At 43.7% G+C, this 57,671-nt stretch carries 50 protein-coding genes, 1 tRNA gene and 2 pseudogenes; 37 read left to right on the top strand and 16 right to left on the bottom strand.

The annotated features are described in order from the left end of the window. Window positions 1–66 precede the first annotated feature (66 nt). Window positions 67–222, bottom strand: a pseudogene (locus FE394_RS03245) (IS3 family transposase); the annotation flags it as partial. Window positions 223–427: 205 nt separating this feature from the next. Between FE394_RS03245 and FE394_RS03240 the strand changes: the two are divergent. From FE394_RS03240 to FE394_RS03225, 4 genes are all read left to right on the top strand, one after another. Then, window positions 428–649, top strand: a complete 222-nt coding sequence (locus FE394_RS03240; RefSeq protein ID WP_319924969.1) for a cysteine hydrolase family protein — start codon at window positions 428–430, stop codon at window positions 647–649. Window positions 650–1,224: 575 nt separating this feature from the next. Continuing rightward, window positions 1,225–1,566 carry an FxLYD domain-containing protein gene (locus FE394_RS03235; protein ID WP_319924968.1) on the top strand — a complete coding sequence of 114 codons (342 nt, stop codon included), beginning with the start codon at window positions 1,225–1,227 and terminating at the stop codon, window positions 1,564–1,566. A gap of 566 nt (window positions 1,567–2,132) precedes the next feature. Beyond that, a complete protein-coding gene (yegD, locus tag FE394_RS03230; RefSeq protein ID WP_319924967.1) occupies window positions 2,133–3,485 on the top strand; it encodes a molecular chaperone in 1,353 nt (450 codons plus the stop codon). A 408-nt stretch (window positions 3,486–3,893) separates the two neighbouring features. Beyond that, the gene (locus FE394_RS03225) at window positions 3,894–4,760 is read left to right on the top strand and encodes an AraC family transcriptional regulator (protein ID WP_319924966.1); all 867 of its coding nucleotides are present in this window, start codon (window positions 3,894–3,896) and stop codon (window positions 4,758–4,760) included. A 55-nt stretch (window positions 4,761–4,815) separates the two neighbouring features. Here FE394_RS03225 and iolB read toward each other — a convergent pair whose 3' ends face one another. The 6 genes from iolB to iolD all read right to left on the bottom strand — a co-directional run bounded on the left by iolB (window position 4,816) and on the right by iolD (window position 13,890). Continuing rightward, window positions 4,816–5,646: a 5-deoxy-glucuronate isomerase gene (gene iolB / locus FE394_RS03220; protein ID WP_319924965.1), complete on the bottom strand. Its 831-nt coding sequence runs from the start codon at window positions 5,644–5,646 to the stop codon at window positions 4,816–4,818. 19 nt (window positions 5,647–5,665) lie between these two features. Further along, window positions 5,666–6,556: a myo-inosose-2 dehydratase gene (iolE, locus tag FE394_RS03215; protein WP_319924964.1), complete on the bottom strand. Its 891-nt coding sequence runs from the start codon at window positions 6,554–6,556 to the stop codon at window positions 5,666–5,668. Window positions 6,557–6,614: 58 nt separating this feature from the next. Beyond that, window positions 6,615–8,519, bottom strand: a complete 1,905-nt coding sequence (locus tag FE394_RS03210; protein ID WP_319924963.1) for a bifunctional 5-dehydro-2-deoxygluconokinase/5-dehydro-2-deoxyphosphogluconate aldolase — start codon at window positions 8,517–8,519, stop codon at window positions 6,615–6,617. Window positions 8,520–8,734: 215 nt separating this feature from the next. Further along, complete coding sequence (locus tag FE394_RS03205) at window positions 8,735–10,423, bottom strand: solute:sodium symporter family transporter (RefSeq protein ID WP_319924962.1); 1,689 nt, start codon at window positions 10,421–10,423, stop codon at window positions 8,735–8,737. A gap of 59 nt (window positions 10,424–10,482) precedes the next feature. Beyond that, complete coding sequence (gene iolG, locus FE394_RS03200) at window positions 10,483–11,469, bottom strand: inositol 2-dehydrogenase (protein WP_319924961.1); 987 nt, start codon at window positions 11,467–11,469, stop codon at window positions 10,483–10,485. Between the two features lie 486 nt (window positions 11,470–11,955). Further along, complete coding sequence (gene iolD / locus FE394_RS03195; RefSeq protein ID WP_319925002.1) at window positions 11,956–13,890, bottom strand: 3D-(3,5/4)-trihydroxycyclohexane-1,2-dione acylhydrolase (decyclizing); 1,935 nt, start codon at window positions 13,888–13,890, stop codon at window positions 11,956–11,958. Between the two features lie 71 nt (window positions 13,891–13,961). Between iolD and FE394_RS03190 the strand changes: the two genes are divergently transcribed. The 3 genes from FE394_RS03190 (at window position 13,962) to FE394_RS03180 (ending at window position 15,877) form a co-directional block, all read left to right on the top strand. Next, on the top strand, window positions 13,962–14,138 hold the full coding sequence (locus FE394_RS03190; protein WP_319924960.1) for a hypothetical protein: 177 nt from the start codon (window positions 13,962–13,964) through the stop codon (window positions 14,136–14,138). A 226-nt stretch (window positions 14,139–14,364) separates the two neighbouring features. Beyond that, window positions 14,365–15,198, top strand: a complete 834-nt coding sequence (locus tag FE394_RS03185) for a MurR/RpiR family transcriptional regulator (protein WP_319924959.1) — start codon at window positions 14,365–14,367, stop codon at window positions 15,196–15,198. A 340-nt stretch (window positions 15,199–15,538) separates the two neighbouring features. Next, complete coding sequence (locus tag FE394_RS03180) at window positions 15,539–15,877, top strand: AMP-binding protein (RefSeq protein ID WP_319924958.1); 339 nt, start codon at window positions 15,539–15,541, stop codon at window positions 15,875–15,877. A 160-nt stretch (window positions 15,878–16,037) separates the two neighbouring features. Here the strand turns inward: FE394_RS03180 and FE394_RS03175 are convergent, their stop codons facing one another. Both FE394_RS03175 and hpaR read right to left on the bottom strand, forming a co-directional pair. Further along, window positions 16,038–16,805 carry an SDR family oxidoreductase gene (locus tag FE394_RS03175; RefSeq protein ID WP_319924957.1) on the bottom strand — a complete coding sequence of 256 codons (768 nt, stop codon included), beginning with the start codon at window positions 16,803–16,805 and terminating at the stop codon, window positions 16,038–16,040. A 511-nt stretch (window positions 16,806–17,316) separates the two neighbouring features. Next, window positions 17,317–17,766, bottom strand: a complete 450-nt coding sequence (gene hpaR, locus FE394_RS03170; protein WP_319924956.1) for a homoprotocatechuate degradation operon regulator HpaR — start codon at window positions 17,764–17,766, stop codon at window positions 17,317–17,319. Between the two features lie 385 nt (window positions 17,767–18,151). Here hpaR and FE394_RS03165 point away from each other — a divergent pair, with 385 nt between their 5' ends. From FE394_RS03165 to dtpB, 15 genes are all read left to right on the top strand, one after another. After that, window positions 18,152–18,784, top strand: a complete 633-nt coding sequence (locus FE394_RS03165; protein WP_319924955.1) for a fumarylacetoacetate hydrolase family protein — start codon at window positions 18,152–18,154, stop codon at window positions 18,782–18,784. Continuing rightward, window positions 18,781–19,545 carry a fumarylacetoacetate hydrolase family protein gene (locus FE394_RS03160; RefSeq protein ID WP_319924954.1) on the top strand — a complete coding sequence of 255 codons (765 nt, stop codon included), beginning with the start codon at window positions 18,781–18,783 and terminating at the stop codon, window positions 19,543–19,545. Before FE394_RS03165 ends, FE394_RS03160 begins: the two co-directional genes overlap by 4 nt. Further along, the gene (gene hpaE / locus FE394_RS03155) at window positions 19,542–21,008 is read left to right on the top strand and encodes a 5-carboxymethyl-2-hydroxymuconate semialdehyde dehydrogenase (protein WP_319924953.1); all 1,467 of its coding nucleotides are present in this window, start codon (window positions 19,542–19,544) and stop codon (window positions 21,006–21,008) included. The genes FE394_RS03160 and hpaE overlap by 4 nt, the downstream gene beginning before the upstream one ends. Window positions 21,009–21,017: 9 nt before the next feature. Beyond that, on the top strand, window positions 21,018–21,872 hold the full coding sequence (hpaD, locus tag FE394_RS03150; RefSeq protein ID WP_319924952.1) for a 3,4-dihydroxyphenylacetate 2,3-dioxygenase: 855 nt from the start codon (window positions 21,018–21,020) through the stop codon (window positions 21,870–21,872). A 26-nt stretch (window positions 21,873–21,898) separates the two neighbouring features. After that, window positions 21,899–22,288: a 5-carboxymethyl-2-hydroxymuconate Delta-isomerase gene (locus tag FE394_RS03145; RefSeq protein ID WP_319924951.1), complete on the top strand. Its 390-nt coding sequence runs from the start codon at window positions 21,899–21,901 to the stop codon at window positions 22,286–22,288. Between the two features lie 38 nt (window positions 22,289–22,326). Further along, on the top strand, window positions 22,327–23,811 hold the full coding sequence (locus tag FE394_RS03140; RefSeq protein ID WP_319924950.1) for an NAD-dependent succinate-semialdehyde dehydrogenase: 1,485 nt from the start codon (window positions 22,327–22,329) through the stop codon (window positions 23,809–23,811). Window positions 23,812–23,817: 6 nt separating this feature from the next. Then, window positions 23,818–24,621 (top strand): 2-oxo-hept-4-ene-1,7-dioate hydratase, encoded by an 804-nt coding sequence (gene hpaH / locus FE394_RS03135; protein ID WP_319924949.1) that lies wholly within the window; start codon window positions 23,818–23,820, stop codon window positions 24,619–24,621. 34 nt (window positions 24,622–24,655) lie between these two features. Beyond that, on the top strand, window positions 24,656–25,462 hold the full coding sequence (gene hpaI / locus FE394_RS03130) for a 4-hydroxy-2-oxoheptanedioate aldolase (RefSeq protein WP_319924948.1): 807 nt from the start codon (window positions 24,656–24,658) through the stop codon (window positions 25,460–25,462). Between the two features lie 136 nt (window positions 25,463–25,598). Continuing rightward, the gene (gene hpaX, locus FE394_RS03125) at window positions 25,599–26,981 is read left to right on the top strand and encodes a 4-hydroxyphenylacetate permease (protein ID WP_319924947.1); all 1,383 of its coding nucleotides are present in this window, start codon (window positions 25,599–25,601) and stop codon (window positions 26,979–26,981) included. A gap of 24 nt (window positions 26,982–27,005) precedes the next feature. Next, complete coding sequence (gene hpaA, locus FE394_RS03120; protein ID WP_319924946.1) at window positions 27,006–27,899, top strand: 4-hydroxyphenylacetate catabolism regulatory protein HpaA; 894 nt, start codon at window positions 27,006–27,008, stop codon at window positions 27,897–27,899. 27 nt (window positions 27,900–27,926) lie between these two features. Then, complete coding sequence (locus tag FE394_RS03115) at window positions 27,927–28,277, top strand: hypothetical protein (protein ID WP_319924945.1); 351 nt, start codon at window positions 27,927–27,929, stop codon at window positions 28,275–28,277. A 48-nt stretch (window positions 28,278–28,325) separates the two neighbouring features. Further along, window positions 28,326–28,901: a hypothetical protein gene (locus tag FE394_RS03110; RefSeq protein WP_319924944.1), complete on the top strand. Its 576-nt coding sequence runs from the start codon at window positions 28,326–28,328 to the stop codon at window positions 28,899–28,901. A 250-nt stretch (window positions 28,902–29,151) separates the two neighbouring features. Next, on the top strand, window positions 29,152–30,714 hold the full coding sequence (hpaB, locus tag FE394_RS03105) for a 4-hydroxyphenylacetate 3-monooxygenase, oxygenase component (RefSeq protein ID WP_319924943.1): 1,563 nt from the start codon (window positions 29,152–29,154) through the stop codon (window positions 30,712–30,714). 21 nt (window positions 30,715–30,735) lie between these two features. Next, complete coding sequence (gene hpaC / locus FE394_RS03100) at window positions 30,736–31,254, top strand: 4-hydroxyphenylacetate 3-monooxygenase, reductase component (RefSeq protein WP_319924942.1); 519 nt, start codon at window positions 30,736–30,738, stop codon at window positions 31,252–31,254. Window positions 31,255–31,761: 507 nt separating this feature from the next. Further along, on the top strand, window positions 31,762–33,228 hold the full coding sequence (gene dtpB / locus FE394_RS03095) for a dipeptide/tripeptide permease DtpB (RefSeq protein ID WP_319924941.1): 1,467 nt from the start codon (window positions 31,762–31,764) through the stop codon (window positions 33,226–33,228). 159 nt (window positions 33,229–33,387) lie between these two features. Here the strand turns inward: dtpB and fbaA are convergent, their stop codons facing one another. The 4 genes from fbaA to tkt all read right to left on the bottom strand — a co-directional run bounded on the left by fbaA (window position 33,388) and on the right by tkt (window position 39,078). Next, complete coding sequence (gene fbaA / locus FE394_RS03090) at window positions 33,388–34,464, bottom strand: class II fructose-bisphosphate aldolase (protein WP_319924940.1); 1,077 nt, start codon at window positions 34,462–34,464, stop codon at window positions 33,388–33,390. Window positions 34,465–34,536: 72 nt separating this feature from the next. Further along, window positions 34,537–35,703, bottom strand: coding sequence for a phosphoglycerate kinase (pgk, locus tag FE394_RS03085; protein WP_319924939.1), 1,167 nt, complete (start codon window positions 35,701–35,703; stop codon window positions 34,537–34,539). Between the two features lie 74 nt (window positions 35,704–35,777). Further along, on the bottom strand, window positions 35,778–36,797 hold the full coding sequence (gene epd, locus FE394_RS03080) for an erythrose-4-phosphate dehydrogenase (protein ID WP_319924938.1): 1,020 nt from the start codon (window positions 36,795–36,797) through the stop codon (window positions 35,778–35,780). 286 nt (window positions 36,798–37,083) lie between these two features. Then, the gene (gene tkt / locus FE394_RS03075) at window positions 37,084–39,078 is read right to left on the bottom strand and encodes a transketolase (protein ID WP_319924937.1); all 1,995 of its coding nucleotides are present in this window, start codon (window positions 39,076–39,078) and stop codon (window positions 37,084–37,086) included. A 589-nt stretch (window positions 39,079–39,667) separates the two neighbouring features. On the opposite strand from tkt, the gene FE394_RS03065 reads away from it, so the two are divergent. From FE394_RS03065 to FE394_RS03055, 3 genes are all read left to right on the top strand, one after another. Continuing rightward, window positions 39,668–40,213, top strand: a complete 546-nt coding sequence (locus FE394_RS03065) for a GNAT family N-acetyltransferase (RefSeq protein ID WP_319924935.1) — start codon at window positions 39,668–39,670, stop codon at window positions 40,211–40,213. A gap of 224 nt (window positions 40,214–40,437) precedes the next feature. Then, on the top strand, window positions 40,438–41,370 hold the full coding sequence (locus FE394_RS03060) for a hypothetical protein (RefSeq protein WP_319924934.1): 933 nt from the start codon (window positions 40,438–40,440) through the stop codon (window positions 41,368–41,370). Window positions 41,371–41,667: 297 nt separating this feature from the next. Continuing rightward, window positions 41,668–42,531: an N-acyl homoserine lactonase gene (locus tag FE394_RS03055; RefSeq protein WP_319924933.1), complete on the top strand. Its 864-nt coding sequence runs from the start codon at window positions 41,668–41,670 to the stop codon at window positions 42,529–42,531. A 409-nt stretch (window positions 42,532–42,940) separates the two neighbouring features. Here FE394_RS03055 and FE394_RS03050 read toward each other — a convergent pair. Both FE394_RS03050 and dnaQ read right to left on the bottom strand, forming a co-directional pair. Beyond that, a tRNA-Asp gene (locus FE394_RS03050) sits at window positions 42,941–43,017 on the bottom strand. Between the two features lie 139 nt (window positions 43,018–43,156). Beyond that, complete coding sequence (gene dnaQ / locus FE394_RS03045) at window positions 43,157–43,906, bottom strand: DNA polymerase III subunit epsilon (protein ID WP_319924932.1); 750 nt, start codon at window positions 43,904–43,906, stop codon at window positions 43,157–43,159. Between dnaQ and rnhA the strand changes: the two are divergent. After that, a pseudogene (gene rnhA, locus FE394_RS03040) lies at window positions 43,854–44,440 on the top strand (ribonuclease HI). The gene dnaQ and the pseudogene rnhA overlap by 53 nt on opposite strands. A 7-nt stretch (window positions 44,441–44,447) precedes the next feature. Here the strand turns inward: rnhA and FE394_RS03035 are convergent. After that, on the bottom strand, window positions 44,448–45,164 hold the full coding sequence (locus FE394_RS03035; protein ID WP_319924931.1) for a methyltransferase domain-containing protein: 717 nt from the start codon (window positions 45,162–45,164) through the stop codon (window positions 44,448–44,450). 109 nt (window positions 45,165–45,273) lie between these two features. Here FE394_RS03035 and gloB point away from each other — a divergent pair, with 109 nt between their 5' ends. The 11 genes from gloB to FE394_RS02980 all read left to right on the top strand — a co-directional run. Further along, window positions 45,274–46,029 carry a hydroxyacylglutathione hydrolase gene (gene gloB / locus FE394_RS03030; protein WP_319925001.1) on the top strand — a complete coding sequence of 252 codons (756 nt, stop codon included), beginning with the start codon at window positions 45,274–45,276 and terminating at the stop codon, window positions 46,027–46,029. A 72-nt stretch (window positions 46,030–46,101) separates the two neighbouring features. Next, the gene (mltD, locus tag FE394_RS03025; protein ID WP_319924930.1) at window positions 46,102–47,433 is read left to right on the top strand and encodes a murein transglycosylase D; all 1,332 of its coding nucleotides are present in this window, start codon (window positions 46,102–46,104) and stop codon (window positions 47,431–47,433) included. A gap of 256 nt (window positions 47,434–47,689) precedes the next feature. Continuing rightward, the gene (locus tag FE394_RS03020) at window positions 47,690–48,253 is read left to right on the top strand and encodes a MepB family protein (protein WP_319924929.1); all 564 of its coding nucleotides are present in this window, start codon (window positions 47,690–47,692) and stop codon (window positions 48,251–48,253) included. Window positions 48,254–48,425: 172 nt separating this feature from the next. Further along, a complete protein-coding gene (locus tag FE394_RS03015) occupies window positions 48,426–48,716 on the top strand; it encodes a putative quinol monooxygenase (RefSeq protein WP_319924928.1) in 291 nt (96 codons plus the stop codon). Window positions 48,717–48,819: 103 nt separating this feature from the next. Beyond that, window positions 48,820–49,191 carry a RidA family protein gene (locus FE394_RS03010; protein WP_319924927.1) on the top strand — a complete coding sequence of 124 codons (372 nt, stop codon included), beginning with the start codon at window positions 48,820–48,822 and terminating at the stop codon, window positions 49,189–49,191. Between the two features lie 250 nt (window positions 49,192–49,441). Continuing rightward, on the top strand, window positions 49,442–50,092 hold the full coding sequence (locus FE394_RS03005) for a GIN domain-containing protein (protein WP_319924926.1): 651 nt from the start codon (window positions 49,442–49,444) through the stop codon (window positions 50,090–50,092). Between the two features lie 125 nt (window positions 50,093–50,217). Continuing rightward, window positions 50,218–51,237 (top strand): MBL fold metallo-hydrolase, encoded by a 1,020-nt coding sequence (locus FE394_RS03000; RefSeq protein ID WP_319924925.1) that lies wholly within the window; start codon window positions 50,218–50,220, stop codon window positions 51,235–51,237. 1,298 nt (window positions 51,238–52,535) lie between these two features. Then, entirely contained in the window at window positions 52,536–54,710 is a 2,175-nt protein-coding gene (locus tag FE394_RS02995; protein ID WP_319924924.1) for a type VI secretion system Vgr family protein, read from the top strand. Window positions 54,711–54,722: 12 nt separating this feature from the next. Continuing rightward, window positions 54,723–55,949, top strand: coding sequence for a DUF2169 family type VI secretion system accessory protein (locus tag FE394_RS02990; RefSeq protein ID WP_319924923.1), 1,227 nt, complete (start codon window positions 54,723–54,725; stop codon window positions 55,947–55,949). Beyond that, window positions 55,939–56,295 (top strand): DUF4150 domain-containing protein, encoded by a 357-nt coding sequence (locus FE394_RS02985; RefSeq protein WP_319924922.1) that lies wholly within the window; start codon window positions 55,939–55,941, stop codon window positions 56,293–56,295. The genes FE394_RS02990 and FE394_RS02985 overlap by 11 nt, the downstream gene beginning before the upstream one ends. A 12-nt stretch (window positions 56,296–56,307) precedes the next feature. After that, on the top strand, window positions 56,308–57,671 hold a 1,364-nt coding region (locus FE394_RS02980; RefSeq protein WP_319924921.1), incomplete at its 3' end, for a DUF6531 domain-containing protein.

Raw genomic sequence — 57,671 nt, 5'->3', positions numbered from 1 at the left:
ATACATCGCCATGCTTTTTCGGTGACGACATTGCAATTGCACTGGGCACGGCGCTTACTGATGTAGTCAATAAAGATTGGTCACTATATAAGAGTTTTCCCAAAACAATCTTTCTGATTCATTCGGTGTCAACACATTGTTATACCAATGAGGACGAAGCTGACTGTAATAGATAGTGATATAACTTGTGATTGACTGATACGCGTCCCCAAAGCTTTGATACAGCCCAGCTCATCAGAACGATTTGCTTGCCCTGCGGCGAGTTGATTTATGACCAAACCGCCTTATAAAATACTGAGATTCAGGTAAATGACTAAAGTCACTGCTAAAAGTCACAACACTGATATCTCCCTTATTTTTTCTATGGCCTCAGATGTTCCACAAAGTCTATAAATAGTCTCAACCACTTTTCTGCAAGAATATTCTGATGGCACGTTGTCATCAGGTGAATCAGGCCAAATCCGGTCCTGCTATATTTAACTCACGCAAAGATAAATACCGTTTGATTAAGGATATTGAAGAAAATAATGGGAAGAAAATGATTATCAAGTCATTGCCTAATTCATTTTATAATGCAGAGTTAAATAACTTGTTATCACTAACTTTCCGCAAGCAACTTATTTTTTCGGGTTTCATGAGTCATATGTAAGTTACTACCACTGCTATCAAAGCATTAGAGCTAGAATATAAAAATTTTGTCGACACTGAATGATCGGCATGCAACTTTGATCAATTATTCTGATGCTATTAGTTCATCATTTTAAATCAGTGGATATTTCAAACCATTTAATCGAAATAGTAGCAGCTGCGTTCTAAAATATCAGACTAATCTTCTACAAAATATGGGTACACTTTAATGCGGTTTGTGCCTGTTCAATCAGGTGAATTTTACTGGCGCTTTCATCTTTTTCAGTAGCACGGTGATATTCAGAGATAACTAAAAAAACAGTATGAATAGTAGAATGATAATGGAACACAAACGTATTTCATTGAGTATCCGGAGCGGTTTATGACAACTAATCAACTACATAAAATAAGTTATTAATCAATATGATAGATATAAAAATTCAGTTCATAATTAATCTATTATTAATTATAGATTCTTATAGATTATGAAAGATACTCAGATAAGAAGTACGCAATATAAAATGAAATATCAGACATGGATAAATTATGGGATATTTACAATGACCTTAACATAGCAAACACATAGAGGGTAATAATATGACAAATCATATGACAAATATCTTGGAAATGCTCGTCAAGGCAAATTTACCATCAGTGGCTAATAACAATGATATGGTATCAGTCACAAATGTTCGTGTCGTCACTGGGCAAGATGGGGTTAAATATATACTAGCTGACGTACAAAACAATACAGACCAGAAACTTGATTACGTGTTTGTCCATTTCAAACTTTACCAAGGAGATGTTTTATCTGGCATATCTATCTCTTATATAATAAATTTTGGCCCTAAGGGGAAATGGAAAATAGACTCGGCAGTAGAGCCTTCTATAAAATTTGACTCTGTTAAACTCGGAGCAATAAACATTTATACTCAATAAGCTTGAAGATGCATGGATATGGTTTTTTATCATATTGATTAATAATGATTTAAAACCAATTTAAACCAGCATTTGAAGTGAAATAAGTATATCAACAATCATCACTGAGCGCTGCTCACACGATTCGTCTGCTGACGACCGAAGGCAAAACAAAAAACATGTTTTGCCTTCCATAGTTCAGTGTCGTTTTTTCAAAGTTACTTTTTAAACTTTGATGCTGTTGCACCCGTATTTCTTTATAGCGCCCTTCACACACAACATGTAAATGGCGGTGTTGAAGAAGAAGAGAGATATCAATGTACTGAAGATCCCTATAAAAAATGCGCTCAAAATGATTAATGACGCTCCTGCTCAGATATTATTAAATCTATTCCTACTGCCTATTTATACTATCAGCACTGAAATAATCAATGAATTATCCGTGTCTTAAATATCAATATAAATTCATCTGATGACAGAATGGATTTCATTTTAAATCCATTTATTTTAGGCTCGCGTTTCACGCTAATTTACGATAGCATCTTCGCCCTTTTTAAAATTTTCCACGATTGAGGATGAGGAAATCTATGTTCATCGGTTTTGACTATGGCACATCAAATTGCGCAGTAGCAGAAATGATCGGGGATACGCCACGACTGATTGCTATCGAAAATGATAATTTTTACATGCCTTCAGCGCTGGCCGCACCGACTCGAGAATCTGTTTCTGAACATTTATTTCGTCATTGGAATATCAGCCCAAGTAATCAAACGGGTGAACAACTTCTTCGTGGCGCAATTGCTGTAAATCGTGAAGAAGGCATTGAGCTTTTGCCAGATGATATCGTATTTGGACAAGAAGCACTGGCGCGATATTTAGAAGATCCTCAAGATGTTTACTACGTAAAATCACCAAAATCCTTTCTGGGCGCGATGGGATTAAGAGATATCCAAATCAGCTTTTTTGAGGATCTGGTTTGCGCCATGATGGCAAATATCAAGAAACAGGTCGAAGCCAATAAACAACAGTCTGTTGAAGATGTTGTGATTGGCCGTCCAATCAATTTTCATGGCCGTGGTGGTGACAAATCTAACCAACAAGCTGAGAAAATTTTACTTGATGCCGCAAAACGAGCTGGGTTTCGCAATATTGAGTTCCAGTTTGAGCCAGTAGCCGCTGGTTTGGAATATGAGGCCACTCTGACAGAAGATAAAACGGTATTGATCGTCGATATTGGCGGCGGAACAACAGACTGTTCCCTTATCCAGATGGGACCCAACTGGAGAGGAAAATCTGAGCGCAGCGATAGCTTGCTGGCGCATACCGGTCAGCGCATCGGCGGGAATGATTTAGATATTAATCTGACCTTCAAACAACTCATGCATCCTTTTGGACTAGGAAGCAAAGTGGCCTCGGGTATTGATATGCCACTGACTCAATTTTGGAATCCTATTGCCATCAACGATGTGCAGGCTCAGAAAGAGTTCTATTCTCGCCAGAATTTGGCGGCATTAAAATCTTTGCATAGAGATGCTCAAGAGCCAGAAAAATTAGCCCGATTATTGAAGGTATACCAAGACACATTAGGATACAGCTTGGTTCGAAGTGCAGAAGAGGCCAAAATCGCCCTTTCGGTGCGGTCTGAGCATTGCGTTAAATTGAATTTATTGTCAGAAAATATTGAATTGAATATTCAGCGCGACCAGATGATTGCGGCGATCGAATCCACTAAAATTAAAATGGCGAAATTGGTTAGTGAAGCAGTGGCACAGGGAGGAACTCAACCAGATGTGATCTTTATGACTGGCGGTTCTGCGAGTTCACCTATTCTCCGTCAGGCTGTTGAACAGGAGTTACCGGGCATCCCGCTGGTAGGGGGGAACTACTTTGGCTCAGTGACTACGGGTTTAGCCCGCTGGGCAAATATTTGCTTCTCTTAATAAGCCAAAAGCAGACTCAATAAAATAGTGTCTGCTTTTTATTATTTAATTACATTTTTATCATGTTGCTCATTCATAAAAAAACAGTCAATTCCTTTCTAAAATAAATAAATATTGAATCCAATCGTTATCAATAATTATCACAAGAAAATAAATCATTACGAAATAATTTTTTTATTTCATGATGAAAAATGGAACAGTTACCATTAAAAATATCAGAAAGATGGATATAAACATCCACGTTGAAGCCCAAAGTAAATTATAATTCATGCCAAAACTATTGAACATTATTTGAACCCTCACCAATTATAAGTGAGCTGTAACCATCACTGATTTTTCAGCAATTATTATCATGCTCTGCCATAGAAAGTTATATAACATGTCCTCATACCAGATGGATTGGATATTATGACTATGATTAGACAGCGATTGAATGCACTTCTTCATTATATTGATGACAATATCGATACCAATATGGATGGAGAAAGTTTGAGTAATGTTGTGGTTTGTTCTAAGTATCACTTTCACAGATTATTTTCTGCAAATTATGGCATCGGCGTGGCTGCATACATCAGGCAACTTCGTTTGAAAAAAGCAGTTTATGAGCTGGCGTATAGCGATAATTCAGTTATAGACATTGCTCTTACATGTGGCTATGAGAGTCCAGAAGCATTCTCCCGAGCATTCAAAAGTGTTATTGGGCAAAGTCCTATTGAGTTCAGAAAAAAACCTGATTGGTCTATCTGGTATAACCAACACAAGATTATAAATAATATTAGGACTCAAGCTATGAATGAGAAATTAACCGATATTGAAGTAAACATTGTTAATTTTCCAGAAACCTCAGTGGCAGTTATGGAGCACAAAGGTTTTCCATCTGAAATTGGCAGTACAATCAAAGAATTCATAGAATGGAGAAAAAATAACAAGTTACCACCTGAGAAAAACAAAACGTTTAATCTCGTTTATGCAGATCCCGAAAAAGTTGAATCCGAGGAATATCAATTTGATTTATGCGTGGAAATATCCTCATCGTTTGTGATTCAACATCCCAAAATTATCCGTAAAATTATTCCAGCAGGAAAATGTGCCTATATAAGACATATTGGCCCAGATGATGAAATAACCAGCATCGCCAATTATCTATATACAAATTGGTTATCAGAAAACAATCAAGAAATACGGGACTTTCCACTCTTTTTTGAGCGGGTAAAATTGTTCCCAACCGTGCCTGAAGCCGAAACCGTAACAGATATCTACCTGCCTATAATGTAAAAAAACTTCAACTTGCGGCAGTACTACTTATGTTATGCCGCAGATTGAAATCCATCTAACGATCAGCATATTTCGCTGCATATTCCTTGCTGTTAACCCACTGGTGATCTTGTTCCCACGTAAATAACCATTTACGTGTCGGGCCAGCCATAACATTTAAGTAATAGCTATCATATCCCGCAATGGTGGCAACAGGATGATACCCTTTCGGTACTATCACAACATCTTTGTTATAGACCGCCATCGTTTCATCCAGCGAGCGGTCGTCAGTATAGACCCGCTGTACACAAAAGCCCTGTGATGGATTCAAGCGGTGGTAATAAGTCTCTTCTAAATAGGTTTCTTGTGGTTCATTGTCAGTATCATGCTTATGGCTAGGATAAGAGCTGGTACAGCCCTCATCCGTATAGACTTCAACAACCAGTAAACTATCCGCTGGTTGGTCATCTGACAGGATGTTATGGACATAACGTCGATTATTACCAGTGCCACGCTGTTCTGCGCCAATATCCTGCGGGGCAATTAAACGAGTAGGATAGTTTCCTTTACTTTTAGCCTGACACACAGCCAGTTCAAGGTGAGTTTCGGCGATAATTTCCATCAGTTCATGTGATGCAACATAGACAGCGTAAGGTTTTTTACGTTCAAAGGGACTCATCCGCTCCCCAATCTGTTCAAACTGCTTTTTTGGGGTTATTACTGTGGCTTTTCCCGCTATCAACACCAGACATGTTTCATTTTCCGATGCAGGTAAAACGATAGATTCTCCCGCTTTCAGTTCGTAAACAGCAAAGTGGACATATCCCCAGTTTGCCGTTTCTGGTGTAATATGTTGTGTTCGTTTGTCCTGATCAGGCGTGTGATATTTTGATAGTAGTTCAGACATTTGGTTTCCATCTCCGCGTTTAAATTAATTCCGCTTCTTTGGCAAATCTGTACAGATTGTTATAACCCAACGTGGCATACGTCAGTGGATGGGCGACGGCAGGATCTTGTTCTGCTTCAACCACCAGCCAACTGTTATAATGATTTGATTTCAAAACCTCAAAAATAGCCGGATAATCAACGCAGCCATCTCCCGGTACAGTGAAGACGCCGCTCAATACCGCATCAAGGAAGCTGATTTTTCTATTTTTGACATCTTTTAACACATCCGGACGAATGTCTTTGCAATGCACATGATTAATGCGCTTACACCAACGCTTTGTCACTGCCAATGGATCATCTCCCGCAAAAGTCAGATGCCCGGTATCCAGCAACAAACCGACTTCTTCGCCCGTATTTTCCATCAGGTTATCGATGTCTTCCGCGCTTTCTATCACCGTTCCCATGTGGTGGTGATAAGCAATTTGGACTCCTTGTGACTGAGTATAACGCGCGAATTCCGTCAGTTTTTCCCCATATTTTTGCCACTGCTCTGCCGGAAATAGTGGACGAAAATGCACAGGTTTTGCCTGATCTCCATGAATACAGTGTGTTACTTCGGCAAAAACCATTACATTGGCACCCAATTCACGCAATAGAGTCAAATGTGGCTGAACGGCTGCAATTTCTTCTTCAACACTGCGTGTCAGCAGTTCGCCGGAATACCAGCCAGATACCAGCTTTAAATCATGGCCAGCCAGAATAGGTCCAAGAATCTGTGCCTGACGAGGAAATTTATTGCCCAGCTCAAAACCGACAAATCCCGCTTGTCGCCCTTCTGTCAGGCAAGTTTCCAGAGATGTTTCAGCACCCAAAGAAGGAAGATCATCATTTGTCCATGTCAGGGGATTGATGCCCAGTTGAACAGCCATAGAGGTTCTCCTGTAAGATGAAAAATAGGGAATGTTCTATTCGTTTTTATCCGTACTGCTATCCACGCTGGCGCCAGTAGCTAATCAAATTGTGGTAATTTGTTTTGATTTGCAGGATAAGAGTTTCTTCATCAATTTCGCCTGCCAGCCATTTTAATGACGGCTGCCCAAATAACGTTCGTCCGACAGCAAAACCTTTGACGATTGATTTACCCGCCGCCGCTTTGAAACTTGCTTTCAGAATTTCTTCTGGCGCGTCAAGACCAAGGATCACAACGCCACGGCAGTAGGGATCTCGTTGTTCAATCAATGATCCAATGTGATCCCAGGTCGCTGATTGCATTGGCGGCAGTTTCCACCAATCCGGTCTAATGCCAAGATTGTAAAAACGCCGGAGCGCTCGCAGGTAAAGTTCATCAGAATGAGGCATGTCTGCGGGTAAAATGACTTCCAGCAACAACTCATGACCGGATTGGCAACAAGCTGAATAGACTTCCTGTACCATTTTTTCTTGTTCCAGACGCAGGGGATGGTTATCTTCCGGATGGAAGAATACCAGACATTTCACGATATGCTCCCGTGGCCAACTGACGAGTTGAGATCCAATATTACCGTGCTCAAGGCAAAGTGGTCGGGAACCCGGTAATTCAATCGGACGTCCAATCCATAATCCCTGTCCTGTCGCGGCATTCAACACTTCCTGACCGAAACTGCTATCACACAATATGCCCGTTTTACCCTCCAAATGGGCTTCCGCGCTCACTTCCTGACAGGCTCGGAATAACAATTTTTTCAGTTGGGGGATTCGATCAAGGCTGGCACTGACCTTACGTGCCATTTCGACAAGTTGGATACGGTGATCAAATGCCATGACACACAGTTCATCCCATTGTTTGTGGCGGCTGCCAATGCGATGCAGGTGATTAAGATATGGATCTAAATCAGGGCGCGGCATTTCTGCCACACGCATCAAATAATTATCCAACTCAGATTTATCTGGCATGGCTGGCGCACAACCATGACGGGAAACGACCAGAGCCCCACAAGCATTGGCATAAGTGCAAGCCTGTTCCCAACTTTCATTATTGAGATAACCACGCAACAAGCCAGACATAAAGGCATCTCCCGCTCCCAAGACATTCAGGACTTCCACTTTGGCACCCTGTACAGTGATCCCCTCATCCAAGGTATCGGGAATGCTGGCAATAAATACTGAGCATCCCAATGATCCTCTCTTGCAAACCAATGTTGCAGCAGTCAACTCCCGCACGAGTCGCAAAGCTTCTACAGTATTCGTGGAGCCACCAGCAATGTGAAACTCCTCTTCCGTTCCTACGATCAGATCAAACTGAGAAAGTACTTCCTGTAATTGTGCTGTTACTTGTTCCGAGGTGATATAGCGAGTTTCTCCGTCACCGAGTGAAGTCAATCCCCACAAGACCGGACGATAATCGATATCGATGGCAGTTTTAACACCATTACAGCGAGCATATTTCAATGCGGTCAGCACGGCATCACGTGTTTGTGGATGAGAGAGATGGGTTCCGGTAATAGCCAGACAACGAGCGGATGCAATATAATCTTCACTGAAATCATCGCGGGTGATAGCCATATCAGCACAGTTATCACGGTAAAAGATCAGAGGGAAAGTTTCGTTATCTTTGATAGCAAGTAAAACTAAAGCTGTCAGATGTTCTTTATCGGTAATCAAATGGCTGGTATCACAGCCGACTCTTTCTAACTCTTCACGCAGGAAACGCCCCATGTGCTCATCACCGACTCTTGCCAGCATTGAGGATTTCAATCCCTGACGTGCCGTGCCATAGGCTACATTCCCCGAAGAACCGCCCAGATATTTCGAAAAACTCCCCATATCTTCCAGGCGAGAACCGATTTGCTGACCATACAAATCAACCGCAATGCGCCCCATGCAGATGACATCAAACTTTTTATTCTGCTCCATTAAATCACCTCTTACCGAACATGCTATTTTGCTGAAAGCCAGAACGTAAAAAGCTATTTTCTCTCTTTATCCTTATGTCTTTATCCTTATGTCTCTACCCTTATATGAAGCATTTATTTCATTTTCAATACAAAAGTAAATATAAATTTCAATACGTGATCCGGTAGAGATTTTTCATTAACATCATGAAAACCAATAACGTCCCTTCTATTTCTTCAACTTATTTTTCGAATGCCATGTCGATTAACGATTTCCTTCCCCATCCGATAGAAAACATAGCCCAGAATGCCCGCAACAAAGACATAATAGAGAGCCATCACATAAGCCGGCACGTTATGAGCAAGGAAGATATACATAGAGAGCACAGCTAATGTAATTAGCCATCCCATCGGTTTCACCATCGACCACGGTGTAATATCCACCTGTCCTGTATACACTTCCTGATAAGATTCGGCTGGGAAGAAATAACCAATCGTTAGCATAAAGAGAATATTGAGGACAAACAGGATGCCAACCAAATGGAAGAAATGAAGGTTGATGTCCAGAATAAAATTACCAATGATATAGGCCGACATACCAAACAGCAGCCCCAGTTTTGCCGCAATTGGGGGAACTCGTTTTGTCATCAACCCGACCAGTACCACACTCAGGATCGGCGCGTTGAAAATCCCCTGTAATTGCTGAATCAGGTAAAACAGGCCATCGGGAGCATTGGCGACAAATGGGGCAATAATCATTGTGGCCAGCGACAATCCAATTCCCAGATATTTACCCACTGTTACTGCCTGGGCTTCTGTGGCATTCGGGTTAATCCGTGGTTTATAGATATTGACGGTAAATAACGTCACGGAGGAATTCAGGCCACCGCTGAAGGTTGAGAATACTGCGCCTACGACAACCGCAGCAAAGAAGCCAACCAGAACGTTGGGGAGAACCAACTGCACTAATGCGGGATAGGCATTATCGGGATTATCTATCTGACCACTGAAGATATGGAATGCAATGATCCCCGGCAGGATAATGATGGAAGGAATGATGAGCTTAAATAAGGCGCACAGCATTACTCCTTTTTGCCCTTCTGCCAGATTTTTGGCGCTCAATGATTTCTGCACGATAGATTGGTTGGTACACCAGAAGAACATGTTAGAGACAATCAACCCCGTAAACAGCGTCGAAAATGGAACAAGTGAGTCTTCACTTCCAATAGAATTGAATTTATCCGGATGAGTCTGATAAACGTCGATCAATCCTTTCCATGCATTGCCATCCCCGACATACAACAAGGCAAAAATGGTCACCATCAAGCCACCGACAATCAAGCCAACGCCGTTAATGGTATCGGCAACCGCAATGGCTTTTATCCCGCCGAAAATTGCGTAAATCGCCCCGAGACCACCGACACCCCAAACCATGATCCAAAGTGCCGTAACTTTATCCACATGAAAAACTTGCGAAACCTGAAACAGGCTTTCCAGTGCAATGGCTCCGGTATATAACACGATGGGTAATAATGAAATCACATACATCGCCAAAAACAAAATCGATGTAATTAGTAACGTATTTTTATCAAACCGACGTCCAAGATATTCAGGGATCGTCGAAATACCCAATTTCAGATATTTTGGCAGGAAATAAATGGCAAATAATACAATCGTTAATGCCGCAATCACTTCCCAAGCCATAACAATAAAACCGGTTCTGAATGCCAAACCATTTAAACCGACCAAGTGCTCTGTAGACAGATTCATTAATAGCATAGAACTGCCGATATATATTCCAGTCAGGGAACGCCCGCCAAGAAAATAACCTTCAGTAGAAGCACTTAATTGTTTATTTCTTGTTTTGTAATAAGCAAACCCGGCGACCAGTAGAGTAAAACCAATAAAAGAAAGAAAAGCTGACATATGATCCTCCACCCTGATTAACCGCTTTCAGGCAGCAATGAGCTGACAGGACATGGCATTTATAGCTTGATTTCTTTACCTAATTTCAGAGACTCAAGAGCCTTGTCAGCAAGATACAATGCCTGCTCACCGTCAATCCCACTGGTTTCAGGTATGACTCTACCGGCCATGACATCAACAAAATGGCTCCATTCCGCGATATAGGCTTCGTGGTAGCGTTGCAAAAAGAAGTGCTCCGGTTTAGCTGCGATACAACCTTTTTCCCCCAAGAATTCAACGCTGTTTTCTTTGATATTTCCGGCGGTCAGCAAACCGTTCTCACCATGCAATTCAAGGCGCTGATCGTAGCCATAGCCTGAACGACGGCTGTTAGAAATAGTCGCCATTGCACCTGATGGAAACTTCATGACAATAAATGCAGTATCAATATCGCCCGCCAGCCCAATGGCAGGATCAACAAGATTACTGCCCTGCGCATAGATAGCACAAGGCTCTTCACCAAGAAGAAAACGCGCCATGTCAAAGTCATGAATGCTCATGTCCCTGAACATACCGCCAGATACCCGAACATATTCAGCAGGCGGAGGAGAAGGATCACGGGAAGTAATCAGCAAAGATTCCACTTTGCCGACTGTGCCGGCATTAAGCAGGTTTTTCAGACGACGAAACTGAGGATCATAACGACGATTAAACCCAACAAACAGAGGAACCTGACATGCTGCCACCGTAATAAGACACTGACGAACCCGCTCAAGATCAAGATGAACCGGTTTCTCACAGAAAATCATTTTATTGTTGCGGGCAGCCAGTTCTATTAAATCAGCGTGAGTATCCGTTGCTGACGCAATCAGGACACCATGAATATCAGGATCTGCCATCGCTTCTTCAGTGGTTTGTATTTTTGCCTGATATTTCTGTGCCAATGTTTCAGCACTTGCCAGATGAGGGTCTATCACGGAATAGAGACAAGTTTCTTTGTGATTGGCAATGTTAGCAGCGTGAACCTGCCCAATTCGCCCAGCGCCAAATAATGCAATATTGAACATGAATGCTCCTTGATACTTTGGTATCTGCTTTTGGTGTGAATAAAAATATACCAAACAAAATATTTATTTCAATTTCGTTTTATTTGGAAATTTTATTTTTTTCGAGCCAGCTCATATAACTTTCATTCGAACACTCATTTTCCCGATCATTTTCTTTATGACTCCGGGCTTCCTTTACTAACTTATAAGTAAATTTAATAATCACATCCCGATTACAGCACCTATTCATATTAAAACCGCAGGTGATAGTTCTACGTCAACGAACGTCTAAAAAGCCCATTGTCATCGTCATCGCTCACTAAAGGAAAAAAGAAGATATGAGCATCATCCGTTTTAGGGTATGCCTTGGCACAAGCGGTACTTGAATGGGGAGATATTGCTGTGTTATCCGGTTTCGGTCTGGCTTAGTTAGTTCAGATACTTGGAGAAAATTGTATAGTTTATAATGGCTATTATCTGTATTACACCAGACGTCTGCGATATCGGCTAATACTGGCGCACCTTTTTCTCTACATATTCCCTTATTTTCTCTGCCGATGCGGTAATCGCAGGATTATCAGCAAATTGTGCCGTTCCTGTTCTCCACCATGATTCATAATCATGAGTCATGGTTTTCGGCAGAACTTTAATGTCGATTAAAGTCGCACGTGGTTGCTTTTGCGCATCCAACAAGGCTGCTATCAATTGTTGTTCATCATGCACCCGATAACTCTTGCAACCGTAACTTTCCGCGTTTTTGGCGAAATCTACCGATATCAATGCCCCATCCAGTTGCCCATTCCGCTGGTTGCGATAACGGTTTTCTGTAACAAAACTGCCCATGCCTTGGCTCATCTGTAGGTTGTTGATGCAACCAAATCCTGCATTATCAAACAGTAATACAGTGACTTTGATATTTTCCTGAATGGCCGTTTGTAATTCGCTGTTCAGCATCAGATACGAACCATCACCCACCATGGCGTAAACAGGCTGCTCCGGGCAGGCGAGTTTGGCTCCCAGTGAAGCCGCGATTTCATATCCCATGCAGGAATAGCCATATTCAAGATGGTAAGTATCGGGGACTTTAGGTTGCCAAAGCCGTTGTAAATCCCCCGGTAGAGAACCCGAAGCCCCAACAATAATGGCGTTTGGTTCCAAATACTGATCCATCAACCCAAGCACACGTGTTTGAGTCAGGTTGGTCTGCAATGTCCCGCTGTATTCACTTAATTTGTCGTCCAGATGCCCGGCAATCTCTGGCTTGAATCCGGCTTGATATTGAATGAAAAACAACCGTTCTACCTCTTGCTGCCAAGTTGCTTTAGCCTGTGCTATTTCCTGCTGCCATCCTGAACGCCATGCTGTTTTAGCCAGTTCATGTGCAATGGCATTCAACCCGTCACGGGCATCCGCCAATACACCCACGGCATCCAATTTAACCGCATCAAATTCCGCCACATTGATGGCAAGGAATTCCACTTCCGGGTGCTGGAATAGCGACTTTGAGGCTGTGGTAAAATCGCTGAAACGCGTTCCTACACCGATAATTAAATCGGCTTCTTTGGCAAGCAGATTAGCCGCCAGACACCCTGTCGTGCCTATTCCACCGCAATTCAGCGGATGGCCTGCCACAATCGCACTTTTCCCTGCCTGTGTTTCGGCAAAGGGAATATTGAATATTTCAGCAAACTGGCGAAAAGCATCATGTGCTTCTGAATAACGCACGCCACCACCACAAATCATCAGCGGCTTTTTCTTGCGCTGAATCAACGTCAATGCATCCTGAATTCGGGCTAAAGAAGCGGGACGACGCTCAATTTTATGAACGCGTTTTTGGAAGAAGTAATCAGGATAATCCCACACTTCTCCCTGCACATCTTGCGGAAGACAGATAGTGACAGCGCCGGTATCTGCCGGATCAGTCAATACCCGCATCGCGTTAATCATGGCTGTCATCAGTTGCTCTGGTCTGGAAATACGATCCCAGTAACGGGATACCGGACGGAAGCAATCATTGGTACTGATGGTGCCATCACTATATTGCTCAACCTGCTGCAAAACAGGATCAGGTTGCCGGCAAGCAAAGGTATCTCCCGGTAATAACAGTAATGGAATACGGTTCGCCGTTGCGGTCGCGGCAGCCGTTACCATATTGGCAGCTCCCGGCCCGATCGAAGAAGTCACGGCAAAAATCTGCCGACGCTTTTTCTGCTTGGCAAAGCCCGTTGCTATATGTGCCATTCCCTGTTCATTACAGCCTTGATATACACGCAGGTGCCCGGGCTGTTGTTCCAATGCCTGCCCTAATCCAACCACATTGCCGTGACCAAATATCGTGAAGATGCCCCGAATAAAAGGATACTCTTTTCCGTCAACATGAATATGTTGCTGGTTGAGAAATTTGACCAAGGCCTGAGCCATTGTCATTTTTTGCGTATTTATTGATCTCGTATTTATTGATCTATCGTTCATAGCAATAGCTACTCCATTGTTGGCATGACAAAGTGGCTGTCATGATGGTCCAGACGCACACTGGCGGGCCAACGGCGGGTGATGGTTTTCATGCGAGTATAGAAGCAGACGCCATCATTGCCATGATAGATAAAGTGCGATCACTTTGGCTATCAATGAGTTGCCTGCCAATAAAATTTTTAATCTGTTCCATTCTGAGCCTCTCTGAATACAATTAGATTGAATCAATCAGCATTGAATCACGATGCCACAGATGTATGAAATATACATTTCATTTTTAACAGGAGTTGAAATACACTTTAATTAATGTGATCAACACGCTATTTTTATGCAATTACATTCATTACACAGCGACAACTTGCGAGCATCTTTGCCTGCATCAAGCATAATTGCCTGATGATGAATAACTTATCCATTTCATTACAATTTCTTTATGGAGACATTATGTCTGCTGCGTCTAACCTGAATGAATTTCAAGAACAAGTACGCTCACGTTACAGTGAATTAAGTAAACGACTACAGCAAGTTGCCAGATATGTACTGGATAATACGAACAGTGTTGCATTTGATACTGTTGCTGTTATCGCAAAAGAGGCGGATGTTCCACCTTCCACATTAATCCGTTTTGCTAATGCCTTTGATTTCAGTGGATTCAATGAAATGAAACAATTGTTTCGCATGAATCTGGTGGAAGAAACAGCCAGCTATGCTGATCGGGCACGACTGTTTAAAGAGCTGGATAGTGAGCATTACATACCGGAAGAGCCGCAGCATATTTTGCAGGAATTTGCCCATTCGAATGCGCAGGCAATGCAACAGCTCGCTGCCCGTACATCAGCAGAAGATTTGAATAATGCGGTAAATTTACTGGCGGATGCGCACAATATTTACATTATTGGGCTGCGCCGATCTTTCAGTGTCGCATCATACCTTGCTTATGCTCTCAGTCATCTGGAATGCCGCCCTCTGCTGGTGGATGGTTTAGGCGGTATGTTTCGTGAGCAAATGAATATGATCAACGCCAAAGATGTCGTGATCTCCATCAGTTTTACACCGTATGCCGAAGAAACTGTGATGGTCAGCGAACAAGCGACAAAGGCTGGAGCAAAACAAATTGTGATTACCGATAGCCAAATTAGTCCACTGGCCAGTTTCAGTGATATTTGTTTTGTGGTGAAAGAAGCACAAGTTGATGCGTTCCGTTCTCAGTCGGCAACGTTGTGTCTGGTACAATCATTAGCGGTGGCATTGGCTTATCGGCAGGGCAATACCCATTAATGATATATGCTGTGTTTTTTGGTCATTAATGATTTCTTACTTTCCTGCCACGACTCATATTCGCTCAGAACACAATATTCTTGCTTTTGAGCGAATCATTTTCCTGTAATCACTCTCCCTGAATAACAACTTCTTACAGCCTATCGATCACCTTCAACACCTTAAAAATCTGAGCCACTATACTGACGCATAAGCGCCTTATCGCATCAAGCAGACAGACTCCGTTTGTCCGAAATCGCGTTCTCCCCTGTCACTGGAACAAGCTTCAGAAAAATTCGAACAAGATCGTCAACAATTAAATAGCTCAAAACCAGAAAAACACAGTAATCCGGCATCTGATTTGATACGGGAATGTTATCTACAGGCAACCGGACGAGCACAATCTGCTGTGATATCAGGCGTTCAAGCTTATGTGCTGAATGATCAATTACAGTTAGTGCCAATGGGGGTAAATGGTGAACTTTATCTCGCAGGACCAGAACTGAACAACGGATATTTGGAGCAATCAGGATTGACAACAACGCATCTTATTGCCAATCCATTGACTCAACATACTAAAGATAAATGGCTCTATCGTACTGGTAAACAAGTGCGCTGGCTGCCGAATGGGGAACTGGAATATCTGGGATTCAAAGATCTGCAAGTTAGTAAGAATAGCGATTTAACCCATTGCCTATAAAGCCATTATTTGTAAAAGTCATTATTTGTAAAAGTCATTACCCGTAAACACTATTTTCTATAAAACAACAGCGTGACCATTATGCTTATCAGGCATATTGATCACGACAACCCATTACTGAATCAAGCGGCATAATTATCGCAAATCATCTGCCGCAGCACTATTCAAAATCTTTAAAAGTCGGGCCTTGGAAGTAAATGGCTTTAATATGGCAACTGCGGGGTTGAGTGATAACAAACCGTAGGGTTTCCCACACCGAACGAGCATTAAGCATGTGCTCTCCCATTTTTTGATGGTCATCCAGCACTTCATCAAATCCGTTGGTTTGAAAATCAGGCGGATACAGCCCGGTGACACGAATATTTTCTTTGCTCAAGTGATGGGCTAAGTTCTGACTAAAACCACTCATGGCATGTTTGGCGGCGAAGAAGGCCGGATGAGCAACGGATTCGTTAAATTGAGGAGTGCCACAAACTGACACCATTGCAACGATATCAGCACCTTGTGACTGACGCAGGCTCGGTAATAATGCTTTGGTCAGCAAGATAGAACCCGTTACGCCTGAATTCACTGTACTGACGATATCAGCATCGCTGTCATTTTCACCCAAGTATCCTTCCAGCCATTGAGCTGCACTCAAGATCAAAATATCAATAGGCTGCTTGTCTTGCAGTAATTGATTGGCAAAATGACTGACGGATTGAGTATCACTCATATCACATTGATAGCCTCGTGCCAGACCGCCTTCACTGCGAATAATTTCACATGTCGCTTCAGCACTGGCTAATTGGCGGGCACAAAGATCAACTTGTGCTCCTTCACGTGCCAGCCAGACAGAAACCGCTTGTCCAAAATCGCGACCACCGCCAGTGACTACAATGCGTTTACCTTTCAACTTACTCGAGCCGTTAACTTCATTAAACATCATGTTGGCTTTCCTTATATCAGTTATAAAAAGTTATAAAGCTGGATGAGGAGCAGCCATCATACGTGAAAATTCCTACTGTTTTTATCTTATTGTGTCAAAAATTGAGCATATTTAAAACATAAATCCAGAATATAGCCTTTGTATTCCTGGCAATATTTAATAAATAAATAGTTTAATTAAAATAAAAAAATATACATTTTATTTATTAAATAAGTAAATTTAAATAATAATGGTTACATTGAATTAACCTGAAAATAAAATAATCTATAATAATGACGAGATACTAATAAAGTCATTAATACATTAAGAAATAAAAAAGAACATGAACACTTCAATTTTTCTACTAATAATAGGCTATTCGCTTAGTTTAGAATAAACTAAAATCCCCCCGACAAAAAAAGAAAAACCGCCGTAATATACTGCAATAATAGCCTTATGCAGTTCATTATGGCGGCCTTTGCGTTATTATTGATAAAACAATCAATTAATATATTAATAAAACCTATGCAATCTACTGTTTATTTTCTGCATCCGAATCTTTTTGAGAATGTTTTCCAATAGCAATAAGTTCATCCAACAACCCTAAAAGTTGAGTCATTTTTTCTGGAGAAAAAGCATCCTCTATCGCCTTATAACCTGCTTCGATTTTTCCTTTTGCCTGCTCGTAAAGTTCTTGCCCCTCTGGTGTCAAAGAAACATACAATTTACGCTGATCATTCATGGGCTTCAGGCGGAAGATAAGTCGATCACGCTCCATGCGTGTCAAAATACCCGTCAGGCTTGGACGTAAAATACAGGTGAGACAAGCAAGGTCATGAAAATCAATAGAACGGCTGCTCGCAAGTACTCGAATAATACGCCATTGTTGTTCTGTTAAATTATAGCTCTTCAAAATAGGGCGAAAAAAAACCATCGTGGTTTCTCTCGCTTGAAGTAATGCTATTGTCAGGGATTCATGCATAAGTAAAGGTGACTCTTTAGTTAATCGCTAGCCATTATCTATAAGTGTAACGTGAATGCTATTTATTATAGATAACATAAACACCAAAAAGACTAACACGCTCATAATTATCTACAAAGGGAAAAGACTTCAATATTAACAAATAAATAAAGTCAGTTCGTCATAGAAAAGTTAAATTAAAGTTAATACACACACCAAATGACCCTAATTAAAAATATAACAACTTGATCTTTATGTGGTAAAAATAGTCACAAAATGAGCAATGTTACATAGATCACAATTAAAATTAACAATCAATTTAACATATTGAATATTATCAATAGATGATTTATTAATATGTTAACAATGATCTTGCGATACCCGCTCAAGTTTCAAGGAGTTGTCAATGAAAGGCACTGTCTTTGCCGTCGCCCTCAACCACAATAGCCAGCTCGATTGCTGGCGTGAGACGTTTCACGAAGTACCCTATAAAACACCCCCGAAAACTCCAATTTGGTTTATCAAACCCCGCAATACCGTAATTGGTTCAGGGGATGTGATCCCTCATCCCATTGGGGAAACAGTACAAAGCGGTGCAACTTTAGCGTTGTTTATAGGAAAAACTGCACGCAACGTGTCTGCCCAGAACGCCAATCAGTATATTGCTGGCTATGCATTGGCAAATGAGGTCAGCCTGCCAGAAACATCATTTTACCGCCCCGCCATTAAAGAAAAATGCCGGGATGGTTTTTGTCCGCTAGGTCAAATGGTTAATGTAAAAACAGTGGAATCACTCGATATTGTGACTGAGATCAATGGACAGGTAGCTGATTGCTGGTCAACCAAAGATCTTGTCCGGTCAGCACCAGAGCTAGTCGCTGCACTAAGCGAATTTGCCACATTAACAGAAGGTGACGTTATTTTGCTGGGGACTCCTCACCAACGCGTCACTCTCCATCCCGGCGATAAAATTACAGTCAAAGCCGACGGTTTCCCTAACCTGGAAAATACGATTGTACTGGCAGGAGATCAGGCATGAAATGCGCCAAAATTCATTATCAGGGCCAGGATTTGAATGCCACCGTTGATGAGCATGAAAATCTCCGCCTACCCGATGGAAATACTGTCAGCAGTAAAGATGTTTTGTGGCTTCCTCCTGCTAACGGAACGCTGTTCGCATTGGGGCTGAATTATGCCGACCACGCAACAGAACTCGAGTTTAAGCCGCCGGAAGAACCTTTGGTATTCATCAAGGCAGCCAACAGCTTAACGGGGCATCGTCAGGTTTCTGTGCGTCCGGATAATGTGGAATACATGCATTATGAAGCAGAGTTGGTGGCGGTTATTGGCAAAACCGCCCACAAAGTTGCCAGAGAACACGCCATGGATTACGTTGCGGGCTATACCGTTTGTAATGATTACGCCATCCGTGATTATCTGGAGAATTATTATCGCCCCAATCTGCGTGTAAAAAGCCGTGATACTCTCACTCCCATCGGCCCTTGGATCGTGGATAAAAGTCAGATTGCAGATCCCCATAATCTGAGCTTAAAGACATGGGTGAATGGTGAATTACGTCAACAAGGTACAACTGCCGATTTAATCTTCGATATCCCTTTCCTGATTGCCTATCTCAGTGATTTCATGACATTACAACCCGGTGACATGATCGCCACAGGTACACCAAAAGGGCTATCAAATGTCGTTCCGGGAGATGAAGTCATCGTAGAAGTCGAAGGTGTTGGACGTCTGGTAAATCATATTGTCAGCCAGCAAGAATATGAGGAGAGTTTATCATGACCACGATTAATCATTGGATCAACGGCAAGAGTGTCGGCAGCAAAAACTATTTTAAAACGACGGATCCTGCAACGGGAGAAGAGCTGGCTGAAGTTGCATCAGGAGGACAGGAAGAGATCGATCTGGCTGTTGCTGCCGCTAAAGAAGCTTTTCCAAAATGGGCAAATACGCCGATGAAAGAGCGCGCCCGCCTGATGCGTCGTTTGGGTGAGTTAATCGACCAAAATGTTTCCGATATTTCTGCGATGGAAACCAAGGATACGGGGCTTCCCATCCACCAGACGCAAAATGTATTGATCCCACGGGCTTCCCAGAATTTCAATTTCTTTGCCGAAATCTGTCAGCAGATGAACGGACGTACCTATCCCGTAGATGACAAGATGCTCAACTATACGTTGATCCAGCCTAGCGGGGTTTGTGCGCTGATCTCACCGTGGAACGTACCTTTCATGACGGCAACGTGGAAAGTCGCGCCCTGTCTGGCGTTGGGCAACACTGCCATTTTGAAAATGTCCGAACTTTCCCCACTGACAGCCAACCGTCTGGGAGAACTGGCTCTGGAAGCGGGTATTCCGGCTGGCGTACTGAATGTGGTGCAAGGTTACGGCAATACCGCAGGCGATGCGCTGGTAAAACATCATGATGTACGCGCAATCTCTTTCACGGGTGGGACGGCAACCGGCCGCCTTATCATGCAAAATGCAGGGCTGAAAAAATACTCCATGGAATTGGGTGGGAAATCCCCCGTTCTGATCTTTGAAGATGCGGATATTGAACGTGCTCTGGATGCCGCCCTGTTCACCATTTTCTCCCTTAATGGCGAACGCTGTACGGCAGGTTCCCGTATTTTCATTCAAGAAAGTATCTATCCCGAATTCATCAAGCGCTTTGCCGAACGCGCCAATCAGCTACGTGTCGGCGATCCTCAAGATCCCAATACCCAGATTGGCAGCCTGATCAGCCAGCAACATTGGGAAAAAGTCTCCAATTATATTCGTTTGGGGATCGAAGAAGGTGCGACGTTGCTCGCCGGAGGCCCCGATAAACCCACCGATCTGCCTGATCATGTGAAAAACGGCTATTTCTTGCGTCCTACGGTATTGGCTGATGTCGATAACCGTATGCGTGTGGCACAGGAAGAGATCTTCGGCCCTGTCGCTTGCCTCCTGCCATTCAAGAGTGAAGAAGATGGATTGCGCATGGCCAATGATGTGGAATATGGCCTGGCATCCTATATCTGGACGCAGGATGTCAGCAAAGTGCTGCGGCTGGCGCGCGGCATTGAAGCCGGTATGGTGTTCGTCAACTCCCAGAATGTCCGTGACCTGCGTCAGCCATTTGGTGGCATAAAAGCCTCCGGTGTGGGGCGTGAAGGCGGGGAATACAGTTTTGAAGTTTTTGCCGAAGTGAAAAACGTCTGTATCTCAATGGGGGATCACCCTATTCCTCGTTGGGGAGTATAAGGAGGGCTTATGGGAAAATTAGCGTTAGCAGCGAAAATTACACATGTACCTTCTATGTATCTTTCTGAATTGCCGGGCAAGCATCACGGCTGCCGACAAGGAGCCATTGACGGGCATAAAGAGATCAGCCGCCGTTGCCGTGAGATGGGGGTCGATACCATTATTGTGTTGGATACTCACTGGCTGGTTAACAGTGCCTATCACATTAACTGCTCTGACCATTTTTCCGGCATTTATACCAGCAATGAACTGCCGCATTTCATCCGCGATATGACCTATGAGTATGATGGTAATCCCGAGCTGGGCCGGATAATTGCGGAAGAAGCGCGTCAGATGGGCGTTCGGGCTCAATCACACGAGATCCAGAGCCTGAAGCTGGAATATGGCACGCTGGTGCCAATGCGCTATATGAACAGTGATCGCCATTTCAAAGTTATTTCAATTTCTGCTTTTTGTACTGTCCACGCTTTTGAAGACAGCCGCAAATTGGGGGAAGCCATTTTAAAGGCAATTGAAAAATATGATGGCACGGTTGCGGTACTGGCGAGCGGTTCGTTATCACACAGTTTCATCGAAGATCAACGCGCTGAAACAGGCATGAACAGCTATACCCGCGAGTTTGATGAACAGATGGATCGCCGCGTCGTGCAACTCTGGAAAGAAGGAAAGTTCAAAGAGTTCTGCAAAATGCTGCCTGAATATGCTCACTATTGTCGGGGAGAAGGCAATATGCACGATACCGTGATGCTGCTTGGTCTGCTCGGTTGGGATAATTATGACGGGAAAGTCGAATTTCTGACTGAGTTGTTCGCCAGTTCAGGAACGGGGCAGGTTAATGCTGTTTTCCCAACAACTGATATCTGATATCTGATATCTAATAGGAGCTTATCATGCCCCATTTTTACGCAGAATGTACCGAAAACATCCGTGAACAAGCTAATCTGCCTGAATTGTTTGCCACAGTGAATCAGGCGCTGGCAGATACAGGTATTTTCCCTGTGGGCGGTATCCGCAGCCGCGCCATTTGGTTAGATACGTGGCAGATGGCTGATGGTCAGCAAGATTATGCGTTTGTTCACATGACACTGAAAATTGGTGCCGGACGCAGTCTTGAAGATCGGCAAAAAGTCGGAGAAATGCTATTCGCCTTAATCAAGGTACATTTTGCCGATTTGATGGCGCAGCGCTATCTCGGCCTTTCTTTTACCATGGAAGAACTCGACCCCATCCTGAATTACAAGTCTAATAATGTTCATCGCCTATTTAAAGCCAAAGAATGATGATTTATACCCGTCGTCTTTCAAGTTAAGAGGAAACCATGGCAACTCATCTGAATACATCATTGCTGCGCCAACAGTCTTATATCAACGGTCAATGGATTGATGCGGAAAATAAAGCAACCTTTGCGGTGACTAATCCCGCAGACGGTTCAGTAATCGCCAATGTCAGTAATGTCAGTACCAAAGAGACACAATCTGCCATTGAAGCCGCTCAGCGTGCTCTTCCTGCATGGCGGGCACTCACCGCTAAACAACGGAGTCAAAAACTCAGGCAATGGTTTCATTTGATTATGGAAAACCAAACCGCTTTGGCTGAAATACTGAGTACAGAACAGGGTAAATCCCACAGTGAGGCAATGGGAGAAATTGCCTACGGTGCCAGTTTTATCGAGTGGTTTGCAGAAGAAGGCAAACGCGTTTACGGCGAAACCATTCCTTCCCCAATGCCGGGTCGTCGCCTCGCCACCATTAAACAGCCCATTGGTGTTGTTGCTGCGATTACTCCGTGGAATTTCCCCAATGCGATGATCACCCGTAAAATCGGGCCTGCGTTGGCGGCGGGCTGTACGGTGGTTCTGAAACCTGCGGCTGAAACCCCGCTCTCTGCACTTGCTCTGGCCGTATTGGCAGAACAGGCTGGCATTCCGGCAGGTGTACTGAATATCGTAACGGGAATCGATGCCAAAACCATTGGAGAAGTACTGACTTCAAGCCCTATCGTGCGCAAACTTTCATTCACCGGTTCTACGCGCGTCGGCAAGTTGCTCATGGCACAAAGCGCCGATACCGTGAAAAAGCTCTCGCTGGAACTGGGAGGAAATGCGCCTTTTATCGTATTTGATGACGCCGATCTTGATGCCGCAGTTGAAGGCGCAATGGCAGCAAAATTCCGTAACAGTGGACAAACTTGTGTTTGCGCCAACCGCATTCTGGTGCAAGAAAGCATTTATGATGCTTTTACGGAACGTCTGGTACAAGCGGTAAAACAGCTTCAAGTCGGACCGGCGACTAATCGTACATCGCAACAAGGGCCACTGATTAATCAAGCGGCAGTGGAAAAAGTACAGGCACATATCAGCGATGCCGTTTCCAACGGCGCACAAATTCTCACGGGAGGAAAATCTCACTCTCTGGGCGGTCTGTTCTTTGAACCAACGGTATTAGCAGATGTTACGGAGTCCATGCTGCTCGCTCAGGACGAAACATTTGGCCCGCTGGCACCTTTGTTCAAATTCCGTGATGAAGACGAAGCCATTCGCATTGCCAACAACACCGAGTTTGGTCTGGCTGCTTATTTCTATTCTCGCGATATTGGCCGGATTTACCGCGTAGCGGAAGCACTGGAAAGCGGAATGGTCGGTATCAATGAAGGTTTAATCTCCAACGAAATCGCACCATTTGGCGGAATCAAACAATCGGGACTGGGACGCGAAGGTTCACGTTACGGGATCGACGACTATCTGGAAGTGAAATATCTCTGTTTTGGGGGATTGGACTCCGGATTAGACACTAAAGGAGCTTAACACTCTATGCTACAGCAAGAAGTCGTATCACAGGTTGCACGCCGTTTACATCAGGCAGAAAAAAACCGGGAGCAGATCCGCCAAATCTCTCTGGATTACCCGGAGATAAGCATTGAGGACGCTTACGCCATTCAGCGCGAATGGGTAGAGTTGAAAATTGCAGAAGGCCGTGTTCTCAAAGGACATAAGATTGGGCTGACATCCAAAGCCATGCAAGCCAGTTCACAAATTAGTGAACCGGATTATGGTGCTCTGCTGGATGATATGTTTTTTCAGGACGGCAGTGATATTCCTTGCGAACGCTTTATTGTTCCGCGCATTGAGGTCGAGCTGGCTTTCGTGCTGGCAAAACCGTTGTGGGGACCAAACTGTACGTTGTTTGATGTTTATAACGCGACAGATTACGTCATTCCGGCGCTGGAGTTGATCGATGCCCGCTGCCACAATATCGATCCTGATACTCAGCGCCCGCGTAAAGTGTTCGATACGATTTCTGACAATGCAGCCAATGGTGCTGTCATTATGGGCGGCCGGCCGATCAAGCCGGATGAACTGGATCTGCGCTGGGTCAGCGCCTTACTCTATCGTAATGGCGTGATTGAAGAATCCGGTGTGGCAGCCGCGGTTCTCAATCATCCTGCCAATGGTGTGGCGTGGCTTGCCAATAAACTGTCTCAACATGATGTTCAGCTTGAAGCTGGTCAGATTATTCTGTCTGGCTCCTTTACCCGACCCGTTCCCGCCCGTAAAGGTGATACCTTTCACGTGGATTATGGCGTACTGGGTTCGATCAGCTGTCGCTTTGTTTAAGTTGTCCTGCTTAAAGATCCCCTGAGGTGAAATTATGGATCAGCTAACGAATAGATTTAAACACGCTCTAAAAGCCGGGCATCCGCAAATCGGATTATGGCTTGGCTTATGCAGTGGATACAGTGCAGAAATTCTGGCAGGAACAGGGTTTGATTGGTTGTTGATTGATGGCGAACATGCGCCCAACGATATTTCTACTATTCTTGCCCAATTACAGGGGATTGCCCCCTATCCAAGCCAGCCTGTGGTTCGTCCTGCATGGAATGATCCGGTGATCATCAAACAGTTATTGGATATCGGTGCTCAAACATTGTTGATCCCAATGGTTCAAAATGCAGAACAGGCGCACGAAGCTGTTCGGGCTACCCGATATCCTCCTGCGGGTATTCGGGGCGTAGGCAGCGCGTTGGCGCGGGCTTCACGTTGGAACCGTATTCCTGATTATCTCTCCCGCGCCAATGACGAAATGTGTGTGTTGGTACAGGTAGAAACTTCAGAAGCCCTGCAAAATCTGCCTGAAATAGCCGCAGTTGACGGTATTGATGGCATTTTTATCGGCCCGGCAGATCTTAGTGCGGATATGGGGCACATCAGTAATCCACAGCATCCGGAAGTCAGGGCAGCGATTGAACGGGCAATGAATCAAATCAAGGCGTCAGGCAAGGCGGCTGGCATTCTGATGACGAATGTTGATGCAGCTAAATATTACCTTGATCTGGGTGCCCTGTTTGTTGCCGTCGGCGTAGATACGATCTTACTGACGGGAGCCGCAAGCGCTCTGGCAGCGCGTTTCGACAAAATTCGGGAGGTACAAAGCACTACATCAACCCGCGTTGATTAAATTTCCATTACAGACAACACCACGGCCCATTACTCGGCATAGCAGATGTCGCGATCAACATCTGCTATATCGTTGAATTTCCAAATAACAATCGTCTAAGAACTATTTCTTAAGAAGAATAAAAAAGGAAACGGCAATGAGCATTTCATCTGACACCATACCCAAATCAGATACTCCGCCAGCATCAAACCATCCACCTCAACAACATAAAAAACTCACCGCTCAGCAGCAAAGTGTCATCAATAAATTATTCCGACGCCTGATCCCCTTTCTCTTTGTCCTGTTCGTGTTCTCTTTTCTGGATCGCATCAATATTGGTTTTGCTGGCTTGACGATGGGAAAAGATCTGGGCTTAACATCCACCATGTTTGGACTGGCAGCTACGCTGTTTTACGCCACTTATGTCATCTTCGGTATTCCCAGTAATGTGATGCTGAGTATTGTGGGTGCTCGCCGATGGATTGCTACCATTATGGTGTTATGGGGGATCGCCTCTACCGCCACCATGTTTGCTACCGGCCCGACGAGCCTGTACATCCTGCGTATGTTGGTGGGCATCGCGGAAGCGGGTTTTTTACCGGGTATTCTGGTTTACCTGACGTATTGGTTTCCGGCTTATTATCGCGCCCGTGCCAACGCACTGTTTATGATTGCCATGCCCGTAACAATGGCATTTGGCTCGCTGATTTCCGGTTATATTCTGGAAATGGACGGTACCTGGGATCTGCGTGGCTGGCAGTGGTTATTTTTGCTGGAAGGCTTCCCTTCTGTTTTGCTCGGTTTCGTTGTCTGGTTTTATCTGGATGATTCTCCGGATAAAGCCAAGTGGCTCACTCGTGAGGATAAACAGTGCCTGCAAGAGATGATAGAAAACGATAAACTTTTCCCGGCACAGACCAATGAATCCTCCCTGCAAAAAGTAAGCTTGTGGCGTGAGATTTTTACCCCGATTGTCCTGATGTATACCTTCGCTTATTTCTGCCTGACCAATACCCTGAGCGCCATTAATATCTGGACGCCGCAAATCATGCAGAGTTTCAATCAGGGCAGCAGCCACGTTGTTATCGGTATTCTGACGGCCATTCCACAGTTTTGCACAATTTTGGGCATGATTTACTGGAGCCGCCGCTCAGACCGCCTGCAAGAACGTAAAATGCACACCGCCCTGCCCTTCTTGTTTGCAGCGGCGGGCTGGATTCTGACCTCACTGACCGATAACAGCATGGTGCAATTGTTGGGGATCATCATGGCTTCCACCGGATCGTTTACAGCCATGGCGGTCTTCTGGACAACACCGGATCAATCTATCAGCTTGCGTGCCCGCGCCGTTGGGATCGCCGTGATCAACGCAACAGGAAATGTAGGCTCGGCAGTCAGCCCGCTGTTGATCGGCTGGCTGAAAGATCAAACCGGCAGTTTCAACGCAGGACTCTATTTTGTCGCGGGATTGTTGCTCATCGGTGCATTGATGGTGTTGATAATCCCGATGAAGCATTCAAGACCACGAATAACATCATAAATAACGAGAAGAAAGGAAAAATCGATGTCTGCATCCAATATGACCAAACCCATTATTGCCAATATCGATATCAGCAAGGATTATGATGAAACACAGGGTTCGGATGATGTTCACTATCAGACTTTTGGTCGTCTGGCCGCATTCTTTGGTCGTGATATGCAGGCGCATCGCCATGACAGTTTTTTCCAACTGCATTATCTGGTGACTGGACGGATTGAACTGCAACTGGATGCTCAGCGTTATTCTGTTCAGGCACCGTTGTTTATCCTGACACCACCTTCCGTTCCCCATGCTTTTTTCACCCAAGAAGATACTGACGGCCATGTACTGACGATCCGTCAGGAATTGATAACTCCACTACTCAGCTCACTTTATCCTACTCATCAGGAATTGGTTGATATTCCTGCTCTCTGTCTTTCTGTGGCGGATAAACCCGATGAGTTAGAGACGTTCAATCACTATTGGGCACTGATTGAGCGTGAATCAGTCAATCAATTTGCGGGTCGTGAGCAATCACTGGCATTTCTGGCCCAGTCCTTGTTTACTTTTTTATTGCGTAGCATTCTCCTTGAAGATCATCGTTCTGGTGGGGTGAGAGGAGAATTGAAGCTGTTCCAGCGCTTTAACCAATTGGTTGATCAACATTTTCACCAACATCTTGCCGTACCGGATTATGCGGAAAAATTAGGGATTACAGAATCGCGCCTGAAAGATATGTGCCGGCGGTTTGCCAATCGCCCACCAAAGAGGTTAATATTTGATCGGCAATTGCGGGAAGCAAAACGCCTGCTGCTGTTTAGTGATAGCCCGGTGTTTGAAATCGCCTATCAGCTCGGATTTAAAGATCCGGCTTACTTTGCCCGATTTTTTAATCGATTAGTGGGATGTTCACCGAGTGTTTGGCGAGAAAATAATTAATTTTAATTATTATAGGAGAATATAGATATGACATTGGCCAGAAATATTTTTTTGGCAAGAAAAGCCATTGATTATGTGAATATAAAAGTGGGCATGATCTCTCCTAACAAATTTAATCCCGTAACAAGAGCTAATGTATATAACAGAATACAATTTGATAATGAGTTAGCGTATATCCGCAGGGTTGTTTATAGTAAATTATATTTAACTTTAAGCGATATTTTAAACAGAACAACAGGAAATCCCATTCAACCCGCCACCTGGAATCGTGAAGCTGTCATTTGTGATCCTTGGTGCCATAAAGCCTACTCAGTACAAAACTATAGTGATAATATTCCTTTCCAAGGAGATTTACTTTTAGAGTATCGCTATGAATAATTTTTAGAAATAAGAGAGAAATAAGAGAGAAATAAGAGAGAAATAATTATGGAATCACTTCCCTATAATCTGTTTTTAGCAAGAAGAGCTATAAACTATGTAAATATTTCAGTTGGTGTTATCTCACCGAATCAATTGCCCGGGCAATCAATTGGACAACAAAATAATATGCGTAGAGCCAATAATGAATTGGATACCATACGAAAATCAATTCAAGAAAATCTAAGAGCTGTTGTTGGTAATACACACTCCAAACTCTATTATAGAAAGATGATTCTTCTAACCAGCGCAAATGCTACAGAATCTAAGCTGGGGAATTGTGGGGAAAAAGCAATAATCGCATTTTCTCATCTTAAGATGCTGGGAGTAAAGCCTCTTGATCTGTTTGATATCGATATTGATGACAGAGGAAGACAAGGCCATACAATTGTTGTCATTGGCCGAGTCGCCGGAAATGAAACAGAACCCAGTACATGGAATCATGAGTCTGTGGTTTGTGATCCTTGGAGTAATCAGGTTTATCCAAGCAGCATTTATGGCAGAAAAGCCCCCTTCATAGGCGAATTAATCTTACGCTATCGTTATGGGGAAAACATATCTCGAAATAATTGCACTATGTTATAGAAAATAACGTTATAGAAAATAAAGTCATAGAAAATAAAGATATCATAATAATAAAAACAAACAGTTGATCACATTTATACAATAAAGCTCCTGCCTTTACCGAAAAGTACCCGAAAACCTTCTAATTATCTCTTCAATAAAATCCCCAGAGTGCTTCAATCAATCAAGATAAAGAAACATTAAATTAACATTTAATCCCCATATAAATAACAAGGTCAAATAGGGGGATTATGTCAATGATGAGGTAGCCATGAAACTAGAAGATTTGCGTGCCGACCATAAACGCCCCTTTACCAGCAAAGAATATCTGAATTCACTTCAGGATGGCCGGGAAATTTATATCTACGGTGAGCGAGTAAAGGACGTCACAACACATCCGGCTTTCCGTAATGCGGCTGCCTCTATTGGTCAGTTATATGATGCCCTGCATTCTCCAGAAACCCACGATACTCTCTGCTGGAATACTGATACCGGCAATGGAGGCTACACACATAAATTCTTCCGCTTTGCCACCAGCTCAGATGATATTCGCCAACAACGCGATGCCATTGCTGAATGGTCACGCCAGAATTACGGCTGGATGGGACGCTCGCCCGATTATAAGGCCGCGTTCTGCAGTTCATTAGGCGCTTATCCTGAATATTACGGGCAATTCGCCGATAATGCCCGTCTCTGGTATAAACGTATTCAGGAAAGTTGCATTTACTTCAATCATGCGATTGTTAACCCGCCGATTGATCGCCATAAGCCGGCAGATCAGGTTAAAGATGTTTTTATCCAGATAGAAAAAGAGACGGATGCCGGGATTATCGTTAGTGGTGCCAAAGTGGTGGCAACCAATTCAGCGCTGACTCACTATAATTTTATCGGTTTTGGCTCCGCACAAGTCATGGGGGATAACCCCGATTTTGCCCTGATGTTTGTTGCACCAATGGATGCCGATGGCGTGAAATTAATCTCTCGCGCTTCCTACGAATTAGTGGCTGGTGCTACCGGATCGCCCTACGATTATCCCCTTTCCAGTCGGTTTGATGAAAATGACGCCATTCTGATCATGGATAAAGTATTAATTCCGTGGGAAAACGTGTTAATTTACCGCGATTTTGATCGCGCCCGTAATTGGGCGGTACAAAGTGGATTCGCCCGGCTATTCCCCATTCAGGCTTGTGTTCGTCTTGCTGTAAAGCTGGATTTCATCACAGCACTGTTGCAAAAAAGCCTTGAATGCACCGGTGTAATAGATTTTCGCGGTGTTCAGGCCGATCTGGGTGAAGTCGTCGCATGGCGCAATCTGTTCTGGTCACTGACAGATGCCATGTGGGCAGAGGCCAAGCCGTGGGAAAATGGCGCTTATCTACCCGATACTCAAGCGATTCAGACTTATCGCGTGATGGCACCCATGGCTTATACAAAAATCAAAAATATCATTGAAAGCAACGTCACCAGCGGTTTGATTTATTTACCGTCCAGTGTACGCGATATGAATAATCCTGAGATCAGTAAGTATCTTGAGAAATACGTGCGTGGCTCTAATGGCATTGACCATGTAGAACGAATTAAGATTTTGAAGTTAATGTGGGATGCCATTGGCAGTGAATTCGGCGGTCGCCATGAATTGTACGAAATCAATTATGCCGGCAGTCAGGATGAAATTCGCCTGCAATGTCTGCGTCATGCTTACGGCTCCGGCAATATGAAGAAAATGACGGAATTGGTGGATCGTTGCCTCTCTGACTATGATTTGAATGGCTGGACCAGACCCCATTTACACAATAACTGTGATATTAACCTGTTAGATAAGCTGCTGAAGTAAATCAGTGGCAGGAGGCCTATTATGTCTGTAGAAAATGAACATCGCCTGCGTTTCAGAGATGCGATGGCAAGCCTTTCCGCTGCGGTGAATATCATCACCACGGATGGCCCTGCGGGGCGCTGCGGTATGACTGCAACGGCGGTGTGCTCTGTGACAGATACGCCTCCGACTCTGATGGTATGCATTAATCGCAATAGCGCCATGAATCCAGTATTTCAGGAAAATGGTCATTTATGTGTCAATATACTGAATCATGAACAGGAATTGATGGCGCGTCATTTCGCCGGCATGACGAATACCAGCATGGAAGAACGTTTTAATTGGAATATCTGGCAAACCGGTACATTGGGACAGCCCCTGCTGAAAGAGACGCTTGCCAATCTGGAAGGACGTATTGATCAAGTACAGGAAATCGGTACTCACTATGTATATCTGGTCGAGATAAAACAAATTCGTGTCCGTGAAGCAGGACATGGATTAATTTATTTTAAACGTGATTTTCATGAGGTAATGGATAAACACATGGCAGCTATTGCTTAAAAAATAGAATATTACTTCACATAACCCGCATTACACATGAAGGTTCTTGATCAAGAACCTTCATAAAGATAGTCATCCTGACATCAATATGAGAAATCCATAGGGTATACATCGCCAGATATATAACAAATTCTTAATATATATACGAGATTGATTAAAACATCCCTCTCTATTTTTTCATCGATCATTTTCCAACAGAAAACAAACAAAAAAGAATGAATTATAACCAAATCGGTTTATTTACGAACATACAGCCTTCATATTAATAATTTTTGATATTAATTTAGTGAATATTCTCTCAAATCTGGTATTACTTTTTTACGTTAGTGTGATCTATCGTTGAGAAGATACCATACCAGTATATTAACCTCCCTCGCTTCACGATCACCCTGAATATATAAACAAAATCACAACCCGTGCGATACATTACGTTGCAAACATGTTAACAGAAGTATAATCATCTGGATGTATTGCCCACCGGAATGAAAGCGAACAGAGGCATTCACTATGAATAAAACCGCTCCAGTCGGTTTATGGGATCAACCAAAACCCTTTTTTATGATCTTTTTTGTTGAGCTATGGGAACGTTTTGGTTACTACGGCGTTCAAGGCATTCTTGCCGTTTACTTCGTACAGCAACTTGGATTTTCAGAAGCACAGGCATTTATCACTTTTGGTGCATTCACCGCACTGGTTTACGGCCTGATTTCCATTGGTGGTTATGTTGGTGATCACATACTTGGGACTAAACGAGCCATTATTTTGGGCGCGATTATCATGGCAATCGGCTATTTTATGATTGGCCTGTCTATCATGAATCCAGAACTGATTTTTTATGCATTGGGGACTGTGGCGGTCGGTAATGGTCTTTTCAAAGCCAACCCTGCCAGCCTGTTGGCTAAATGTTACCAACCACAAGATCCCCGTCTGGATGGCGCATTTACGTTATTTTATATGTCCATCAATATCGGTTCTCTGGTATCCCTCTCTCTTGCCCCTGTGATTGCTGAAAAATATGGCTATACCGTCACTTATAATATCTGCGGTATCGGCCTGATTATCGCTCTGCTGGTTTATATTGCCTGCCGCCGCATGGTACATAACATCGGTTCGGAACCCGATCATCAACCACTCAAACCACTCAGTCTACTGGTCGTTCTGGTGGGTAGTGTTGCCACGATTGGCGTTTGCGCATGGCTATTGCACAACATCGAAGTTGCCAATATTGCTTTGTTTGTCATTGCTGTTCTTGTCGTGCTGATTTTCTTCTGGCAGGCGTTCAAGCAGAATAAAGCGAGTCGCAATAAAATGTTTGTGGCTTTTATTCTGATGCTTCAGGCGATTGTGTTTTTCATCCTGTATAACCAGATGCCAACCTCCCTCAACTTCTTTGCCATCAATAACGTTCATCACCAGCTCCTTGGTTTTAATATCAATCCCATCAGTTTCCAAGCACTGAATCCATTCTGGATCATCATCGTCAGCCCAATACTGGCCGTTGTCTATACCAAGCTAGGTGCCAAAGGCAAAGATTTTTCGATGCCGACAAAATTCACCTTCGGCATGTTCCTGTGCTCTCTTGGCTTCCTGACAGCCGCTGCCTCTGGTTTGTTTGCTGATGCTCAAGGCATTACTTCCCCGTGGTTTATCGTGCTGGTGTATCTGTTCCAGAGCGTGGGAGAATTGATGATTAGCGCCTTAGGTCTGGCAATGGTGGCTGCTTTTGTTCCCAGCTATCTGACTGGTTTTATTCTGGGAATGTGGTTCCTGTCACAAGCAGTGGCATCAATGTTGGCGAGTCATGTGGCGGCATTGACTGCGACCCCAGTAGGTGTGACTGATCCACTGCAAACCCTGCCGATTTATATGGGTGTGTTTGGTAAAATCGGCGTCGCCACTCTGGTTATTGCCGTGATTATGGCCTGTATGGTGCCATGGCTGAATCGTATTATGAAAGAGGAAGTGAAGGCGTAATCAGCCTGATTCTTATTAATGACGACAATCCTCCGCTATGTTCTTATGTATTGATGGAATTAGCGGAGATACCTATCTAAAAATTCCCCCAATAGTTCCCCAAAAAAATCCCCAAAAAGCAAAAAGCCCCCGAAAATGGGGGCCCCGAATAACGATTTTTTACAGCACGTCAACCGCATTCAATTCTTTGAAAGCCTGTTCCAGACGAACGATCATGGCAGTTTGGCCAGCGCGCAGCCAAACACGTGGATCGTAAAATTTCTTGTTAGGCTTATCTGCGCCCTCTGGATTACCCAACTGGCCTTGTAGGTAGCCTTCGTTCTTTTTGTAGTAGTTCAGGATACCTTCCCAAGTTGCCCATTGGGTGTCAGTATCAATGTTCATTTTAACAACACCATAGCTGACGGCTTCCTGAATCTCTTCTGCGGTAGAACCGGAACCGCCGTGGAAGACGAAGTCCAGACTGTTGTGTGGCAGGTTGAATTTCTCAGAAACGTAGTCCTGCGAGTTACGCAGAATTTTTGGCGTCAGTTTAACGTTACCGGGCTTGTATACACCGTGAACGTTACCGAAAGAAGCCGCGATGGTGAAACGTGGGCTGATTGCGTTCAGTTTTTCATACGCATAAGCCACGTCTTCTGGCTGAGTATACAGGGAAGAGCTGTCCAAGTGGCTGTTATCAACACCGTCTTCTTCACCACCAGTACAACCCAATTCAATTTCCAGCGTCATGTCGATTTTCGCCATGCGTGCCAGATATTGACTGCAAATCTCGATATTTTCTTCCAGAGAGTCTTCTGACAGGTCGATCATGTGGGAAGAGAACAGTGGCTTGCCAGTTTGTGCGTAGTGTTTTTCACCCGCGTCCAGCAAACCGTCGATCCATGGCAGCAGTTTACGTGCACAGTGGTCGGTATGCAGGATAACAGGCACACCGTAATGTTCTGCCATTTGGTGAACGTGGTGAGCGCCAGAAATGGAACCCAGAATCGCTGCCTGTTGGCCTTCTGCTTTCAGACCCTTACCAGCAACAAAAGATGCACCGCCGTTGGAAAACTGAATAATGATCGGAGCACGTACTTTTGCCGCCGTTTCCAACACTGCATTGATCGAATCAGTACCGACGCAGTTAACCGCAGGTAACGCGAAGTTGTTTTCTTTAGCGATGGCAAAGACTTTTTGAACATCATCACCAGTGATGACACCCGGTTTTACGAAATCAAAAATTTTAGACATGTTACGTGGTCCTGTATTGACATTGAACAGGCAGTCAGTGCTGCCCGTTATCACAACTTATTATCCTAGGTACTAGTTACTGTTAGCACGTTCTTCCAACATCACAACGGCTGGCAGTTTTTTACCTTCAACGAATTCAAGGAAAGCACCACCACCAGTAGATATATAAGAGATCTTGTCGGCAATTTCAAACAAGTCGATTGCCGCCAAGGTATCACCGCCACCTGCGATAGAGAAAGCATCACTCTCAGCAATCGCACGGGCAATAATTTCAGTTCCTTTACGGAAGTTAGGAAACTCAAAAACACCCACCGGGCCATTCCACAAAATGGTTTTGGCATTTTTCAGGATTTCAGCCAGACGTTCAGCAGAAGCGTCACCTAAATCAAGGATCTGCTCTTCGTCTTTAATTTCGCTGGTGGATTTCAGTGTCGCTTCCGCAGTTTCAGAGAACTCAGTCGCAACACGAACATCGGTAGGAACGGGGATATCACAGCTTTCCAGCAGTTTTTTCGCTTCTGGAATCAAATCATCTTCGTACAGAGAACGACCAACGTTATGCCCTTCAGCAGCAACGAAAGTATTCGCAATTCCGCCACCTACGATCACCTGATCGGCAATTTTGGATAGTGAATCAAGCACTGTCAGCTTGGTTGAAACTTTAGATCCACCCACAATCGCCACCATCGGACGAGCTGGGTTATGCAGTGCTTTACCCAACGCTTCCAGTTCACCAGACAACAGCGGGCCGGCACAAGCAATTGGCGCAAATTTGGCAACTCCATGCGTTGACGCTTGAGCACGGTGTGCTGTACCAAAGGCATCCATTACATACACATCACACAGTGCTGCATATTGCTTCGACAATGTTTCATCGTCTTTTTTCTCACCTTTGTTGAAGCGAACGTTTTCCAGAACAACTAATTCGCCTTCCACCACTTCAACACCATCCAGATAATTTTTTTCCAGACGAACAGGAGAAGTCAGCTTTTCTTTCAGGTAATCAACGACAGGTTGCAATGAGAACTCTTCGTTGTATTCTCCCTCAATCGGGCGTCCTAGGTGAGAAGTAACCATGACTTTGGCTCCCTGACTCAACGCTGCCTCAATTGTCGGCAAGGACGCACGGATACGTGCATCAGAGGTAACTTGACCATCTTTTACTGGCACATTCAGATCAGCTCGGATCAGTACGCGTTTACCCGCCAGATCTAAATCAGTCATCTTAATTACAGACATGGTGAATCCTCTCATTGATTCTCTATAAAATTACTCAATCTTCTGCTGTGTGCCGTTTGTGACACAACAAATGATTATTTGAAACCAGTTGCGGCCATTACCAGCGTCGTATCAATCATACGATTGGCAAAGCCCCACTCATTATCACACCATACGAGGGTTTTTATCAGGTGCTTACCGCTAACCCGCGTTTGTGTACCATCCACAATGGCACTATGGGGATCGTGGTTAAAATCCGTTGAAACCAACGGTAAATCAGTGAAATCCACTATACCACGAAACTCCCTGACCGCTGATTTTTGCAGGAGTTGGTTCACATCCTCAACACTTACTGCGGTGCTGACTGTCACGCTCAAGTCAATTGCTGTCACATTGATGGTCGGTACTCGTACAGAAATCGCTTCAAACCGATCGCTGAATTTGGGGAAGATACGCGTGATCCCCGCAGACAGTTTTGTATCAACAGGGATAATGGATTGACTGGCTGCCCGGGTTCGACGTAAATCACGATGATAAGCATCAATCACTGGCTGATCATTCATCGATGCGTGGATAGTTGTCACTGTCCCCGATTCAATATTGAACGCATCATCCAACGCTTTAATGATCGGAATGATACAATTTGTTGTACAAGATGCATTGGAAACAATGCGATCTTCCGCCACCAATGAATGGTGATTAACACCATATACCACGGTAGCATCCAGATTATTTCCTCCCGGATGAGAAAACAAAACTTTTTTGGCACCGCTGGCGATATGAGACTCCCCATCCACCCGCTCACCATATTTGCCCGTACAGTCAAGTACGATATCAATGCCCAGTTCTTTCCATGGCAGAGATGAGATATCAGATTGATGAAACAGACGAATGCTGTCATCTCCTACTTGTAATAAATCATTATTCAGGCGTACATCCCATGCAAAACGCCCATGACTGGAATCATATTTCAATAAGTGAGCGATACCTTCTGCATCAGCCAGCTCATTGATAGCGATCACTGAAATTTCAGCCCGACGCCCGGATTCGTAGAGGGCCCGCAAGACACTGCGCCCTATTCTCCCAAACCCGTTAATCGCTATCCGGATAGTCATGTTACTCCCTGAATTTATCTGTAGTCACGCAACCGCTTAGGATAACTGAGCAACTGCTGCTTGTACGGATGATTCATCACAAAATTAACCAGATTGTGACAGACAAGACATTTATACGCCGATTTACGCACTTAACTGAAACGGTTCAGCTACTATAAAAGCCAGATTACGAGAAAAAAAGCGTGATGGCAAGCGCCATTGATCACATTATGAGGCAAGGTTGAATAAAAAAAGAGCGCATTCGCTCAGAAATTGATACGAATGCGCTTGTAGTCTCGTTTGCTGATTATTTCAGCAGAGAGGTCGCTTTGGCTACCACGTTTTCAACGGTGAAACCAAACTCTTTGAACAGAGCATCAGCAGGCGCAGATTCACCGAAGGTATGCATACCAACGATAGCACCGTTAATGCCTACGTATTTGAACCAGTAATCCGCAATGCCCGCTTCTACAGCAACACGAGCAGAAACTGCCGCTGGCAGTACTGCTTCACGGTATGCTGCGTCTTGCTTGTCGAAAGCATCGGTGGATGGCATGGAAACCACACGAACCTGACGGCCTTCAGCACTCAGTTGCTCTGCCGCTTTCACAGTCAGTTCAACTTCAGAACCCGTCGCAATCAGGATTAATTCAGGCTGGCCAGCGCAATCTTTCAGGATGTAAGCACCTTTCTCGATGTTCGCCAACTGTTCAGCCGTACGCTCCTGCTGTGCCAGGTTTTGACGGGAGAAGATCAGAGAAGTCGGGCCATCTTTGCGCTCAATTGCATACTTCCACGCAACCGCAGATTCCACCTGATCACATGGACGCCATGTGCTCATGTTTGGTGTTACGCGCAGGCTGGCAATCTGCTCAACTGGCTGATGGGTCGGACCATCTTCACCCAGACCGATAGAATCGTGGGTGTATACGAAGATGCTGCGGATCTTCATCAGTGCTGCCATGCGCACTGCGTTACGGGCATATTCCACGAACATCAGGAATGTTGCGCCATAAGGCACAAAGCCGCCATGCAGAGCGATGCCGTTCATGATCGCAGACATACCGAACTCGCGCACACCGTAGTGAATATAGTTACCGTTCTGAACTTCGTTCAGTGGCTTAGAGCCAGACCAAATGGTCAGGTTACTTGGTGCCAAGTCAGCAGAGCCACCCATGAATTCTGGCAGAACTTTACCGAATACTTCCAATGCGTTTTGTGATGCTTTACGGCTTGCGATAGAAGCCGGATTCTGTTGCAGGTTTTCGATGAATGCCTTAGATTCAGCTTCCCAGTTTGCAGGCAGTTCACCGTTGGTACGACGGGTAAATTCTGCTGCCAGTTCTGGATGCGCTTTCGCGTAAGCTGCAAATTTTTCATCCCATGCGCTTTCTTTAGTTTTGCCCGCCTCTTTTGCATTCCAGCCAGCATAAATATCCTGAGGAACTTCAAATGCCGGATGTTCCCAGCCCAGCGCTTTACGGGTTGCTTCGATTTCTGCATCACCCAGCGGAGCACCGTGACATTCTTCTTTGCCCGCTTTGTTTGGTGAACCAAAACCGATGGTGGTTTTGCACATCAGCAGAGATGGCTTGCCGGTCTCTTTACGCGCGGCTTCGATGGCTGCTGCAATAGCGTCAGAGTCATGACCATCTACGCCACGGATAACATGCCAGCCGTATGCTTCGAAACGCGCTGCGGTGTCATCAGTAAACCAACCTTCTACTTCACCATCAATGGAGATGCCGTTGTCATCATAGAAGGCGATCAGTTTGCCCAAATTCAGAGTACCTGCCAAAGAGCAAACTTCATGGGAGATACCTTCCATCATACAGCCGTCACCCATAAAGGCATAAGTGTAGTGATCGACAATATCATGACCCGGACGGTTGAACTGCGCTGCCAGTGTACGCTCAGCAATCGCAAAACCTACCGCATTTGCGATACCTTGACCTAATGGGCCAGTGGTTGTTTCTACACCCGCAGTATAGCCATATTCTGGGTGACCCGGAGTTTTGGAGTGCAATTGACGGAAGTTTTTCAAATCGTCGATAGAAACATCATAACCCGTGAGGTGCAGCAGGCTGTAAATCAGCATGGAACCGTGCCCATTAGACAACACGAAGCGGTCACGATCAGCCCACTTAGGATTAGAAGGGTTATGATTCAGATAGTCGCGCCACAGCACTTCAGCAATATCAGCCATTCCCATCGGTGCGCCAGGATGCCCTGATTTTGCTTTCTGCACAGCATCCATGCTCAAGAAGCGGATAGCATTAGCAAGGGTTTTACGAGTGGTCATTCTTTACTCCAAGTCGGATAAAAGCGTTAGTGAACTAAGAACTAATTTTCGCAGCGCAGCATATAAACCGCAATCATTAATGCCAGATAAGGGAAACTATCTTAATTTCCATTTCGCATCAATTCTTTGATTTACCCCGTTGTTTTGCCGATTTTTCAGGCTGATAGAGACAACCGCAGGCAAGATTTTGCGCAATAAGAAATTATTTCACCCAATGATTTGCGCAATAGAAAGTCACGTATTAAACACGATACTCAATGGGTTAATCAAGGCTAAAAACGCGGGTTTCCTATCCGGTTAACATCACTATATGACAATGATAATAATTTTTAGCCGAAAACATTTACTGACTCAGAGAATAATAAATCTCATAATTGTCATCACAAAAACAAACAAAATTAACTTGTAATATATTTTGATTGTTTAACAGACTCGAATAAATAGCCTCTAACGCGATTTCAGCTACCAGTTTTTTCGGGAAACAGTAAATACCTGTATTGATATTGGGAAAAGAAACGGATTTCCGTATACCTGACAAAAATCTTATTGTATGGTATTCAACCACTCTTGACGCCAAACTCAATAATAAATGACAAATATCAACCCTACTTCAGATTCAATATCCGCCCCAACCATCGTACGATTGGATGACACTTATACAAGACGAAATGAGCTTATTAAATTACTGCATGATTGTGTCGAAAGTGATGCCTCTGTCGGTTTTATTGCACCATTGGAAAAAAACGAAGCAGCACAATACTGGCAAGGTGTTGAAGCTGATCTTAAATCCGGTCATCGCCTGCTGTTAGTTGCATTGGAAGGAGACAAAATCGCCGGAGCAGTACAACTTTCCCTGTGTAAGAAAAAGAATGGGTTACACCGTGCCGAGGTAGAAAAACTGATGGTGCACACCGCTTATCGGCAACGTGGAATAGGCAAAATACTGATGGCTGAATTGGAACAGTTGGCAAAGCAACAACAGCGTAGTTTACTGGTTTTAGATACGCGAACTAATGACACTGCTTCGGCCCTGTACCGAAAATGTGGATTTATTGAAGTTGGACAGATCCCGGATTTTGCCATTAACTCCAATGGCGAATTTTCAGGAACAACGTATTTTTATAAATTGATTTGAGATTTTGGATAGTTGGTAGAAAAAACATTTATCTCGCTTTTAAAGTAAAACCAGATGAATACTCGATAAAATAACAATGAATAGATGTTTTAAACACAAATAATCCATTCGTATATTAAACATACCACCATAAAATAAAAACCATATAAAACTTTTAATTTAAAAATAAAAACTAGAGTCAATAATTATTAATTATTGCGTGATAAAAAAAAGAAATTTGAATTATGAAAATAAAAAGACGAGATTGTAAGCTCATTTACTCATCATTATTAAATACTAATCAAGGGAAGAATATGAACAAAATAATATTTCTATTTTCTTTGCTTTTAATAGGACTGCCAATAACTTATGCTAATACGACACAAATATCATCAGGTAATCAAGTAGTTGCAAATTTGAATCATTGGTATAATGATAATAAAAACGATTGTGGAGACGAAAAGAATCCTGCATTTTTATGCTCCGGAATTCTATTAAGGGGAACAATCGCTTCTGATAATTATCATTCCTGGAACCTAAGCCCATTCTCACAAGAAATTGGAGGTGCCTCATTTTCCTATTTAAGAAACGATTCTAAACTCCTTTCACTCGCTTATAACTATCAGAATGGATTTATTTTCCGTCCTTACTTACATGATTCAGAGGGTAAAACTCATCCTGAAGTTCTTTGCTATTTTCCTGACGATGCAGCCTCTGGTTATAGAGATGGTCACAGGTGTGGAGCTACTCCCAGTCTACCACAAAGCGCGCCTTGCCAACAACAGGGAATTACAACAGCACAACAATGGATACAACGCTATAGTAATAACAATCGGAATGATAGTGTGCAGTGTGGTTTCGATGTTAAACTCCAAACCAGTGGCAATGCCGATGCGTTCATGCAAGGAATTCAGGCTCGTGCACAGCTTCAATTAGCAGAGAATAACGAAGCAGTTCTTGCAGCTTGGCCTCAAGATATTCCTAATCAATTACCGATTGAAGCCTTTTTTTATCTTTCAGAAAGTGCTAGTGGGCTAAAAGGAGCACAGCATGATCAAAAAGATTTTTATAATTCAACTGGAAAAGTAATTACGATTATAAAAATAAAGCTTCCTTCTGATTACCGTCAGGATGCTACTTTCTCTTATAACCCAACAGAGCAAGCCATTCCCAACTAAATATGAAATTGATTTAATCATAATCTACAATGGACAGTAATATCAATTTCCACAAGTAATAAGACAGCGATTTTAACACCTGACATATGACTATTTATTAATAGCAACCAATTTAATTTATAAATAGTCACAACATCTATACCATCTATAAAACTTTTAATCCAAAAATAAAAACCCGAGTTAATAACTATTAATTATTGAGCGATAAAAAAAAGAAATTTGAATTGGCAGCATAAAAAGTTGAGATTATAAACTCATTATTTTTTATTATGACTCAATGTTAATTAAGGAAAAAACATGAATAGGATAATATTTTTAATTTCTTTATTTTTATTATTACCACAAATATCTTTTTCTAAATCAACCCAATTACAAACAGGTAGTGAACTTATTGCAAGTCTGGATGATAGATACCGTGATAATAGAAGTAATTGTGGCGATGAAAATAGCCCTGCATTTTTATGCTCCGGAATTTTATTAAGGGGAACAGTCCCTTCTGACAATTATCACTCTTGGAACCCAAGCCCACACTCGCAAGAAAGTGGGGGTGTCTCGTTTTCTTATTTAAGACACGATTCTAAACTTATTACACTAGATGCTGGCTATCAAAATGGATTTATTTTTTCTCCTTACGCATCCGATTCAGAGGGTAAAATTCATCCTGAAGTTCTTTGCTATTTTCCTGCCAATGCAGATTCTGTAAACAGAGATAATCACGGATGTGGAATTTATATGGGTATGTCGCAAGGTGAATCTTGCCAACAACAGGGAATTACAACAGTACAACAATGGATACAAAACTATAATGATAGTGGTCAGGATGATAGTGCCCAGTGTGGCTTCGATGTAAAACTCCAAACCAGTGGCAATGCCGATGCGTTCATGCAAGGAGTTCAGGCTCGTTTACAGCTTCAATTAACAGAGAATAATGAAGCAATTCTGGCAACCTGGCCTCAAGATATTCCTAATCAATTACCGATAGAAGCCTTCTTTTATCTCTCAAGAAATGATGGTGGATTACAAGGAGCACAACATGACCAAAAAGATTTTTATAATTCAACTGGAAAAGTAATACCAATTGTAAAAATAGAGCTTCCTCCTGATTATAATCAGAGTGCCTCTTTTACCTACTATACCTCAGATCAAGTCATCAACAACTAAGTTGAGGTTTACTAAAAATATAACACTATCGATGGAACTGATTTAAACACAATTTACAACGGACAGGAGTACCAGTTTCCACGAATAGTAAAGCAGTAATTTTAACATCTGGTATGTGGCTATTTATTGAACGCAATTAGTCTGAGCGATAAATAGCCACAATATCAAACAATCGGAGTATTTATTAATAGTGATATCGATAGACAGCGATCATGTACACCAACTAACTGGCACAATTATATAATATGTTGTGAGTATATAATTTCGTCAATATTGGATTCGGTCATATTCAATAACAGTGTGAGAGTTAACAGACAACTCAACGAAATACAGTATATTACTCGCGCTATAGAACTTTTTCTGAATCAAAAAAAAAGCCCCGAGTCAAAAACTCAGGGCTTATATATTCTGGCGGTGCGGACGGGACTCGAACCCGCGACCCCCGGCGTGACAGGCCGGTATTCTAACCAACTGAACTACCGCACCGCATGGCGTTCTGGTTAAGAACGGGGTGGATAATACGGGTGTCAGCACAATCCGTCAATCGCTTTTTATAACAAAATGGTTTATTTGCACGGTTTTTCGCCTTGATAACGAATTTATCCCATTCTGCTACTGTTTTTTGTCAATGTAACTGTTCAGGTTTTGAACGCCAAAGGCAGCTTCCCCCCTTCTTCTCCACCAAGTCCAACCGGGATTCATGCTGAACTAATTCTTCATCAGAAGCATAGACAACTTTTAATTCTGACTGGGGACGGGTAACTTTCTGAATTTCATTAACTAAAGTACTGCCTGAAGACTCTCCTTCCATCGAAAAAGCCAGAGATGTCTGACCACCAGTCATCGCCAGATAGACATCAGACAGAATCTCAGCATCGAGCAATGCTCCATGGAGAGTACGTTTTGAGTTATCGATATGGTAACGATCACATAAGGCATCGAGGTTATTACGTTTGCCGGGAAAAAGCTTTCTGGCCAGCATCAGGCTATCTGTGATAGTACAAAAATCGGCAGTGGGCGGAATATCCCGATTCAATTTACTGAATTCATAATCCATAAATCCGATATCAAACGTTGCGTTATGAATAATCAGTTCAGCGCCACGGATAAACTCAATAAATTCATCAGCAATATCAGCAAATTTCGGTTTATCCTGTAAAAATTCATCACTGATACCATGAATTTCAAATGCTTCTGGATCAACCAGACGTTCCGGTTTTACATAGATATGAAAATGACGCCCCGTCAGACGACGGTTGATGACTTCCACAGCACCAATCTCAATAATATTGTGTCCCTCATAGTGAACACCTAACTTGTTCATACCGGTTGTTTCGGTATCGAGAACTATTTGGCGGGTAATTGCAGTGCTCATAGTGTTTTTTTGTGTCAGACTTAGAGTTTTGATTAAAGATGATATAGGAAGAGTCTACCAAAGATGAACAGACAGGTAGAAATTTTCACCGATGGTTCTTGCCTCGGCAATCCCGGTCCCGGAGGATATGGTGTTTTACTCCGTTACCAACAGAACGAAAAAAAATTAAGCAAAGGCTACTTTCACACAACCAATAACCGCATGGAGTTAATGGCTGCCATTGTCGGCCTTGAAGCACTCAAACGCCCCTGCACCGTGATCCTGACAACTGACAGTCAGTATGTCCGCCAAGGAATTACTCAGTGGATACACAATTGGAAAAAACGTAGCTGGAAAAAAGCGGATAAATCTCCCGTTGTCAATGTTGACCTTTGGCAGCGGCTTGATAAAGCAATCTCACCGCATGAGATTGACTGGCGCTGGGTCAAAGGCCATGCCGGTCATCGGGAAAACGAACTATGCGACGAACTGGCCCGTGCCGCCGCCAATAATCCTGCTCAGGCTGATGAGGGTTATAACGAAAGTGAAAATTAATATTAACTTAATGACGTCGGTGAAAATTTTTAACGGCTCCCAAAGCATTACTGAACTTTGGTTTCAATAACGTTGCCCGCATGGGATTTAAAGTCAGAGGTATTGTCCGCTTGCGGGCAATAATCACACTCAAACAGCCAAATATTGATGTCGTAGATTTACAAGGACTATTTCCACTTTGCCACGGTAAAGTATGAAAATTAGCATGGTGAATCACTTCATAATTCAAAAGCCGGAGCCAATCCAGTTGACGAAACATAGAAAACATTTGAGCTTTGCAAGATAACTGACGATATATAGGCGAAATCACTTTTCTTAAACCCAGTAAACTCATTGGATTAAAGCCACTGATAATTAACCAGCCATCATCAATCAGGACTCTGTCTACTTCCCTCAACAGCCAATGGGGATCAATGCTATAAGCCAACATATGCGACAACAGGCAGGCATCAACAGATTTAGTTGCAAAAGGCAGATAATGGGGATCAGTTATCACATTCATGTTTTCCCCTTGTAAACCGATATTGACCTGATGGCTGATCAAGCAGGAACGACTATCAATCTCCGTACTTAAATGGCCGAGTTTCAATAAATGAAAGCCAAAAATTTTCGGCCACCACGGTTCCAATTGACGTTCCAAAGCAACGCGGTAATATTCACCCCACGGTAACTCAGCCCAAGAAGCAGGTGCTATTATTTGTTTGACTGAACGTTCTGCTCGCATATCATCTTCCTTTCAACCGACTATACATTGATTACGAAAATGAATTGATCACGAAAATGAAATCAACTACGAAAATAAAATTAACGATGAAAATGAGGCATATCATATGATGGAGCTTATCAGGATACCTGTCCTTTCAGATAACTACATTTGGTTACTTTGTGATGAAAGCAAACATTGTGTCATTATCGACCCCGCCGAATCCCAGCCTGTGATTGATATTTTAGCAGCAAATCAAATTATCCCTGTCGCAATTCTGCTGACACACCATCACTACGATCATGTGGGCGGTGTTGCGGGATTACTCAAAAAATATCCCGATTTACCCGTCTATGGCCCCGAAGAGACTCAAACTAAGGGCGCTATTCATATTGTCCATGAAAATGACGTTATAAACGTGAGGGATTTTTCTTTCAAAGTCATAGCATTACCGGGTCATACACTGGGTCACATCGCATTCTATCAGGCCCCCCATCTATTTTGTGGTGACACGCTGTTTTCTGGCGGTTGTGGGCGTCTTTTTGAAGGTACAGCCGAGCAGATGTTTGCATCTATTGAGAAAATTTCATCGCTACCCGATGATACATTGATCTGTTGTGCCCACGAATATACCGCGTCAAATATGGCGTTTGCAAAGGCTGTACTGCCTGATAATCAGACTATTCTCGATTATTATCATAAAATCATTCAATTACGTGCAAACAATCAGGCAACTGTCCCTACAACTTTACAAATAGAGAAAAAAATCAATGTATTCTTAAATTGTCACGATATTGATTTACAAAAAAATATCGGCATCAAACCTAATTCAATACCACTTTCTTCTGTTTTTCAGCAATTAAGGGCTTATAAAGATCGATTTTAATTCTATTGGGTTGTTTTCTGCTTAATTGCTCAGTATGATCGCTCACCTTTTAGGCAAATATCAAAAGAGAACATGAAGACAAAAGCGATCTTGTTCGCCTCTGTTCTGCTTGCTGGATGTCAATCGAGCCTGCAATCGAAAGCTCCTTCCCAGCAGCATACACAGAAGATGTCTTCGACGAATCAGAAAAAAGACGGCATTGCGGAATCAGAAGATGCAGCAAGCTGGAAGGTGAGTCCAACAGCCCAACAAGATTTATGGGGACATATCCGCGATGAGTTGAAGATGGAAATTCCTGTCAATAGCAGGGTGCGTGAACAACAAAATTACTACCTGAAACACAAGAGCCATCTCCAAAATGTGGTGGTAAGGGCGGAGCCGTACATTTATTGGATAGTTGAGCAGCTTGATAAGCGTCATATGCCAATGGAATTGGTATTCCTACCCATAGTGGAGAGTGCTTTTAACCCTCATGCCACTTCTTACGCTAAAGCCGCTGGTTTATGGCAGATTATTCCGAGCACAGGCCGCTATTATGGTCTGAAGCAGGATAAATGGTACGATGCCCGTCGGGATGTTGCGGCATCGACGACTGTTGCTCTGGATATGCTTGAGAGTTTGAACAAGCGTTTTAATGGGGATTGGGCATTAACCATCGCTGCTTATAACAGTGGTGAAGGTCGGGTGATGCGAGCTATCAAGGATAATCAGGCAAAAGGAAAACCAACTGATTTTTGGTCATTGTCATTGCCACGGGAAACAATGCACTACGTTCCCAAAATATTGGCGCTAAGCAATATTGTTCGCCATGACGAAAAATTCAGCTTCAAACTCCCTCAGCCTAACAACCAGCACGCACTGGCCAAAGTTGAGCTCGGACAACAAATCACGTTGTCACAAGCCGCTGAATTATCTGGATTATCGTTAAAATCAATCAGTGCATATAACTCAGGTTATAAACAAGGCATGACTTCTCCCCATGGCCCGCATTACATTATGCTGCCAAGAAAGAACGTCAGCCAGTTTAAAACTTCATTGACTAATGAAAGCGTATTGAAGGATATCCGTCTGGCTGTCGCACGTAATACCCGCAATCTACAGAAACAAAGCCAATATACGGTTCGTTCCGGGGATACATTGTCGGCGATTGCAAAGCGTTTCAATACGACTCATCGGGAATTGCAGAGATTGAACAGTCTGAAAACCGCTGATCGGCTTAAAATTGGTCAGGTATTGAAAATCGATAATAATGGCCCTGTCACCTATCGGGTACGCAAAGGCGATTCCTTTTCCAGCATCGCCAAATATCATGGCGTAAATCTTAATGATTTAATAAGTTGGAATAAAAACGTCAGAACCAAAGAGATGAAACCCGGCATTGCGTTGACGCTTTATCTTAATTAAATCGATTTAAATTATTCGATATTCTGCAAGCTCCCCAGCCTCTTGGTTAGGGAGCTTTTTCATGACTCAATAGCGTAGAGAAAGCATATATCTTTCTGTGAACGAGGCCAGAAAACGTTATAGAATGTCCAAATCAAGATTTTACCGATTAAGTTTTATTGATGACTAAATTTTTATATTTTCTAATAGTGATGTAAAGTGATAGCCAAAGAAATATTACCCTACTAATTTTGCATAATAAAGAAAGGAATATAATTTGTCATCATTAAAATCAGACAATTATGCAGCATCACCAAATACAGCTAACCTACCCAGTATATTTACCGAAATACAAGAATATCTCCTGTTATCCTCAGGGTTACAATTGGATACTCCACCCTACCGTGAAGCAGAAAGCCGTGATTACAGTGCCATGAGGTTTACGTTAAATGGTAAATCGATAGTTTTTCGCCAGGCTAAAACTACGCCCAATAAGCCGGGGCAATTTGTCACTCTTTGGAAAAGACCTACATCCGATTCAGACATAATGCCTTTTGAACAAAGCGATAATATTGATTTCTGTTTAATAGCCACTTTTTCAGAAAATCAAAAAGGAATTTTTTTATTTGATTCACACATCCTGATGAAAAAAGGGATTTTTTCGACTCAGTCTAAAGAAGGCAAAAGAGCCATCAGAGTCTATCCAACTTGGGTATCACCGACTTCAAGACAAGCCATCCAAACACAAAAATGGCAATCTATGTACTTTATAAATCTCGATAATCAAGAAACCGCCACCAGTCAATTTAAGAATATGTTATTGACTCTTTGCAATAAATAATAACATCAATAAATTAGTTTTAGTTTCAATATTAACCACCAATTATAATAAATAACACTTATTATAAATTGATTAAACTTAACCTTTGGGGTTATATTAATTAACGCCATTTAATAAAAATCGTTAATTAATATACCCAAACATTTTCTTAGGAATAACAAGGCCACAGTATATGTATAAAAATGGATATTTCGTTACAGCAGAGATTAAAGCAAAAGAGAATGTAGACCTTGATGTCGTTGTCAAAGAACTTAAAGCCCTGCAACAGAAAACGCTTTCAGAACCGGGATGTGAAATCTTTTTCATCCAACAATCCAGAGAAAATCCTCGCTCATTTATCATGTGGGAAAAATTCATTGATAATGCTTCATTAAAGAAACACTTTGAGTATGAGCATACGCAGTATTATATATCCTTAGAATTAACTGATATCGTACAGGTTTTCACTACAGATACTATTTAATCTCATCAAAATACCCTCACCCTCAATAGTTCTCTCAGATTGCAGTACAAACAACAATACCGCAATCTGAGCAATGAAAGTATAAATCGTTAAGGAGTTAATTTTGGTTACTCGAATAAATTATGACAATTTACCACAAATCAAAGGCCCTTACGTACATGCAACCAAACATCATAATCTGTTATATGTTTCAGGTTTAACCGCTATGGGTACTGAAGCACAAAATCATGATGTTAGATCACAAACCCTTGCCATCCTTCAACAAATTGATTCAATACTCGATCAGGAAAAACGACATAAATCTGATCTGGTAAAATTTACTATTTTTGTTAAAGATATCAGCCAACTTCCACTTATTCGTCCATTGTTATTTGATTTTTATGACAGCAATTTACCTGCCTGCTCTCTGGTCGAAGTGTCAAACCTTATTCATCCCGATTTACAAATAGAAATTGAATCAATTATTGCACTGTAGGAAAAATAAACTCAATGAATTTCAAGGTACAGCGTGACGGCAAAGGAACAAATTCTCAGGAATATTAAGGAACTATGTGACTGGAGTGAGTGAGTGTAGCCAACAAAGCTGCAACTTGAAAAAGGACGGGAACATCTTAATTCAGCGGTATAGATGCTAATTAATTTCATTTTAATATATAGAAGTTATGATATTTTTTAATCTTAGAAATTCCAAAAAACATTAACTCTACTATTACCAAAGGTATCCTATGAAAAAAATTGCAATTTTGGTAGCATTACTCTCAGGGGCAGTATTCAATCCCGCAATAGCAGCAGTGAAAACTATTGAACTTCAGAGTTTCACTGCTCTTAACGCGCAGAAAGGCATTAATCTGATAATCAAATGTGCTGAAAATCCCTCATTAAAAGTCAAAGGTACACAATCGGCGATAGATAAACTCAATATCAATAACGATGCTGGTACACTTAACTTATTTAACGAAACCACTAAAAAAGACAATATTCTCTCTCAAACCCTTGATATTACTTTATACACCAATAATCCGCTAAATAACCTATCCACTAAAGCAGGCATAAAAATTAAAGTAGATACTTGTGCTGTTGATAGTGAAAAAATGGCAATCTCAGGTGCAATGGGAAGTAAAATAGATGTTGAAGGCAAAACAAAACATCTGGATCTTAATCTGGCGGCTGGAGCTGTATTTAATCAAACATCTGCGAAATTCAGTGCCGATTCCGCTAAAGTTGATTTGAGCATGGGAGCACATGCTTCTCTTTGCCATATACCTCAAATCACTGGCAGTTTGACGGCAGGAACCAAAATTGATGTCGATAAAAAAGCAGACGTTAAAATAACAAATAATTTTGCCAGCGAAATTTCTACGGATAGCTGTTCTTAAATATATTTTGGTTATATCTTAAAAAACAACTCAGTCCATGCAGGATAATCTAATAAATTATCTCAATGGGCTGAGTTAACCGGTAACCTCGTATAAATATTTTGTAATGTCACCAGGAGTATTTAATGAAAAATATTTTTAAAGCATCCCGTATTGCTATTACACTCGCTCTCATTGCTGCAACTTCAGCAATACCAATCACTTTTGCAAAATCCTCTGACCAACAAACAGTCAACCAAGTACCTGGTTATTATCACCATATGGTTGGAGATTTTATGGTCACAGCTATTTATGATGGATATATCAATCTTTCCCCCTCTTTATTAAAAGGTATTACAGCAAAAGATATCCAGACACTATTTTCACGCATGTTTATAGTTGAAGAAAAAGACGGTGTTCAGACAGCGATAAATGCCTATCTAGTCAACACCAAAGAAGGCTTGGTATTAATTGATACTGGTAGTGCCAAATGTCTTGGATCTACCATGGGCAATATAGTTGATAATATCCATGCCGCAGGCTACACCCCTGAAACGGTGAAAACAATCCTACTGACACACCTGCATCCGGATCACGCTTGCGGTTTAAGTTCAGCCGATGGAAAAGCAGCATTCCCTAATGCAACTGTATATATCTCCCAAGAAGAAAAAGATTTCTGGCTGAACCCAGCAATGAGCGCTTCTGCCCCTGAAAAAGATCGCTCCTTTTTCAAAATGGCACAAGATTCTGTCGCACCCTATATTGCCACAAAAACACTCCGTACTTTTAAAATCGGAGATAATATAGTCCCTGGTATCGAAGCAATGCCCACTTTTGGTCATACAGCTGGCCATACATCATTCAGAATACACTCCGGAAACAATAACATGTTGATTTGGGGTGATATTGTGCATTCTTATTCAGTACAATTTAAGCGCCCAGAGGTTTCTATTGAATTTGATGCAGACCATGATAAAGCAATTGAAGCACGTAAATACGTTTTCAAAAAAGCTTCACAAGATAAATGGTTAATCGGAGCTGCACATTTACCCTTTCCTGGTATCGGACATATTCGCAAAGATGAACAAGGATACACATGGGTGCCAATAGAATACTCCAACTTTCTGGAAAAAATAATTAATGCTGAGATTGGCTGTTGTATCTAAAGTAGAAAATTAGTTTTTAGAATGTCGAATTTTAACTATCTATATTTTTAGCCCTAATACTGTTTAACATTCCATTTAATATTAGTTTTATTATTTTGAAATAATTCGCCAAATCGGTGACTTATTCAATAAAAAACATCAACCTTATTTATTATATCATTTTGTTAATATGACGCATTAAATACAAACTTAAACCAAAAGAACAAAACATTAAATTTGTGACACTGTAAAAGTGAAAATCAAAAAATAGCGGGGATAAAAAGAATAACACACTGACAGTGCCGCCTCATATTTCAAAAAATAGTGACTATCACGTGATCCTGTTATGTAAATCCGCCACCGAAATCTTAGAGCATCAAGCCAAACAATATCCAGACTCAGAATTCCTGTTTCCCGGATAAACTAAAGAAGGTCACTTACTCACTGCTGAATATGCCAAGCAGATACGCAAATTTTGTGTTCGTTATGATTTTGAAAAACTCACACCAAGAGACATCCGACGAACGTTCAAAACATTGGCTGGAGATATGGGAGTAAGCTCCGAAATGAGAGGTAGAGTGCAGAATCACAAAAGACCCGGAGTCTCATCCAGGTAGTTGTCTAACAAAGTTGAGTTATTTGGATTGACTTAATCTTCATATTGCTAAATATGCCAAATATTAATTTTTCTGTTTCTATTTAGGATTTAGCTCATCGCAATATTTACTTTCATTTGAATTAATAGCTGGCATATATATTCAATGCAAATATATCATTCATAGTTATGCTTTTTATTAAACGAAAAAACATAAAATAAAAAATCTTATTGCTAAAAACAGCTTTTTTTGTGATCGAGTTCATAAAATTAAAATGATCATGATTTTGTCAAACCCGTTACCTGTTTTTTTTGTTTTTACTTCATAATGTTACGAAAAAACACCTTTTTATAGATAAATATTAAGTGGTTCTATACACTAATCACATACGCTATCTAAGAATATTATTTTTCAACCGCAATAATTTTAACTTTTTACACTATTATTGTCGGATGCCATTTTTATTTCACTTGATTTAATTTGGTCTTTACTCCCTAATTATTTATTATTGCCCCCATTTTATTCATCACGAACCCGCCAATATATTCGGACAACCGAATTCCTTCAATTTATCGGAAAACAACAATATTGCGTCCTTAATTCACAAATTTGTCGGAGACAATGTGAGTTAGATTTAAATCTTGTGCCCGAATGTTATGGCCTGCGTTGTTATCAGGCGGGAAGCCTATTACATAACGTTCCATCATCTCAGGGAGACACACCATGTCAATAAAGAAGAACATCGATAAATTGAAACAAGGGAAAGAGACTGTTCAGAAAATAAAACAGGTTGCAGGTAAATTGGGCGGCGGAATGCCAGGAGCGGCAGGCTTAATTCCGGGCGGTGGTTATGCTGGCGGGATAAGCGGCAGTTCAGGCACAGCGGGCTTAATCCCGGGTGGCGGTTTTACCGGTGGACAGGGGCTGGCAGAACGCTCAGCCGGGGGACAGAATGCCGCCACCAAAGCACTGGAAAAAGTCGGCCAGATGCTGATGGGCGGGCGTGACCCGAGTGGTCTGCAATTTACCCTGACCGCAGGCAGCTTACCGCCACAAACGTTTGTGGTAACCGATTTCACCCTGAATGAAAGTTTTTCCCAGCCGTTCAGCCTGAGTGTGGGACTGGCGAGTGCCGACCCGGCTATCGACTTTCCGGCGGTACTGGATCGCACCGCCACGCTGACCATTCTGCAAAACGGTCTCGAACAACGCAGCATCACGGGGATCGTTTCCCGCTTTGAGCAGGGTAACACCGGGTTGCACCAGACCACCTACCAGATGACTATCCGGCCTGACCTGTGGCGCACCACCCTGCGACAGAACTCGCGCATTTTCCAGCAGCAGGATATCGCCACCATCATCACGACTATCCTGAAAGAGCACAACATCCGTGATGTGATCTTCAGCCTGCGTCATCCTCATCCGGCGCGCGAATTCTGCGTGCAGTATCAGGAAAGTGACTTTGCCTTCCTGCAACGGTTAACGGCGGAAGAAGGCATTTTCTACTTCTTCGAATGCAGTAACGGGCGCAACACGCTGGTCTTTGCCGACGACTGTGGTTCAGTGCCGCCGGGCATAATGATCCCTTATCAGCCCGGTGAAGCCAGCACCGTGGGTGAACCTGCCATCAGCAGCCTGACCTACAGCGCACAGATACGGCCGGCTCAGGTACAGCTTAAGGATTACACCTTCAAGAACCCGGCGTGGCCGGCGGAATTTCACCAGCAGATACGGGACGAAAATCTGCAACAACTGTACTACGAGCACTACGACTACCCCGGCCGCTTCAAGGATGAGGCACATGGCAAGGATTTTACCCGCTACCGGCTGGAGGCACTGCGCAGCGACGCAGTGACCGGACAGGGCAGCGGCAACGCGATAGCGCTACAGCCGGGTAAACTGTTTATCCTGAATAATCATCCACGGATAGACCTGAACCAGTCATGGCAGACCGTTTCCACCAGTCACAGCGGCAGCCAGCCGCAGGCGCTGGAAACCGCCACCTCAGGCTCCGGCACGACGCTGCACAGCCATTTCTGCTTTATCCGCCAGAACCAGAACTGGCGCCCGGCACCGCAGCCCAAACCGGTCATTGATGGCCCACAAATCGCTAAGGTAGTCGGCCCGGCCGGCGAAGAAATCTTCTGTGACCAGTACGGGCGCGTGCGTCTGCAATTCCCGTGGGACCGGTACGGCAAAAGCGACGACCAAAGCTCCTGCTGGATACGGGTCAGCCAGCCGTGGGCGGGTCAGGGCTGGGGGATGCTGGCCATCCCACGTATCGGACAGGAAGTGGTGGTGGATTTCCTGCACGGCGATCCCGATCAGCCGATAGTGACCGGGCGGACTTACCATGCCAGCAACATCCCGCCGGGTGCCCTGCCGGGCAGCAAAACCCAGATGGCGTTCCGCTCCAAGACCCACAAGGGACAGGGCTACAACGAACTGCTGTTTGAAGATGCCAAGGGCAGCGAGCAGTTATCCCTGCACGCACAGAAAGACATGAACACCAAAGTGCTCAATAACCGGGATACCAAGGTGCTGGCCAACCATACGGAGACCGTGGACAAAGACCAGACCCTTCATATCAAGGGACATCAGATAGCCACGGTGAATCTCACCCGTACCGATACGGTCGGCCTCGGCTATGCCCTGACCGTTGGGGCGGCGATGAACACCGCAGTGGCTTTCAGCCAGAGCGAACAGGTTGGCGCCCACAAATCCGTGACAGTCAAGAATACCCTGTCCATTACGGCCGGGGATGTGATTGAGCTGAAATGCGGTGCCAGCACCCTGCGTATGGACAGCAGCGGCAAAATCACGATTCAGGGTACGGAATTCAAGTTCGAAGCCAGCGGCCCGGTGCAAATCACCGGCAAGGACATTGACCTGAACTGAGGAGCAACTTTGATGGAATTTCGTAACCTGACCCCGTTTGCCGTGATGAACTACGCGATGCTCGATGTGGAGGATGTCGAGCACCATGTGACCGTCATGAAAATCGGTTATCAATTGCTGCCGGACAGTACCGGCCACTGCATCGCGGAATTGCTGCCCGCCCCGCTCCTGTGTTTGCAGGATGAATTCCGCGGGCAGATGAACGCCTCGCAGGTGTTGCAGGAGAGTGACCTCGCGCCTTTCAAACCGCGCTGTGACGTGATTGTCAACGGCACCACCTATGCGCCGGATAATCAACTCTGTACGGAGTTTCCGGTCCGGCTGCTGGTAAAGAGCAAACAGGGCAAGATCCTGATCGACAAAACCCTGACCGTGACCAGTGAACGGGAATTTATCCGTGATGCTGACGGTCACTGGCAACTGACTGACCCGAAACCCTTTACCACCCTGTCGATGGATTACCGCTACGCCTTTGGGGGGGAATGCAAAATTCAGGTAGACGACAAGGCGAGCGAGCACCTGACGGAACGTGATCGGCTGACACCGGAACAACGTCAGCAACATCCGGACGGGGAAAACGCCCCAGTTGCTCACGCTGTCTGTGAAACCAATCCGCTGGGTATGGGATTTATCACGCGATGGTACGCCAACGCAAAACAGCTTACCCGTTACCCGGCACCGCGTATCACCCGGCCGGAGGCTCAGTTCACTGCCCAACATTTTGAGTCACAACTGACTGGCACATTACCGAATGATATCCCTGCCAGCCAACCGCAAGGCTTGGGCTTTATCGGCCGTCCGTGGCTGCCCCGCCGCCAGTTTGCCGGCACGTACGATGACGACTGGCTCACCCACCGTCACCCTTACCTGCCCAAAGACTTTGATTTCAGATATTGGAACGGCGCCCCCGCCGATCAGCAAATTGACTGGCCCGACACCGACATTTCGCTGAGCCTGCAGGGAATGACACCCGGCGGCAATCTGCATGTCACCCTGCCGGGGCACCGTCCGTTTATTTTGCTGCGGATGCAGGAAGGGGCATTACTCCCTGTACCGATGCGCCTCGATACAGTAATCCTCGACAGCGAGGCCATGACGGTACACATCACCTGTCGGCTGAATTTTAAAACCAGCCTGCCGGTTCGGGTCGCGGAAGCGCGGTTTGAAATCGATCCCGATGCGCCATTACTCAAACTCGCGACCCCTGAACCAGAAAAGGAGAACGATCATGGCCGATAACTATATCGCCCGCACAGCGGGCGAATGGCTGATCATAGGCATCCTGCCGGACGTCTGTAAAACCCCGATGGGACCCTCAACGCCGCCGATCCCGTATCCGGTGATAGCCAAACTGGCGGGCAGCGATGCGCCGGTGAAATCCGTGCGGGCCAATGGCAAGCCAGTGGTGGTGTTTGCCCAGAGTTTTGTACCACAGACCCTTGGCGACCAGCCCGGTGTAGCCAATGGGGTGAAAAGTGGCACTGTGGGCGCGAAGTGCCATCCCAAAGCCCATACCAACACTGTCCGGGCCGGCAATAAGCTGGTACTGCGCCACGGGGATGAATTCTGGATGAACGGAGCATAAGGAGGGATACGGATGTCAAACAAGATTATCGTCACACCGGATAACACGGATGTGAGAGCCGAAAAATATTGTCAGGAATTTAACCTCCGCACACAGGCTGAAGCGGAGACAGCACTCAACAATGTGGATACGTTATACCGGCAAAGCTCGCGTTTTTACGGGGATTACGGTGCCGACCCCGAATTAGACGTTTACTACAATCAATTGGATGCAGACTTCGCCGCGCAAGAGTTTAAGCAAACAGCTCAAAATACTGTTGAAAAATTCAAAAGCGGTGAGTTTCCCAAGAAAGAGTGGGACGAGGAAAAAGAAGAAGATACGCATCCCAAACCCAATGACGCGCTGCCAACCAAAGCCCGCGATGACAGCCCGAGCGGGACGGGCAACACGCTCGGTAAAATCGTCGGACAAGCACCACAGGGGACTAATCCGCCGCACGAAGCCAATGCCGCGGTGATACCGGAAACCGAGCAAGAAAAGGGATTTTTAGACAAGGCCGGGGACTGGTGGGATGAGACCCAAAAGGACGTGACAAAATGGGGGGAAGAAGCCGGCGAAAAACTGAGTGCCGCTTGGGATAATCCGGGCAAGGCCGCCATAGGTGCGGCAAAAGGGGTGTGGAATACGGTGCCTGATGTGGGAGAGTTTGCCTTTCGGGCGGTAGCCGGGATGCCTGCTACCATGATGTCCGCATCGGGTACGGTATTGAAATTCGCGGGGGTTGATACCATAGGCGATACGGCTCTTGCTGCTGCTGACAAATTAAACCAGGCTGTCGATAAAGCCGTTGAGTTAAGCCATGTGGATGCCATCCGGTTCGACATCACGGATAAGGCGGAACAAGGTGGGGCATTAATTGCTGATGGTTTAAGTTGGGTAACTGGAATAGGGGGAGTCATCAAACAAGGCGCGAAAATGGTGGTTAAAAACGCCAAACCCCCAGTTGGCGGTAAAATCAAAACCCAACAGAACAATACCCCGGAAGTAAAACCCCAAAAAGAGCAACCGAAGGATGATGCCACCCCATCCAATAACAAAGACGGCAATGACAATGGACTCAGTACCAAAGAAGGCGACCCGGTTGATATGGCCACCGGCGATTTCCTGCAAGTCTGGCCGGTTCTCGCCATTCCGGGGTTGTTGCCGGTAAACCTCAACCGAACCTACCGCTCCACCGCCGATTTACACGGTTTGTTCGGCCCCAAATGGGCGGATGAGTGGTCACTGCAATTGGTTATCAGTCAGGGAGAAGTGCACTATACCCATACCGATGGCGTGATCTACGACTATGCCACACCGGATAACCGGGTCTTGTCCCGTAACCATAATCTTCCTCATTGCCTGCTGACGGGAGAACTGACCGGCGAACTATGCCT

Source organism: Xenorhabdus littoralis, assembly GCF_033949345.1.
Classification (GTDB): Bacteria; Pseudomonadota; Gammaproteobacteria; order Enterobacterales; family Enterobacteriaceae; genus Xenorhabdus; species Xenorhabdus littoralis.
This window is presented reverse-complemented; position numbering and strand designations above follow the sequence as displayed.

Bases quoted from the DNA above. Each gene is read 5' to 3' on its own strand.
- FE394_RS03240 (WP_319924969.1), top strand. From the start codon at position 428: ATGGCACGTTGTCATCAGGTGAATCAGGCCAAATCCGGTCCTGCTATA.
- FE394_RS03235 (WP_319924968.1), top strand. From the start codon at position 1,225: ATGACAAATCATATGACAAATATCTTGGAAATGCTCGTCAAGGCAAAT.
- yegD (WP_319924967.1), top strand. From the start codon at position 2,133: ATGTTCATCGGTTTTGACTATGGCACATCAAATTGCGCAGTAGCAGAA.
- FE394_RS03225 (WP_319924966.1), top strand. From the start codon at position 3,894: ATGACTATGATTAGACAGCGATTGAATGCACTTCTTCATTATATTGAT.
- iolB (WP_319924965.1), bottom strand. From the start codon at position 5,646: ATGTCTGAACTACTATCAAAATATCACACGCCTGATCAGGACAAACGA.
- iolE (WP_319924964.1), bottom strand. From the start codon at position 6,556: ATGGCTGTTCAACTGGGCATCAATCCCCTGACATGGACAAATGATGAT.
- FE394_RS03210 (WP_319924963.1), bottom strand. From the start codon at position 8,519: ATGGAGCAGAATAAAAAGTTTGATGTCATCTGCATGGGGCGCATTGCG.
- FE394_RS03205 (WP_319924962.1), bottom strand. From the start codon at position 10,423: ATGTCAGCTTTTCTTTCTTTTATTGGTTTTACTCTACTGGTCGCCGGG.
- iolG (WP_319924961.1), bottom strand. From the start codon at position 11,469: ATGTTCAATATTGCATTATTTGGCGCTGGGCGAATTGGGCAGGTTCAC.
- FE394_RS03190 (WP_319924960.1), top strand. From the start codon at position 13,962: ATGATGGTCCAGACGCACACTGGCGGGCCAACGGCGGGTGATGGTTTT.
- FE394_RS03185 (WP_319924959.1), top strand. From the start codon at position 14,365: ATGTCTGCTGCGTCTAACCTGAATGAATTTCAAGAACAAGTACGCTCA.
- FE394_RS03175 (WP_319924957.1), bottom strand. From the start codon at position 16,805: ATGATGTTTAATGAAGTTAACGGCTCGAGTAAGTTGAAAGGTAAACGC.
- hpaR (WP_319924956.1), bottom strand. From the start codon at position 17,766: ATGCATGAATCCCTGACAATAGCATTACTTCAAGCGAGAGAAACCACG.
- FE394_RS03165 (WP_319924955.1), top strand. From the start codon at position 18,152: ATGAAAGGCACTGTCTTTGCCGTCGCCCTCAACCACAATAGCCAGCTC.
- FE394_RS03160 (WP_319924954.1), top strand. From the start codon at position 18,781: ATGAAATGCGCCAAAATTCATTATCAGGGCCAGGATTTGAATGCCACC.
- hpaE (WP_319924953.1), top strand. From the start codon at position 19,542: ATGACCACGATTAATCATTGGATCAACGGCAAGAGTGTCGGCAGCAAA.
- hpaD (WP_319924952.1), top strand. From the start codon at position 21,018: ATGGGAAAATTAGCGTTAGCAGCGAAAATTACACATGTACCTTCTATG.
- FE394_RS03145 (WP_319924951.1), top strand. From the start codon at position 21,899: ATGCCCCATTTTTACGCAGAATGTACCGAAAACATCCGTGAACAAGCT.
- FE394_RS03140 (WP_319924950.1), top strand. From the start codon at position 22,327: ATGGCAACTCATCTGAATACATCATTGCTGCGCCAACAGTCTTATATC.
- hpaH (WP_319924949.1), top strand. From the start codon at position 23,818: ATGCTACAGCAAGAAGTCGTATCACAGGTTGCACGCCGTTTACATCAG.
- hpaI (WP_319924948.1), top strand. From the start codon at position 24,656: ATGGATCAGCTAACGAATAGATTTAAACACGCTCTAAAAGCCGGGCAT.
- hpaX (WP_319924947.1), top strand. From the start codon at position 25,599: ATGAGCATTTCATCTGACACCATACCCAAATCAGATACTCCGCCAGCA.
- hpaA (WP_319924946.1), top strand. From the start codon at position 27,006: ATGTCTGCATCCAATATGACCAAACCCATTATTGCCAATATCGATATC.
- FE394_RS03115 (WP_319924945.1), top strand. From the start codon at position 27,927: ATGACATTGGCCAGAAATATTTTTTTGGCAAGAAAAGCCATTGATTAT.
- FE394_RS03110 (WP_319924944.1), top strand. From the start codon at position 28,326: ATGGAATCACTTCCCTATAATCTGTTTTTAGCAAGAAGAGCTATAAAC.
- hpaB (WP_319924943.1), top strand. From the start codon at position 29,152: ATGAAACTAGAAGATTTGCGTGCCGACCATAAACGCCCCTTTACCAGC.
- hpaC (WP_319924942.1), top strand. From the start codon at position 30,736: ATGTCTGTAGAAAATGAACATCGCCTGCGTTTCAGAGATGCGATGGCA.
- dtpB (WP_319924941.1), top strand. From the start codon at position 31,762: ATGAATAAAACCGCTCCAGTCGGTTTATGGGATCAACCAAAACCCTTT.
- fbaA (WP_319924940.1), bottom strand. From the start codon at position 34,464: ATGTCTAAAATTTTTGATTTCGTAAAACCGGGTGTCATCACTGGTGAT.
- pgk (WP_319924939.1), bottom strand. From the start codon at position 35,703: ATGTCTGTAATTAAGATGACTGATTTAGATCTGGCGGGTAAACGCGTA.
- epd (WP_319924938.1), bottom strand. From the start codon at position 36,797: ATGACTATCCGGATAGCGATTAACGGGTTTGGGAGAATAGGGCGCAGT.
- tkt (WP_319924937.1), bottom strand. From the start codon at position 39,078: ATGACCACTCGTAAAACCCTTGCTAATGCTATCCGCTTCTTGAGCATG.
- FE394_RS03065 (WP_319924935.1), top strand. From the start codon at position 39,668: ATGACAAATATCAACCCTACTTCAGATTCAATATCCGCCCCAACCATC.
- FE394_RS03060 (WP_319924934.1), top strand. From the start codon at position 40,438: ATGAAAATAAAAAGACGAGATTGTAAGCTCATTTACTCATCATTATTA.
- FE394_RS03055 (WP_319924933.1), top strand. From the start codon at position 41,668: ATGAATAGGATAATATTTTTAATTTCTTTATTTTTATTATTACCACAA.
- dnaQ (WP_319924932.1), bottom strand. From the start codon at position 43,906: ATGAGCACTGCAATTACCCGCCAAATAGTTCTCGATACCGAAACAACC.
- FE394_RS03035 (WP_319924931.1), bottom strand. From the start codon at position 45,164: ATGCGAGCAGAACGTTCAGTCAAACAAATAATAGCACCTGCTTCTTGG.
- gloB (WP_319925001.1), top strand. From the start codon at position 45,274: ATGGAGCTTATCAGGATACCTGTCCTTTCAGATAACTACATTTGGTTA.
- mltD (WP_319924930.1), top strand. From the start codon at position 46,102: ATGAAGACAAAAGCGATCTTGTTCGCCTCTGTTCTGCTTGCTGGATGT.
- FE394_RS03015 (WP_319924928.1), top strand. From the start codon at position 48,426: ATGTATAAAAATGGATATTTCGTTACAGCAGAGATTAAAGCAAAAGAG.
- FE394_RS03005 (WP_319924926.1), top strand. From the start codon at position 49,442: ATGAAAAAAATTGCAATTTTGGTAGCATTACTCTCAGGGGCAGTATTC.
- FE394_RS03000 (WP_319924925.1), top strand. From the start codon at position 50,218: ATGAAAAATATTTTTAAAGCATCCCGTATTGCTATTACACTCGCTCTC.
- FE394_RS02995 (WP_319924924.1), top strand. From the start codon at position 52,536: ATGTCAATAAAGAAGAACATCGATAAATTGAAACAAGGGAAAGAGACT.
- FE394_RS02990 (WP_319924923.1), top strand. From the start codon at position 54,723: ATGGAATTTCGTAACCTGACCCCGTTTGCCGTGATGAACTACGCGATG.
- FE394_RS02985 (WP_319924922.1), top strand. From the start codon at position 55,939: ATGGCCGATAACTATATCGCCCGCACAGCGGGCGAATGGCTGATCATA.